The organism is Rhodobacter sp. JA431, assembly GCF_900217725.1.
Lineage (GTDB): Bacteria > Pseudomonadota > Alphaproteobacteria > Rhodobacterales > Rhodobacteraceae > Rhodobacter > Rhodobacter aestuarii.
Genome location: NZ_OBMP01000010.1, coordinates 1 through 57031 on the forward strand (window position 1 = coordinate 1; position 57031 = coordinate 57031).

Consider the following 57031-nt stretch of genomic DNA (forward strand, 5'->3'; position numbering starts at 1 on the left):
GCGCCACAAAACACCGGCGCGGGGTGGAGCAGCCCGGTAGCTCGTCAGGCTCATAACCTGAAGGTCGTAGGTTCAAATCCTACCCCCGCAACCAACACTAATTCTTCCAGTATATCAACAGCTTGAGATCGCGAAAGCGGTCCGCTCGACACAAGTTGTGTCTCCGGGACCCCAGGCCCCGCCGCTGATCGCCTCACCGCATGCACAGGCTGGCCCGTTGCCACACGCAAAAGCCCTGCGAGCGAGCCGTGGAGATCCGCAACCAGTTCCAAGCCCCCCCCCTTTCGCCGTCGCTGACGGCACGGGACGTAGGACGATCTTCTCGATCAGCGCCCGCAGCGTCTCCTTCGCCTCGCTCGCATGATCGGGTGTGCTCAGCGCCGCAATCAGCTCCCGGATCCGCACCCGATACGCCCCCGCCATCGACGGGTGATACCGCATAGGTGACGGAGCAGGGGCGGCTGCAAGCTGTGCCTCAAGCTCCGTCTTCTGTGCTTCCAGCGTAAGCGGTGTCCCGATCACACGTTGGCTGGATAATTCCACGGGAGCAGATCATCGATCAGGCTTTGCTTGTGACCTTTGACGATGGCGGTAAGCGTGGATGGCGGCGCAATCCTCGGCGCTTGCGGCAAAACGATCCCCCGGATCGTTTTGTGATCCGCTGCGCTCCTCGGCATGGACCACTGCCATGGCCGTTTCGAGGTCTTCCAACGCCAGTTCGAACTGATCCGGATCTCCGAAATCAAACCGCGGAGAAGAGCGATCGCCTCCGGACGCGTCGCGTCATCGGACAAGCGCCCCGCCAAACCGCGTGCTGCCAACCGTGGTGCATTGCCCAAGCACCTGCCGCGCATCGAAGAGATCATCGAACCGGACAGCGAAGCGTAAGACCGCTTTGGTGATCGAGATCATTCAGGGCAAGACGACGGTGGCCGAGGCGAGCCGGTCGTTTGACCTGACACCTTCCGAGATCGAGGGGTGGATCGAGGACGCGAAGCGGGGTATGGAGAATTCCTTGCGCGCCAAGCCATAGAAGACCGTCACTGCTGGCGCGGTCGCTCGAAACGAGGCCTTGCGCGCATCAAAACACCTCGGCCGTGCCCTCTGGCGACGATGGAGCGAATACCACCGCCGAAGCCGCGTCGAAACGAAGATGCATTGTGTCAAACTGCTAGGTCAGCGGCTCATGGCGCGGGACTTCGATCGCCAAGCCGCGGAGCTTCAGGTCCGCATCGCCGTGCTCAACCGTTATACGGCGCTCGGCATACCCGTCACGGAAGCTGTGGGATAAGTCCGTCCGGGAAAAGGGGAAACTCGGCGTTCAGCCGGTTTGTGCAACAGAGCCTCGTGATAAGCTACGCCGACGGCACCATGCCCAGAGCCAAATGACTCTAGGTAGGAATATTATCCCAATAAGTCACCATTTTCGGCAAGAGATCCAAACTGGGCGACCGCGCTCGGCGTAAGACCTCCTCCGGGCAAAGGGATTCTGGAAATAATTCGTCCATTCTCATCAACATCACCGATAACATGATTGCTGACAGGATCGATATCTCCAGGAGAGTATTCTTGTGAGGGCGACGTCTGGGTCATCGTGACTTTCCTATTCCAATTTATCTGTATCGTTTCTTGAAGGTAGATTTGAAAGCGCCACCCATGTGCATACAAAGGCACACGGCACTATAAGTCCTGGAAAAATTTCCGCCAGAGAAAGGTTGTTCACCCGGAATGCCTCAAGAATAATGAGAAGCACCATCAGACCAATGTAGGTCGCTTGAAAAAACAGAAACTGTCTCGCACTAAGTTCGTGGATCAAACGCCAACTCGCGAAGCACAATCCAATCCAAATCAATCCGGCAAAAATGGAATTAATGAGAGCTGGAATTGCTATTGACGCGAGTTGTTGCCCAATGTTGGATAAAAAATTAAACTCGATGTGAGGGTGCGATATGCGCATGAGTTTTGCAAAAAACATTATGATTGCCTGAACACTAAAAGAAAAAAGCAATACAAGATAATTCAAAATCAGAGCAATCAGGGGGTTTCTTACTATTCTGCGTGCGCTAGATTTTATCAATCTACAAATCCAGTTGGTATATAGGCGTTTGGCAAAAATGCAGCAGCTAGGACGAAGCTTTTCATCCAAGTTCGCGGGGTGTCCATTCTACCATAACTATTCTGATGATTTCGTATGTGAGCTACGATCTGTTTTGCCGTACGCTCCCACATGCCCCGATTCACCCCTTGATCCCCTCGTATTAGTCCTCTTTTTCAGTATGGGGGGGGGTGGTAAGTCAAGAGGGATCCGCGCTAAGGGCGAACGACTTTTACTCCTCTGGCGGGTCGTAGCGCCCTCGGGTGCCGCATGGGCGAACCGGATGGGACCGCGCGCCATGGCGACCGGGAAAGCTACCTGCGCGCGATGCAAGAGGCCGCGCAGCCGCTTGTGGCCTCGGGCAATCTGCTGCCCGAAGCCGCGCAGACCCTTGCCAATCGTGCGCGGGAGGGGGCTTTGCCCAAGGGCGTGATCCTGCGGGGCGTCGTCCACGAGCAGGCGGTCACTCGCGCCCAACCGCACCCGCCCGGCGGTCTTTCGACCCGATGGATGGTGCCGCGCCGTCACACCAGGCACGGCGCCTCTTTGGCTCAGAACTCGCCGTTGTCGTGCGCCATTTCGGCCGGGATCGGCGACACCACGTTCCAATGCTCGACGATCTTGCCATTCTCCATGCGGAACAGATCAAAAAAGGCGGTGGGGGTCCGGCCGACGCTTACGATTGTCCCAGTGCTCGGCGGCCTTGGCTGCTATCGCGGATTTGCTGCGCCTGCAATGCTGCAACCTCACAGTCGGCTTCCCGCCCTTCGTGTCGGTGTGCGTGCAGATGGTCAGACTACGCATCTTAGATCGGGTAAACTACGGCGGTTGCATGCCCCCGAAGCCAAAAAAGACCATCTATAACAATACGTTATGAACGACCTGAGGGGCGCTTTACGCGTTCCGAAAACAACGCTCGAAGCAACGCGGAAGCAGATGGAGCGCGCTACAATGCCTGCCACCTTGGATTCACGAGATGAATCCTTCACCGGATTTGTGCAACCCTGTCCTATGGCGAACCGAAATCGCAAAAACCGCCGAGCGGGGTCCCAATCCTCACGCGGCGCTGCGTGTTTTACTGGCCATTTCGCGGGCAAGCGATTTGGGGTAGCGCACCATCAAAATTGCCGGATTGACGATGCCGTTTTCGCGCACTGTCTCGGCCAGATCAGCCAGCACCGTCTCAACGCGCCGCTCGCGCGGGGTTGAGACAGAGGCGATGATCTCTACCGGGCAGGAGGCGGGCGCCCCCGCCGCAAGCAGATCGGCCTGCACTTTTGCGACCTTTTCGACCGACATGTAAAAGGCAATCGCCGTGCCCGGACGCGCCAGAAGCGCCCGGTCGGGCTCGGCATCGCCGGGGCGGCAGGTGCCGGTGGTAATCACGAAAGTATCGGTTTCGCCGCGTTCGGTCAGCGCGTGGCAGGTGGCCGCCGCCGCAGCCGAGGCGGCGGTGATGCCGGGCACGATCTCCACCGAAATTCCGGCGGCGCGGGCTGCATCAATCTCTTCGGTCGCGCGGCCAAAGATCGACGGATCGCCCGATTTCAGCCGCACCACCCGCTTGCCGTGCGCAGCCTCCGCGACAATCATCCGATCGATGCGCGCTTGCGACCATGCCGCCGTCCCCAGTTCCTTGCCGACATAGATGCGCTGCGCACCCTCGCGCGCGAGGTCGAGCAGATCGGGGTCCACGAGACGGTCGTAAAAGATCACATCGGCCTCTTGCAGGCGCTGCAGCGCGCGCAGGGTCAAAAGATCCCGCGCGCCGGGGCCTGCGCCCACCAAGGCAATATGGCCTGGTTTACCCTGCGCTGGGTCGGTGCCTGTTTGTGTCTGCACTTTCACAGTAGCCCCTGTGAGGCTGATCGAAGCCCCGCCAAAGGCGTGACGGGGGCTTTTCCAAACCTGTTGCGCCAGCATATCGCGCAGCCGCCCCGCAAAGGCGACGCCGAAATGCCCAAAACGGCGCCCATCCATGCGCAGAAACATCGGGAAAGTCCTCATGTCTTGGCTCCTCAATGCAAAAAGGCCGCCGACGCCAGCGTGAGCGATGTCACGCAGAGTCGAGCAGCCTTGCCCATCATCCCGGTTTTGGGAAATCGCGACGCCGTTGTCGCTTGTCTCACCGCTATAAAGCCCGCGCCTTTCTCGCAAGAAAAACATGCGACCGCACTGGCCGTATCATCGAAGCTGGCGTGCAATGCCTCTAATTTGGGCGGCCTTGCGCAATTCTGTCTATCTGCGCACCAGTCGTGGGCAAGATCGGCGCTTGGACGCGTGAGGGCTTCTGTTTTCGGAAGGCGCAAATATAGTGGCTCAGACCTTCAAGGTGCCACTCCATGCCCGAAACGCTCTCCATCATCGTTGTTGAAACCGATCCCGAACGTACGGGGCTGATCACCGATAGTTTGAAGGACACCGGGCTTTATAAGATCACCGTGATCCCGGAAACGACGGGCCTTGCGCGCCGGATTGCCGAGATCAATCCAGATATCGTGCTGATCGACATGGCGAGCCCCTCGCGCGACATGCTCGAGGAACTCACCCTTGCCTCGGGGCCGCTCGAACGCCCGGTTGCGATGTTTGTGGACCGCGCCGACAGTAGCGCCACCAAGGCCGCGATTGATGCGGGCGTTTCGGCCTATGTGGTGGACGGGCTGCGCGCGGACCGGATCAAGCCGATCATGGATGCCGCGATTGCGCGCTTTCATATGGTGCAGCGGATGCGCACGGAGCTGCTGACCACCAAACGCGCTTTGGAAGAACGCAAGGTGATCGACCGCGCCAAGGGTTTGCTGATGAAGGCGCGCGGTCTTGATGAAGATGCCGCCTATGCCCTTTTACGCAAAACCGCGATGGATCAGGGCAAGAAGGTCGCCGATGTGGCGGCGGCCTTGGTCACGGCGGCGGGATATATTCCGCTTGTGGATGCCGCCCCGCTGATTATTGCGCGCGAGATCGGCTTCGCCGAAGAAGAGGGGCTCGCACTGAATTTGCAAGCGGCCCCAAGCTGGGCGCAGTTGCGGGACCAATTGATGATGGGGCAGATTGAGGCGGCGCATCTGCTGTTTCCGATGCCCATTGCCGCCGCCCTTGGGCTGGGTGGCTTCAATACGCGTATTGATATTTTGCAGGTGCTCTCGCTCAACGGCAATTCCATCGGGGTGTCGCGCGAGCTGGCGCAAAGACTGCGGGCACAGGGTTTTGGGTTTGATTTTGCCGATGCCCGCGCGGCCGGAGAGGCGCTCAAAGCCGCCCAGTCAGGCCCTTTGCGGGTGGGGGTGCCGTTTCCTTTCTCGATGCATGCCGAGCTATTGCACCATTGGTTTGGCGCGCTGGGGATGACGGCGCCCGATGATTTTGAAATGCGCACCGCTCCGCCGCCCCTGATGGCAGAGGCTTTGGGCGCGGGCGAGATTGATGCTTTTTGCGTAGGTGCGCCTTGGGGGTCCATCGCGGTGGAATTGGGGGCGGGTGAGTTGCTCCTGCCCGGCAATGCGATCCGCACCAATGCCCCCGAAAAGGTGCTTGCCGTGCGCCATGACTGGGCAGAGGCGGAGCCGCGCCTGACCCGGCGCCTGATGCGCGCCGTTTGGCAGGCCACGCGTTGGTTGAACAGCGAAAGCAATTTGTTGACCGCTGCTGAAATCCTGTCGCGGCCCGAATATCTCGACCTTCCGGCGGAACTGATCGAACGGTCATTAACCGGAGATCTGGTGATCTCGCCCCGTGGCGAGATGCGCCAAACCCCCAACTACATGACCTTTCATGCGGGCGCGGCGAGCTACCCTTGGGCCTCGCAAGCGGCCTTGGTGGCGGCAAAGCTTGCCGCGCGGATGGGGCTTGCGCCGGAAAAGGCGATCCCGGCCGCCCGCGCGATTTGTCGGACCGATCTTTACGCCACCAACCTTGCCGATCTGGGGGCCGATCTGCCCGCCACGCGTGACAAGCGCGAGGGGGCCCTAAGCGCCCCGACTCAAGTTGATGCGGCGCAAGGACGGGTGATTCTTCCTGCAGATTCGTTTTTCGATGGCTGGATTTTTGATCCCCCATCCGCCTCGTGATGCATTTCTGCGCAATTTTTGCTGCTGTGCAGAAAATCCACTCCGGACGCGGCCGGAATTCTTAACAGCTTGTTGACGGTGCGACCGGCTGTCGCGCATGGTCAACGCATCGGAGCAAGGGCGTTCCGATGACCATATTCCGCCTCGCATAGATGTGGGGCCTTGGACAAAGCCGTCCGACCTGATCGCTTCTCTTCCACCTCCCTGGAAGTCGCGTGCAGGTCGGGCGGCTTTTTCGTTTTCGGCGCGCGATACGTGCAACAGGGACAGAGACACATGAAAAAGCTACTGGCCGCTATGGCCGCCACGACCATCCTCGCCAGCCCCGCCTTTGCGGAGATGCTGGATGTCGAGAAAGATGAACTCACCCTTGGCTTCATCAAACTCACCGATATGGCACCGCTGGCCATCGCCTATGAAAAGGGCTTCTTCGAAGACGAGGGGCTTTACGTCACGCTTGAGCCGCAAGCGAACTGGAAAGTGCTGCTGGACCGTGTGATCTCGGGCGAGCTTGACGGCGCGCATATGCTGGCGGGGCAGCCCTTGGCCGCGACCATCGGCTACGGCACCGAGGCGCATATCGTGACGCCCTTCTCGATGGACCTCAACGGCAATGGCATCACCGTCTCGAATGCGATCTGGGAAGAGATGAAGGCCAATGTGCCGATGGGCGAAGACGGCAAACCTTTGCACCCGATCTCGGCCGCCGCGCTGAAACCTGTGGTCGATAAATACCGCGCCGAGGGAAAGCCCTTCAACATGGGCATGGTGTTCCCGGTTTCGACCCACAATTACGAACTGCGTTACTGGCTGGCCGCGGGTGGCATCAACCCCGGCCTTTATGCGCCTGATGACGTTTCTGGCCAAATCGGGGCCGAGGTGCTGCTTTCGGTGACGCCGCCGCCGCAAATGCCCGCCACGATGGAAGCTGGCACGATCTATGGCTATTGCGTGGGCGAGCCGTGGAACCAGCAAGCCGTGTTCAAAGGCATCGGCGTCCCGGTCGTAACCGATTACGAGATCTGGAAGAACAACCCCGAGAAGGTCTTCGGCCTGACCGCCGAATTCGTGGAAGCCAATCCCAATACGACGCTCGCCCTGACCAAAGCGCTGATCCGCGCCGCGATCTGGCTGGATGAAAACGAAAACGCCAACCGCCCCGAAGCGGTGGAGATCCTGTCGCGGTCTGAATATGTGGGGGCTGATGAAGCGGTGATCGCAAACTCGATGACCGGCACGTTTGAATATGAAAAGGGCGACACCCGCGCGGTGCCCGATTTCAACGTGTTTTTCCGCTATAACGCGACCTATCCGTTCTATTCGGACGCGGTGTGGTATCTGACGCAAATGCGCCGCTGGGGCCAGATTGCCGAGCCGCAAACCGATGCGTGGTATGATGAAACCGCGAAATCGGTCTACAAGCCCGCGATCTATCTCGAAGCCGCGAAAATGCTGGTCGAAGAAGGCAATGCCGATGAGGCTGATTTCCCTTGGGACAGCGATGGCTACAAAGCCCCCACGCCGGCAGAAGATGTGATTGACGGCATCGGCTACGATGGCCGCCAGCCCAACGCCTATATCGACGCCCTGACGATTGGGCTGAAGGGCGCGCAGCACCTTGTCGGTTCCCGCATCGAAGGTTGAGCCCGCCCCGGCGGAGGGGCTCCCACCCTCCGCCACCTTCCTCTTATCCAAGGCCCGCAAAGGACCCCAGACATGACCGCGATTGATCCCGAAACCCTCGCCAAAGGGCAGACGCGCGCCGAGCGCCGCGCCGCGTTTCATGCCCGCATCACCCGTGCCGATGGCTGGTTCAAGGTGCTGGGCCTTGCGTGGCTGACGCCGATGCTGCGCATTGCTGCGGGCGATGACCCCAAGGCCCAAGGCCGCGAGATTTGGCAGCTTTTGGGTGTGCCGCTTTTGGCAATTGCGCTTTTCCTTGGGGCTTGGGCGGGCCTTGCCCCCAAGGTACAAACCTCGCTTGGCGCCATTCCCGGCCCGGCGCAGGTTTGGGATCAGGTGGGCGTGCTGTGGAAAGACCATTTGCGCGAGCAAGACAAAGCCGCTGATTTTTACGCCCGCCAAGATGAACGCAACGCCAAGCTGATTGCCGATGGCAAAGCCGACCGGGTGAAGCTGCGCGACTACACCGGCAAGCCGACTTACCCCGCGCAAATCTGGACCTCGATCAAGACCGTCTTCTTCGGCTTTCTGATCGGCACCGTGATCGCCGTGCCGCTGGGCATCATGGCGGGGCTTTCCAAAACCGCCAATGCCGCGCTGAACCCGCTGATTCAAATCTTCAAACCGGTCTCGCCGCTGGCTTGGCTGCCGATTGTGACGATGGTCGTCTCGGCACTTTACACCACCACCGACGGGCTGTTTTCGAAGAGCTTCCTGATCTCGGCGATCACCGTCACGCTCTGCTCGCTTTGGCCGACGATCATCAACACCGCGCTTGGCGTGGCCTCGATCGACAAGGATCTGGTCAACGTCTCCAAGGTGCTGAAAATGAACACTTGGACCAAGATCACCAAGCTGGTCCTTCCCTCGGCGCTGCCGCTGATCTTCACCGGGCTGCGGCTGTCCTTGGGCGTGGGCTGGATGGTGCTGATTGCGGCTGAAATGCTGGCGCAGAACCCCGGGCTCGGCAAATTCGTCTGGGACGAGTTCCAGAACGGCTCTTCGGACAGCCTCGCGCGGATCATGGTGGCGGTGTTCACCATCGGCATCATCGGCTTCATCCTCGACCGGATGATGTTCGCGATCCAGTCGCTTTTCACCTTCTCCAACAATCGGTGAGTGCCATGGCGATCCTTGAATTTTCCAACGTCTCCAAAACCTTCGGCACGAATTCGGTGCTCAAGAACATCGACCTGAAGGTGGAAGAAGGGGAGTTTCTGGTGCTTCTGGGCTTTTCTGGCACCGGCAAGACCACGCTGATCAATCTGATGGCCGGGCTTGAGATGCCCTCCGAGGGCGCGGTGCGCTTCAAGGGCCAGCCCATCACCGGCCCCGGCCCCGAACGCGGCGTTATCTTTCAAAACTACTCGCTGATGCCGTGGCTTACGGTGAATGAAAATGTGGCGCTGGCGGTGGACACCATCTTCCCCGGCCTGTCGCGCAAAGACCGTGCTGAGAAAGTGGCGCATTACGTGAAAATGGTGGGCCTGAGCCATGCCGCCACCCGCCGCCCGGCCGAGCTTTCGGGCGGGATGCGCCAGCGGGTCAACGTGGCCCGGGCGCTTGCCATGAACCCCGAGGTGTTGCTGCTGGATGAGCCGCTTTCGGCGCTTGACGCGCTCACCCGTGCGAATTTGGCCGATGAGATCGAGCATATCTGGGAAGCCGACCGCAAAACCTGCGTGTTGATCACCAATGATGTGGATGAGGCGATTGTGCTGGCCGACCGGATCATTGCGCTCAACCCCGATGGCAGCTTGGGCCAAAGCTTCTCGGTTAAAATTCCCCGCCCGCGCGACCGGGGCGCGATGAACCATGATGCGGAATTCAAACGCTTGCGGGCCGAGGTGACGACTTACCTGATGGATGTTGGCATTTCGGCGCGGCGCGAAGGCTCCCGCCAACTCCCCGATGTGGTGCCGCTGCACGCGATCCCGAAGGCGGTGTCCGAGGCGGCGCGCTCGGCGCTGGAAGACCGCTATCTGGAATATTCGCGCCTGCATAAGGTCTACCCGACGCCGAAAGGCCCGCTCACCGTGGTCGAAAACTTCGATCTGACGCTGAAAAAGGGCGAGTTCGTTAGCCTGATCGGCCATTCGGGTTGCGGCAAATCGACGGTGCTCACCATGACCGCGGGGCTGACGGACGTCTCGCTGGGCGGCATCAAGCTTGACGGGTTCGAGGTCAAGGGCGCCGACCCCGAACGCGCCGTGGTGTTCCAGTCGCCTTCGCTCTTTCCTTGGCTTTCGGCGCGCGAAAACGTCGCCGTGGGGGTGGAGAAAGTCTACCCCAAGGCGAGCCGCGCCGAACGGCAGGATGTGGTCGATTACTACCTTGAGCGCGTGGGGCTCGCCGATGCGATGGACCGCCCCGCTAGCGAAATGTCGAACGGCATGCGCCAGCGCGTCGGCATTGCGCGCGCCTTTGCGCTTTCGCCGAAACTGCTGCTGCTTGATGAACCCTTCGGCATGCTCGACAGCCTCACCCGCTGGGAGTTGCAAGAGGTGCTGATGGAGGTCTGGTCGCGCACCAAGGTCACCGCCGTTTGCGTCACCCATGATGTCGACGAGGCGATCTTGCTCGCCGACCGCGTGGTGATGATGACCAATGGCCCGCGCGCCACAATCGGTCGGGTGATGCCCGTCGACCTGCCGCGCCCGCGCACCCGCAAGGCGCTGCTCGAACACCCGGATTACTACCTCTACCGCGAGCAGGTGCTCAATTTCCTCGAAGAATATGAAAAGGGCCATAAGCCCGCCAAAGCCTCGGAGGCCGCGTGATGGAAACCGCAACCGCAACTGTCAGCCCCGCGCGTGCCTTTATTGGCGTGAGCGAAGTCTGGGTGCCCGAAGGCGACCGTCTGGTCCATGCCGCCGGTGAATATGGCGCGCTGCGCGCCTTTGAAGCAGCCTCGATCCGCACCAGTTTTGGCTATGGCGAGGGCCTCCCCGGCAAGGCTTGGGCCGAGGCACGCCCGGTCGTGCTCAAAGGCTTCGACGGCAGCTATTTCAAACGCACCGAAGCGGCGAAAGAAGCGGGGCTTACCTCTGCCGTGGCGCTGCCGGTCTTTGCGGGCGAGGTGCTCAAGGCGGTGCTGGTGGTGCTTTGTGGTGATGATGACACCACCACCGGCGCGATTGAGGTCTGGGCCGAACGCGACGGGCTCTTGCTGCTGGATGATGGCTATTACGGCGCGGCCAAGCATTTTGAATGGGTCAGCCAGCACACGCATTTCCCCAAGGGCCAAGGGCTTCCCGGGGGCGTTTGGGCCGCGCAAACACCGATGCTGTTTCGCGATCTGGGCTCGGGCTATCGCTTCATTCGCTCCGAAAGCGCTGGCGCTGCCGGGCTGACCACCGGGCTTGGCCTGCCGGTGCCTGTGCCGGGTGAGCAAACCTATATCGCCACGCTCCTTTCCGCCCGCGGCACGCCGATTGCACGCCGGTTCGAGATTTGGGACGCGCGCGAAGCGCGGATGGGCAAAGACGGCGGTGCGATGCTGATTGATGGCATTTGCGAACGCGAAGGCCCGCTTTGGAGCGAAGACAATCCGCGCCGCGCGCAAATCTGGCAAGGGCCCATCGGGCAGGTCTTGGGATCGGGGCTGCCGCAGGTGATCAGCGGAGGGCAGATCGCGGCGGGCTATTCCAGCATGGTCGCGCTGCCAATCCATCGTGGCGAGGAAATCGCCCATATCGTTGCTTGGTATGTCTAAGGGGGCCGCTATGCAAAAACTGGTCGTCATCGGGGCAGGCATGGCTTCGGGCCGGATGCTCGAACATCTGTTTGAAGCGGCACCGGGGGCATGGGACGTCACGCTCTTCAACGCCGAGCCGCGCGGCAACTATAACCGCATCATGCTTTCGCCGGTGCTGTCGGGCGAAAGAAGCTATGAGGAAATCGTCACCCATGACGCGGGCTGGTACGAGGGCCACGGCGTCACCTGTCGCTTTGGCGAGCGGGTGGTCGGCATCGACCGCGCCCGCAAAGAGGTGATCGGCGAAAATGGTACCGTCGCCTATGACAAGCTGGTCATCGCCACCGGGTCGGAGCCCTTCATGATCCCGCTGCCGGGGCGCGACCTCGATGGGGTGATCGCCTATCGCGACCTTGAGGACACCAACCGGATGATCGAAGCTGCGGCGCCGGGCGCGCGCGCGGTGGTGATCGGCGGCGGGCTTTTGGGCCTTGAGGCTGCGGCGGGCATGCGCCTGCGCGGTATGGAGGTGACAGTCGTTCACCTGATGGGGCATCTGATGGAGCGCCAGTTGGACCCGGCGGCGGGGTATCTGTTGCGGCGCGCGCTGGTGGACCGTGGCATCGAGGTTTTGTGCTCGGCCAACTCGAAAGAGATTTTGGGCGAGAACGGCAAGGTCCGGGCGCTGATGCTGGATGACGGCACCGAACTGCCCTGCGATTTGCTGGTGATGGCGGTGGGTATTCGCCCCGCCGCGACCCTTGGCCGCGCGGCGGGGCTCGCGGTCGGGCGCGGCATTCAGGTCGATGCGCAGATGCGCAGTTCCGACCCCGATGTGCTGTCGCTGGGCGAATGCGTCGAATTCGAGGGCCAGCTTTTCGGCCTTGTCGCGCCGCTTTACGATCAGGCCAAGGTCGCCGCCGCCACGCTTTTGGGTGAAGAGGCGGTCTTCACCCCGCGCGAGGTCTCGACCAAGCTCAAGGTCACCGGCTGTGACCTGTTCTCGGCGGGCGATTTTGCCGAAGGCCCGGGGCGCGAGGATATCGTGTTCCGCGATCCGGCGCGCGGCGTCTACAAGCGGCTCGTGCTGGAAGAAAACCGCGTGATCGGCGCGGTGCTTTACGGCGATGTGGCCGATGGCAACTGGTTTTACGGGCTGATCAAGGACGGCACCGATGTCTCGGACATGCGCGAGACGCTGATCTTTGGCCCCGGCTTTCAGGGGGGCGCGCCTGCGGACCCTATGGCGGCCGTTGCAGCCTTACCGGCTGACGCAGAGATCTGCGGCTGCAACGGCGTGTGCAAGGGGGCGATCGTCGCGGCGATCCAGAACGGGGCCAGCACGCTCGATGCGATCAAGGCGACCACCAAGGCCAGCGCCTCTTGCGGCAATTGCGCGGGGCTGGTGGAGCAGGTTCTGGCGGTGACTTTGGGCGATGATTTCGTCGCGCCCAGCGCGCGACCGATGTGCGCCTGCACCGATCACCCGCATGAGGATGTGCGCCGCCTGATCAAGGCGAAAGAGATCAAATCCATGCCGGAGGCGATGCAGGAACTGGGCTGGAAAACCCCGAATGGCTGCCACTCCTGCCGCCCGGCGCTGAACTACTACCTGATCGCCGACTGGCCGCTTGATTACAAGGACGACCCGCAAAGCCGGTTCGTGAACGAGCGCAACCACGCCAACATTCAAAAAGACGGCACCTATAGCGTGATGCCGCGGATGTGGGGCGGCATGACCACGCCCGATGAATTGCTGGCGATTGCCGCCGCGGCAAAGAAATACAATGCCACGGTAAAGGTGACCGGCGGGCAGCGGATCGACCTTCTGGGGATCAAGAAGGAAGACCTGCCCTATATCTGGGCCGATCTGAATGCGGCGGGGATGGTTTCGGGACATGGCTACACCAAGGGGCTGCGCACGGTGAAAACCTGTGTCGGCACCGATTGGTGCCGCTTTGGCACGCAAGACAGCACCGGCCTTGGCATCAAGCTGGAAAAGCGGCTCTGGGGCTCGTGGACGCCGCACAAGTTCAAGCTTGCCGTCACCGGCTGCCCGCGCAACTGCGCCGAGGCGACCTGCAAGGACCTGGGCGTGGTCTGCGTCGACAGCGGCTATGAGATCGGCGTCGGCGGCGCGGCGGGGATGGAGTTGAAAGAGACCGAACCGCTGGCCAAGGTTGCCACCGAGCAAGAGGTGATCGACATCACCGTGGCCTTCTTGCAGCTTTACCGCGAAAGCGCCAATTACCTCGACCGGCCCTATAAATGGATCGCCAAGACCGGCGGGCTTGGGTGGATCCGCGCGCAGGTGGTCGATGATCTTGAAAACCGCGCCGCGCTGATCGCGCGTTTCGATATCTCGCAATCCATCTACCAAAAAGACCCCTGGGCCGAGCGCGCCACGCCCGAATATCAGCGGGCTTGGGCACCGCTTGCCGATCTCACACAGGAGGCCGCCGAATGAACTGGGTAGATATTGGCGCGCTGGACGACATTCCCGCGCAAGGCGCGCGTGTCGTGCGCACGAAACTGGGCTGCGTCGCGGTGTTTCGCACGGCCGATGATCAGGTGTTCGCGCTGGCCGACCGTTGCGCCCACAAGGGCGGGCCACTGTCGGAGGGCATCGTGCATGGCCACAAGGTGACCTGCCCGCTGCACAACTGGGTGTTCAGCCTAGAGACCGGGGAGGCACAGGGGGCCGACAGCGGTCAGGTGCCTACCTTCCCCGCCAAAATCGAAAACGGTCGCGTGCTGCTCGATGCTGCGCGGCTGCAACAGGAAAGCGCCGCATAGAACGGCGCCAATGACAGCCCGATCCGGTTCCGGTCCGGGCGCTCTCCTCCTCCTCCAACAAACAGCAGGGACGTTTCCAACCATGTCTTACAACACTCCCCCGCAGTTCGCCGAGAAGATGATCGAAGCGGGCGAATCCAAGATCACCATGTCCACCAAGGACACTTTGATCCGCGCTTATATGGCGGGCGCGATCCTCGCGCTTGCGGCAGCCTTTGCGGTGACCATCGCGGTCAATACCGGCAACTTCCTTGTGGCCTCGCTGCTTTTTCCGGTGGGCTTTTGCATGCTCTACCTGCTCGGCTTTGACCTGCTGACCGGGGTCTTCACCCTTGCCCCGCTTGCGGTGATCGCGAAACGTCCGGGCATGACCTGGGGCGGCGTGCTGCGCAATTGGGGCCTTGTTTTCGTCGGTAACTTTGCGGGCGCGCTGACCGTGGCGGTGTTCATGGCGATCATTTTCACCATGGGCTTTTCCACCGAACCAAACGCCGTGGGCCAAAAGATCGGCAAGATCGGCGAGGCCCGCACGCTGGGCTATGCCGCCGCCGGTGCCTCGGGGATGCTGACGGTCTTCATCCGCGCGGTGATGTGCAACTGGATGGTCTCGACCGGGGTCGTCGCGGCGATGATGTCGAACTCTGTCTCGGGTAAGATCATGGCAATGTGGATGCCGATCCTTGTGTTCTTCTACCTCGGCTTTGAACATTCGATCGTGAACATGTTCCTGTTCCCCTCGGGCATCATGCTGGGCGGCAATTTCACCTGGGTCGACTATTTCGCCTACAACGAGATCCCGGTGGTTTTGGGCAACCTCGTGGGCGGGCTGACCTTCGTGGGCGGTATGATCTACGCCACGCATTACAAAACCTCGCCGAAGCGCCAGCCGAAGGGCATTGCCCCGGCACCGGTCGCGGCTGAGTAAATCCTACGGGGCAGGAGGACCGGAGATGACAGCGATCACTGAATCTGCGATCTGCACCACCTGCCCCTATTGCGGCGTTGGCTGTGGCGTGGTCGCCCGTCCCGATGGCGCGGGCGGGCTCGAGATCAGGGGCGACAAGGCGCATCCGGCGAATGAAGGGCGGCTGTGCTCCAAGGGCTCGGCCTTGGGCGAGACGCTCGGGCTTGAAGACCGCCTGCTGGCGCCGCAGATCGGCGGGCAGGAAGCAAGCTGGGACGAAGCGCTTGATCTGGTGGCGGACAAATTCCGCGCCGCGATTGCCGAACACGGGCCCGATGCGGTGGCCTTCTATGTCTCGGGGCAGCTTCTGACCGAGGATTACTATGTTGCCAACAAGCTGATGAAAGGCTTCATCGGCTCGGGCAATATCGACACCAATTCAAGGCTTTGCATGGCCTCTTCGGTGGCCGGCCACCGCCGCGCCTTTGGCACCGACACGGTGCCCGGGCTGTACGAGGATTTCGATCAGGCCGAGGTGATCGTGCTGGTCGGCTCCAACCTCGCCTGGTGCCATCCGGTGCTTTATCAGCGCATCGCCGCCGCCAAAGCCGCGCGGCCCGATCTGCGCGTGGTGGTGGTGGACCCGCGCCGCACCGCGACCTGTGATCTGGCCGATCTGCATCTGGCGATCGCGCCAGGCGGGGATGCCGCGCTCTTCAACGGGCTTTTGGCCGAAATCGCGGCGACGGGCGCGGTGAATGCGGCCTATGTGGCCGCGCATGTCACCGGTTTCCCCGAGGCGCTGGCGGCGGCGCAGGCCTCGGACATCGGCCTGACCGGGCTGTCTGACGCCGATCTGGCGGCGTTTTACGATCTTTGGATCGGCGCCGAAAAGGTCGTCACCGTCTATTCGCAGGGGATCAACCAATCCTCCTCGGGCACCGACAAGGTCAATGCGATCCTCAATTGCCACCTTGCGACGGGCCGGATCGGCCGCCCCGGCATGGGGCCGTTTTCGGTCACCGGCCAGCCCAATGCGATGGGCGGGCGCGAGGTGGGGGGGCTTGCCAACATGCTCGCCTGCCATCTCGACATCGAAAACGCAGATCATCGCGGCGCGGTGCAGGGGTTCTGGAAAAGCCCGACCATGGCCTCCGGGCCGGGGCTGAAGGCGGTCGATATGTTCCGCGCCGTCGAGGCCGGGCAGATCAAGGCGCTGTGGGTCATTTGCACCAACCCCGCGGTATCGATGCCCGAGGCCGACCGGGTGCGCGCCGCGATTGCGGGCTGCGATTTCGTCGTGGTTTCCGACCTCACCGCGCAGACCGACACCGCGCAACTGGCCGATGTGGTGCTGCCCGCCACCGGCTGGGGCGAGAAAGACGGCACGGTGACCAATTCCGAGCGCCGCATCTCGCGCCAGCGGGCGGTGCTGCTGCCTCCGGGGCAGGCACGGCACGATTGGCAAATTCTGTGCGATTTTGCGGCGCGGATGGGCTGGGGCGCGTGGTTTGACTATGCGACCCCGGCGGCGATCTTTCGCGAATATGCGGCGCTTTCGGGGGTGGCGGGGGCATTGGGGCGCGATTTCGACATTTCCGACCTCGCGACGCTTTCCGATGCCGATTATGCGGCGCTTGCCCCCTTCACTTGGCCGCAATCGGCGCGCAAACGCGGCGGTCGGTTCTTTGCCGAGGGGCAGTTCTACACCCCCGACGCCCGCGCCCGGATGCTGCCCATCGTGCCGCGCCTGCCGCAAAGCGCGCTCAGCCCCGATACGCCGTTCCGCCTCAATACCGGACGGGTGCGCGACCATTGGCACACCATGACCCGCACCGCGAAATCGGCCCGGCTCAGCCAGCATATGGGCGAGCCCTATCTTGAAATTCACCCCCGCGATGCGGCGCGTCTGGGGCTGGGCCCGGCGGTGCTGGCCGAGGTCTCGAACGCGCATGGGCGCGCCCTGCTGCGGGTGCTGGAAAGCGCGCGGGTGCCGCAAGAAAGCGTGTTCGCGCCGATGCATTGGACCGCGCAGACCGCCTCGGCGGGCCGGGTGGATGCCTTGGTGCCCGCCACGGTGGACCCGGTCTCGGGCCAGCCCGAAAGTAAGGCGGCCACGGTGAAGATCACGCCGTTCAAGGCGGCTTGGTATGGCTTTGCGGTCTCTTTGCAGGATGTGACGCCTCGCTGCGACTATTGGGCGAAAGCGCGCAGTAAGGCGGGCTGGCGCATCGAATTGGCGGGGCGCGAGAGCCCTCAAGATTGGGAAGCCTTCGCGCTTGACCTGTTTGGCCGGGCCGAGGCACAAGCGATCACGATGATCGACCAGACGCGCGGCCTTGCGCGGGTGGCGCTTTTGCAAGAGGGGCGTGTGGTGGCGGCACTTTTCGTGGCTCCCGAGCCGGTTGCCGTGTCGCGCGGCCATGTCGCGGCGCTTTTGGGGGCGACGGACCAGCCTGCGCTGCTGGCCGGTCGCGCGGGGGCGGACCGTCCAGACCCGGGCGCCACGATCTGCGCCTGTTTTGATGTCGGCGTGAATACGGTTCTGGCGGCGATTGCCGATCAGGGGCTGGCTTCGGTGGAGGCGATTGGCGCGGCGCTGCGCGCGGGCACCAATTGCGGCTCCTGCCGCCCCGAACTCGCCGCCCTTCTGGCGCAAGCCCGCAGCGTAGAGGCTGCGGAATGAGCCTTGCGCCTTACATCCATGCGCTTGGGCGCGGGCCGGGGCGGTCGCGTGCCCTCACCCAAGACGAAGCGCGCGATGCGATGGCGCAAATTTTGGCGGGCACCGCCGCGCCAGAGGCGGTGGGCGCGCTGTTGATGCTGATGCGCTATCGTGGCGAGACGGCCCCCGAAATCGCAGGCTTTGTCGAGGCCCTGCGTGCGACCCTGCCCGCTTGGCCGGGCCCGCGCCCCGTGCTTGACTGGCCAAGCTATGCCGCCGGGCGCTCTCGCGGGTTGCCATGGTTTTTGCTCTCGGCCCGACTGGTGGCGCGGGCGGGACTTCCGGTTTTGCTGCATGGCTGGAACGGGCCGCAAGCGCCCCATGCCTCGATCCGCGCCGCGCTGCCCGCGGCAGGCATTGCCGAAGCCAGCGATATGGAAGATGCCGCGCGGCTCCTTACGCGCGATGGGATCGCCTATCTGCCGCTAGAGGCTTTCGCCCCGCGCGCCTTGGAAATCTTGCGGCTGCGCGAGATTTTGGGCCTGCGCTCGGCGATCAACACCGTGCTGCGGGTAATGAACCCGGCGGGGGCGCCCGCCGCAGTGCAGGGTGTTTTCCACCCGCCCTATCGGGAGCTTCAAGCCGATGCTTGCGCGCTTTTGGGGCAAGAAAGCGTCACCGTGATCAAAGGCGGTGGCGGAGAGTTCGAACGCCACCCGTCAAAGAAAATTTCTCTCTTCGGGCTGCGCGCAGGGGCCAGTTGGACCGGGGAGGCCCCGGCCTTGTATCACGAGACACGCCGTCTGGCTGAAGCGCCTGATGCCGCGACATGGGAGCCTGCCGATATCGCAAAACTATGGTTGGGGGAACGCGACGACCCATTCGCCGAGGCTATTGTGCGCGGCACTGCCGAACTTGCCCTTCAAACCTGCGGTTTTGCGGAGCCGGGCGGGATCGCACAAAGCCTGTGGGATAGCCGCGCCGATCCAATGTGAAATTCCGTTGCAAGGGTATTTGCGGTTTGATGTTGATCTGAGTGAAATCCCCGGAAGCCGACCCGCATCCAGCGCTGGGCCAAAGTTTTCGCGTGGCTCAAAAACTGACATCAGGAAGAGTTCTTCCTTCTACCGCGAAATCCCCGCTCACCTAAACCGGGCTGCTGTCTCCGAAAGCGGCGTAAGCTTAGCTGGAAAGCGCGAAGCATACCTTTTCCAGGTTTGTCGATGTGGCGGCATTTGAGCACGTTGTGCCCTGAGATGCAGTTGCGACGCAAAACGCTCTTGATTTCCCCCGCCGCCTGCCTTAGCACCCGCAACACGGCCTAGGGGTATAGCTCAGTTGGTAGAGCATCGGTCTCCAAAACCGAGGGTCGCGGGTTCGAGCCCTGCTGCCCCTGCCAGCCGTTTTCCGCAAAGTTTCGTATCGGTTGCGTGCACGCCAGCGCTTGAAATTGCTGTCGCTTGCGCGTATCTCGACGCGGTCGCAAGGAAGGAAGCATCATGGCGAACCCGATCCAGTTCATGCAGCAGGTCCGCTCGGAAGTGGGCAAGATCAGCTGGCCGTCGCGCCGTGAGGTGCTTTTGACCACGGCGATGGTCTTTGTGCTTGCGGCTCTGACCGCGCTGTTCTTCTCGCTCGTGGACTGGGCGATCCGTTTTGGCGTTGGCCAAATTCTGGGCTGAAAACCCGGCGAAGGCCTTGAAAAGCAGCCTTTTGGCGGCTAAAGGGGCTCCAGACTTCGGAACCGGCGTGCATCGATTCGCAAGATGCGCGCCGTCTTGTTTTCCGAGAAGAGCGGTCAAACCGTTGTATTGGCAGGATTTTCGGCGCGTTGCGCTGGGCGAAAGAGGCAGGCTGGGCATGGCGAAGCGTTGGTATTCGGTTTCCGTACTCTCGAACTTCGAGAAGAAGGTCGCCGAACAAATCCGTCAGGCCGTGATCGACAAAGGCCTTGAGGATGAAATTGAAGAGGTTCTCGTTCCCACCGAAGAGGTGATCGAGATTCGTCGTGGCAAGAAAGTCACCTCGGAGCGCCGCTTCATGCCGGGCTATGTGCTCGTGCGGATGGATATGAGTGATCGTGGCTACCACGCGATCACGTCGATCAACCGGGTGACCGGTTTCCTCGGGCCGCAAGGCAAGCCGACGCCGATGCGCGACGCCGAGGTGAACCAGATCCTGAACCGCGAAGGCCCGACGGGCGAGGTTGCCGCGCCGCGCAACCTGATCCGCTTCGATGTGGGCGAGAGCGTGTCGGTGACCGATGGCCCGTTCGAGGGCTTCTCGGGCATGGTCGAGGAAGTGGACGATGTCGCGGGTCGCCTGAAGGTGACCGTGTCGATCTTTGGTCGTCCGACGCCGGTGGAATTGGAATTCACGCAGGTGGCGAAAACCGCCTGACGTGCATCGTGGGAGGCGCGGGGTAACCCAGACCGGACCACTAAACTTCGCCTCATGGTGGGGCGGCAGTGAAAAGGAGAGGGCCACATGGCCAAGAAAGTTATCGGGCAGCTGAAGCTGCAAATTAAAGCGGGGGCGGCCAACCCGTCGCCGCCGGTCGGTCCGGCGCTGGGTCAGCGCGGGATCAACATCATGGAATTCTGCAAGGCGTTCAACGCCCGCACGCAAGAAATGGAACAAGGTTCGCCGGTTCCCTGCGTGATCACCTACTACGCCGACAAATCGTTCACCTTTGAAACGAAAACGTCGCCCGCGTCCTACATGCTGAAAAAGGCCGCTGGCCTGAAGCCGGTGGGCAAGCGTAACCGCCCGAAAGGGTCGGAAAAGCCGGGCCGTGAAACGGTTGGTACCGTGACCGCCGCGCAAGTGCGCGAAATCGCTCAGGCGAAGATGAAAGATCTCAACGCCAACGATATCGACGGCGCGATGAAAATCATCCTCGGCTCTGCGAAGTCGATCGGTCTGGACGTGAAAGGGTAAGCAATGGCCAAGCTCGGTAAACGTTCGGTCGCTGCGCGCGCCGCTTTCGAAGGCAAAGACAACCTCTCGGTTGAAGAAGCCGTCAAACTGATCAAATCCGCTGCCTCGGCGAAATTCGACGAGACGCTGGAAATCGCGATGAACCTCGGCGTTGACCCGCGCCACGCTGACCAAATGGTCCGCGGTGTTGTCCGTCTGCCCAACGGCACCGGCAAAACCGTGCGCGTGGCCGTGTTCGCCCGTGGCGCGAAAGCTGATGAAGCCAAAGAAGCCGGGGCTGATATTGTCGGCGCCGAAGACCTGATGGAAACGATCCAAAGCGGCAAGATCGAGTTCGATCGCTGCATTGCGACCCCGGACATGATGCCGATCGTCGGCCGTCTGGGCAAAATCCTCGGGCCGCGCAACCTGATGCCGAACCCGAAAGTCGGCACCGTGACGATGGACGTGAAAGCGGCTGTCGAAGCGGCGAAAGGCGGCGAAGTTCAGTTTAAAGTCGAAAAAGCTGGCGTGATCCACGGCGGCATCGGCAAAGTCTCCTTCACCGAAGACAAGCTGGCTGAAAACGTGCGCGCTTTCGTGGATGCCGTGACCAAGGCGAAACCCGCCGGCGCCAAAGGCACCTATGTGAAAAAAGTGTCGCTGTCCTCGACGATGGGCCCGGGCGTTTCGCTCGACCTCGCGACGACTGCCGCGCAATAAGAATTTGCCGGGAAACCGGCGAATGACGGGGCGGTCAAACGCCCCGTCCTGTCCGAGACGGAGGGTGCCGGGTTCCGGCTTAATTTCCTTCCTGAGATGGGGAACGAGAATTACCGGGGTACTGCCTCGGGCGATCTCGGGAACCGATCGGACCCGACCTGCGGGCATGCGCCCGTGGGAAACGAGAGCCGGGGGGAAACCCCCACACTTGGAGTGTAACCGTGGATAGAGCCCAAAAAGAGAAAGTGGTCGAGGAACTCGGCCAAATCTTCGAAAGCTCTGGCGTCGTGGTGGTTGCCCACTACGAAGGCATGACGGTTGCTCAGATGCAGGACCTGCGCGCGAAAATGCGTGAAGTTGGTGGGTCCGTCCGCGTTGCCAAGAACACGCTCACCAAGATCGCCCTTGAAGGCAAGCCCTGCGCCAGCATGGCTGAACTTCTGTCGGGTATGACCGTTCTCGCCTATTCCGAAGACCCGGTCGCTGCGGCCAAGGTCGCGGACGCCTATGCCAAGACGAACGACAAGTTCGCTATTCTTGGCGGGTCGATGGGCGGGGAGGCTCTGGATCCGGCCGGTGTCAAAGCCGTCGCCTCTATGCCGTCGCGTGAAGAGCTTATCGCTCAAATCGTGTCGTGCATCGGTGCGCCTGCTTCGAACATCGCCGGCGCCATTGGTGCGCCTGCTTCCAACATCGCGAGCATCCTCAAAACTCTTGAGGAGCGGGAAGCCGCCTGAAGCAACAAATTGCCTTCGTCGGAAAGCACCGACGTCGGATCAACCCTATATCAGAATGGAACGGAAAAATGGCCGATCTGAAAGCCCTCGCCGAGCAAATCGTCAACCTGACGCTGCTTGAAGCCCAAGAACTGAAAACCATCCTCAAAGACGAGTACGGCATCGAGCCGGCCGCTGGTGGCGCTGTCATGATGGCCGCCGCCCCGGGCGCCGCTGCTGAAGCCGCCGAAGAGAAAACCGAATTCGACGTCGTTCTCGTCGAAGCCGGCGCGAACAAAATCAACGTGATTAAAGAAGTTCGCGGCATCACCGGTCTTGGCCTGAAAGAAGCCAAAGAGCTGGTCGAAGCTGGTGGCAAAGTGAAAGAAGGCGCGGCGAAAGCCGAAGCCGAAGAAATCAAAACGAAGCTCGAAGCGGCTGGCGCCAAGGTCGAGCTCAAATAATCGAGCAGGATGCGTTCGCATCCTCTTTAAAAAAATGGCTGGGTTCGGGGCTTTCCCGAGCCCAGCCGCTCCTGTCTCGGTAAGGGCTTTGACAAGAAGCCTTTTCCAAGGCAGGGTCGGTTCGGGAGCCTTCCGGTGGGACGGAAGGCAGGTATGGAACCTGACCCCCCATTCGCCTGCAACGTGTATCGGGCCCCGACGATACACGCTTGCTACAGACGAAAGGTCACGACGAGCATGGCTCAAGCTTACGTTGGTCAGAAACGCATCCGCCGCTACTACGGCAAAATCCGTGAAGTTCTGGAGATGCCCAACCTCATTGAGGTGCAGAAGGCATCCTATGACCTGTTCCTGCGTTCGGGCGATGCGCCCAAGCCGCTGGATGGCGAAGGCATTCAAGGCGTTTTCCAATCGGTCTTCCCGATCAAAGACTTTAACGACAATGCAATTCTCGAATTCGTGAAATACGAACTCGAACGTCCGAAATATGACGTCGACGAATGCATGAGCCGCGATCTGACCTTCTCGGCGCCGCTCAAGGTGACGCTGCGCCTGATCGTGTTTGATGTTGACGAAACCACCGGGGCGCGGTCGGTCAAAGACATCAAAGAACAAGACGTGTTCATGGGTGACATGCCGCTGATGACGCCCAACGGGACGTTCATCGTCAACGGGACCGAACGGGTCATCGTTTCCCAGATGCACCGTTCGCCGGGCGTGTTCTTCGACCATGACCGTGGCAAAACCCACTCCTCGGGCAAACTGCTGTTTGCTTGCCGGATCATTCCTTACCGTGGTTCGTGGCTCGACTTTGAATTCGACGCCAAAGACCTCGTGTTCGCGCGCATCGACCGTCGCCGCAAACTGCCGGTGACCACGCTGCTTTATGCGCTGGGTCTCGACCAAGAAGGCATCATGGATGCCTATTACTCGACCGTGAACTTCCGCGCCGAGGGCAAACGCGGCTGGGTCACCAAATTCTTCCCCGAGCGCGTGCGCGGCACCCGCCCGGCCTATGACCTGATCGACGCAGCTTCCGGCGAAGTGATCTTGCAAGCGGGCGAAAAAGCCACGCCGCGTATGGTAAAAAAATGGATCGACGATGCGGCGATCACCGAAGTTCTGGTGCCCTTCGACCACATCCTTGGCCGCTACTGCGCCAAAGACATCATCAACGAAGACACCGGCTACATCTACATCGAAGCCGGCGACGAGCTGACTGCGGAATACGACCGCGACGGCCAGTTGGTGGGTGGCTCGATCAAGACGCTGCTCGACAATGGCATCACCGATGTTCCGGTGCTCGATATCGACAACGTCAATGTCGGCCCCTACATGCGCAACACCATGGCCGCGGACAAGAACATGAACCGCGATCAGGCGCTGATGGACATCTATCGCGTCATGCGTCCGGGTGAACCGCCGACCGTCGAAGCCGCCTCGAGCATGTTCGACACGCTGTTCTTCGATAGCGAGCGTTACGACCTGAGCGCCGTGGGCCGCGTGAAAATGAACATGCGCCTTGATTTGGATGCGCCCGATACTCAGCGCACCCTGCGCCGCGAAGACATCATCGCCTGCATCAAAGGCTTGGTGGAACTGCGCGACGGCAAGGGTGAAATCGACGATATCGACCACCTCGGTAACCGCCGGGTGCGCTCGGTCGGCGAGCTGATGGAAAACCAATATCGCGTCGGCCTGCTGCGTATGGAACGCGCGATCAAGGAACGCATGTCCTCGGTCGAAATCGACACGGTCATGCCGCAAGACCTGATCAACGCGAAACCGGCTGCGGCCGCGGTGCGTGAATTCTTCGGCTCTTCGCAGCTCTCGCAGTTCATGGACCAAACCAACCCGCTTTCGGAAGTCACGCACAAGCGTCGTCTTTCGGCGCTCGGGCCGGGCGGTCTGACCCGCGAACGTGCAGGCTTTGAGGTCCGCGACGTTCACCCGACCCACTATGGTCGGATGTGCCCGATTGAAACGCCGGAAGGTCAGAACATTGGTCTGATCAACTCGCTCGCCACTTTTGCGCGGGTGAACAAATACGGCTTCATCGAAACCCCCTATCGCCGTGTGGAAGATGGGCAGGTGACGGACGACGTGATCTACATGTCGGCCACCGAAGAGATGCGCCACACCATCGCGCAGGCGAACGCCACGCTCGATGAAGATGGCCGCTTTGTGAATGATCTCGTCTCGACACGTCAGGCGGGGGAATTCATGCTCAACCCGGTCGAGGCCGTGGACCTGATCGACGTGTCGCCGAAACAGTTGGTGTCGGTCGCTGCGGCGCTCATTCCCTTCCTTGAAAACGACGACGCCAACCGCGCGCTGATGGGCTCGAACATGCAACGGCAAGCCGTGCCGCTGCTGCGTAACGAAGCCCCCTTCGTCGGCACCGGCATGGAAGCCACTGTGGCGCGCGACTCGGGCGCTGCGATCATGGCGCGCCGTGGTGGTGTGGTGGATCAGGTCGATGCGCAGCGGATCGTTATCCGCGCCAACGAAGATCTGGGCATGGGCGACGCGGGCGTGGACATCTACCGTCTGCGCAAGTTCAAACGCTCGAACCAATCTTCGACGATCAACCAACGTCCGATCGTGAAAGTGGGCGACATCGTCACCAAGGGCCAAGTTGTGGCTGACGGTCCCTCGACCGATCAGGGCGAACTGGCGCTGGGTCGCAACGTGGTCGTCGCCTTCATGCCGTGGAACGGCTACAACTACGAAGACTCGATCCTGATTTCGGAACGCATCCACCGCGATGACGTGTTCACCTCGATCCACATCGAGGAATACGAAGTGGCGGCGCGCGACACGAAGCTTGGGCCGGAAGAGATCACCCGCGATATCCCGAACGTCGGTGAGGAAGCTTTGCGCAACCTCGACGAAGCGGGGATTGTCTACATCGGCGCCGAAGTGGGCCCGGGCGACATTCTCGTGGGCAAAATCACCCCCAAAGGCGAAAGCCCGATGACGCCGGAAGAAAAACTTCTGCGCGCCATCTTCGGTGAAAAAGCCTCGGACGTGCGCGACACCTCGCTGCGCCTGCCGCCGGGGGCCTACGGCACGATCGTGGAAGTGCGGGTCTTCAACCGCCATGGCGTTGATAAAGACGAACGCGCGCTGCAAATCGAGCGTGAAGAAGTCGAACGTCTGGCTCGCGACCGTGACGACGAAATGGCGATCTTGGAGCGCAACATCTACGCGCGTCTGAAAACGCTGATCCTCGGCAAAGTCGCCGTGAAAGGCCCGAAAGGCATCAAAGCCGGTTCGGAAATCACGGAAGATCTGCTGGGCACGCTGAGCCGTGGCCAATGGTGGCAGCTTGCCCTTGAAAACGAAGCCGATGCCAAGGAAGTGGAAGCGCTGAACGACCAGTTCGATGCGCAGAAACGCGCCCTTGAGCACCGCTTCGAAGACAAGGTCGAGAAAGTTCGCCAAGGCGACGATCTGCCTCCGGGCGTGATGAAGATGGTCAAAGTCTTCGTCGCTGTGAAGCGCAAGCTGCAAGCGGGCGATAAGATGGCCGGTCGTCACGGCAACAAAGGTGTTGTGTCGAAAGTCGTGCCGATGGAAGACATGCCCTTCCTCGCCGATGGCACCCCGGTTGACCTCGTGCTGAACCCGCTCGGCGTGCCGTCGCGGATGAACGTCGGGCAGATCCTTGAAACCCACATGGGTTGGGCCTCGCGCGGTCTGGGCATCCAGATCGACGAAGCGATCAAGGAATATAAGCGTTCTGGCGATCTGACCCCGGTGCGTGACGCGATGCGCCACGGCTATGGTGACGAAACCTACGAAGCGGCCTTCTCTGAAATGGAAGAAGAGCGTTTCGTGGAATGTGCCGAGCACGTCCGCAACGGCGTGCCGATTGCCACGCCGGTCTTTGACGGCGCGAAAGAGGCCGATGTGAACGATGCGCTGATCCGCGCGGGCTTCGACAAATCGGGCCAATCGCGTGTGTTCGACGGTCGGACCGGCGAAATGTTCGCGCGCCCGGTCACGGTTGGGGTGAAATACTTCCTCAAGCTGCACCACCTTGTCGACGACAAGATGCACGCCCGTTCGACCGGCCCGTACTCGCTCGTCACTCAGCAGCCGCTTGGTGGTAAGGCGCAGTTCGGTGGTCAGCGTCTCGGGGAGATGGAGGTCTGGGCTCTGGAAGCTTACGGCGCCGCGTATACCCTGCAAGAGATGCTCACCGTGAAGTCGGACGACGTGGCTGGCCGGACCAAGGTCTACGAAAGCATCGTCAAGGGCGAGGACAACTTCGAAGCCGGTGTGCCGGAATCGTTCAACGTTCTCGTCAAGGAAGTGCGTGGCCTCGGCCTCAACATGGAACTCCTGGATTCGGAGGAAGACGAGTGAGGGCGGTCGCGCCCTCCTCCCCTTTCCCGACCCATTCAAGGACATAACCGATGAACCAGGAACTCACCCAAAACCCGTTCAACCCGCTGGCCGCGCCGAAGGCTTTTGACGAGATCAAGATCTCGCTGGCTTCGCCCGAGCGGATCCTGTCGTGGTCCTATGGCGAGATCAAGAAGCCCGAAACGATCAACTACCGCACGTTCAAACCCGAGCGTGACGGTCTGTTCTGTGCGCGGATTTTTGGCCCGATCAAAGACTACGAATGCCTGTGCGGCAAATATAAGCGGATGAAATATCGCGGCGTTGTCTGCGAAAAATGCGGTGTGGAAGTCACGCTGCAAAAAGTCCGCCGCGAGCGTATGGGCCACATCGAACTGGCCTCGCCCGTTGCGCATATTTGGTTCTTGAAATCGCTTCCGAGCCGCATCGGCCTGATGCTCGACATCACGCTGCGCGACCTCGAACGCATTCTCTACTTCGAGAACTACGTCGTGATCGAACCCGGTCTGACCGAGCTGTCCTATGGCCAGCTTCTGACCGAAGACGAGTATCTTGACGCGCAAGACCAATATGGTGCCGACGCTTTCACCGCCAACATCGGCGCGGAAGCGATCCGTGACATGCTTGCCGCGATCGACCTTGAGGCGACCGCCGAGCAACTGCGCGAAGAGCTGAAAGAAGCCACGGGCGAGCTGAAGCCGAAGAAGATCATCAAACGCTTGAAGATCGTCGAAAGCTTCATCGAGTCGAAAAACCGCCCCGAGTGGATGATCCTCACGGTGCTTCCGGTGATCCCGCCGGAACTGCGCCCGCTGGTGCCGCTGGATGGTGGCCGCTTCGCGACGTCCGACCTCAACGACCTCTATCGTCGTGTGATCAACCGGAACAACCGTCTCAAGCGTCTGATCGAACTGCGTGCGCCCGATATCATCGTGCGGAACGAAAAGCGGATGCTGCAAGAAGCGGTTGACGCGCTGTTCGACAACGGCCGTCGTGGCCGCGTGATCACGGGCACCAACAAGCGCCCGCTGAAATCGCTCTCCGACATGCTGAAAGGGAAGCAAGGCCGCTTCCGTCAGAACCTTCTCGGCAAACGCGTCGACTTCTCGGGCCGTTCGGTCATTGTGACCGGGCCGGAACTCAAGCTGCACCAGTGCGGCTTGCCCAAGAAGATGGCGCTCGAACTCTTCAAGCCCTTCATCTACTCGCGCCTTGAAGCCAAGGGTCTGTCGAGCACGGTGAAACAGGCGAAGAAACTGGTCGAGAAAGAGCGTCCCGAGGTTTGGGATATTCTGGACGAGGTGATCCGCGAACACCCGGTGTTGCTGAACCGCGCGCCGACGCTGCACCGTCTGGGCATCCAAGCCTTTGAGCCGCAACTGATCGAAGGTAAAGCGATCCAGCTGCACCCGCTCGTTTGCTCGGCGTTTAACGCTGACTTCGACGGTGACCAGATGGCCGTTCACGTGCCGCTTTCGCTGGAAGCCCAGCTGGAAGCCCGCGTGCTGATGATGTCGACGAACAACGTTCTGTCGCCCGCCAACGGCGCGCCGATCATCGTTCCATCGCAAGACATGGTGCTTGGTCTTTACTACACGACCATGGAACGGGCCGGGATGCCGGGCGAAGGCATGGTGTTCTCCTCGGTTGAGGAAGTCGAACACGCGCTGAACTCGGGCACCGTGCACCTGCACGCCAAAGTCAAAGCCCGCGTCAAGCAAATCGACGAAGAGGGCAACGAGGTCTGGAAACGGTATGACACCACCCCGGGCCGCGTGCGTCTTGGCGCGCTTTTGCCGCTCAACACCAAAGCGCCCTATGACCTTGTGAACCGCCCGCTGCGGAAGAAAGACGTGCAAAACGTCATCGACACCGTCTACCGCTACTGCGGTCAGAAAGAGTCGGTGATCTTCTGTGACCAGATCATGGGTCTTGGGTTCCGCGAAGCGTTTAAGGCCGGTATCTCGTTCGGTAAGGACGACATGCTGATCCCGGAGCGTAAGTGGGAAATCGTCGATGGCGTGCGCGAGCAGGTCAAAGAGTTCGAACAGCAGTACATGGACGGTCTGATCACCCAAGGTGAGAAGTACAACAAAGTCGTCGATGCTTGGTCGAAATGCTCGGATGCCGTTGCGGCCGAGATGATGAAGGAGATTTCTGCGGTTCGCGTCGATGATGCGGGCATGGAGAAAGAGCCGAACTCGGTCTACATGATGTCCCACTCCGGGGCGCGGGGTTCGCCGGCGCAGATGAAACAGCTTGGCGGGATGCGCGGCCTGATGGCCAAACCGTCGGGCGAGATCATCGAAACGCCGATCATCTCGAACTTTAAAGAAGGCCTGACCGTGCTCGAGTACTTCAACTCGACCCACGGCGCCCGTAAGGGTCTGGCCGACACTGCGCTTAAAACGGCGAACTCGGGGTATCTGACCCGTCGTCTGGTCGACGTTGCCCAAGACTGCATCGTGCGCTCACATGACTGCGGCACCGAGCGTGCCATCACGGCTTCGGCCGCGGTGAACGACGGTGAAGTGGTCGCGCCGCTTTCGGAACGCGTTCTGGGCCGGGTTGCGGCCGATGACGTGATGGTTCCGGGCACCGATGAGGTGCTGGTGCGCAAAAACGAGCTGATTGACGAGCGTAAAGCCGACCTGATCGAGCAAAATGCGATCCAGTCGATCCGCATCCGCTCGGCGCTGACCTGTGAGGCCGAAGAGGGCGTTTGCGCGCTTTGCTACGGTCGTGACCTTGCCCGCGGTACGCTGGTGAACCAAGGCGAAGCGGTGGGCATCATCGCGGCGCAGTCGATTGGGGAACCCGGCACGCAGCTGACGATGCGGACCTTCCACATCGGCGGTATTGCGCAAGGTGGCCAGCAGTCGTTCCTTGAAGCCTCGCATGAAGGCGCCATCGAGTTCCGCAACGCCAACATCCTCGTGAACGAGGCGGGCGAGCAGATCGTGATGGGCCGTAACATGCAGATCGCGATCATGTCCGATCAGGGCGAGGAACGCGCCAGCCACAAGCTGGGCTACGGCACCAAGCTCTTCGTCAAGGAAGGCCAAGCGGTCAAACGCGGCGAAAAGCTGTTCGAATGGGACCCCTATACCCTGCCGATCATCGCGGAAAAATCGGGTGTGGCGAAATTCGTCGACCTCGTTTCGGGCATTTCTGTGCGCGACGAGACCGACGATGCCACCGGTATGACGCAGAAGATCGTGACCGATTGGCGCTCGGCGCCGAAAGGCAACGACCTGAAGCCCGAGATCATCATCGTCAATGCCGATGGTGAGCCGGTCCGCAACGATGCGGGCAACCCGGTGACCTATCCGATGTCGGTGGACGCCATTCTCTCGATCGAAGAGGGACAAGAGGTGAAGGCCGGTGACGTGGTTGCGCGTATCCCGCGCGAAGGTGCGAAGACCAAAGACATCACCGGGGGTCTTCCCCGCGTGGCGGAACTGTTCGAAGCCCGTCGTCCGAAAGATCACGCGATCATCGCCGAACTTGATGGCTATGTGCGCTTTGGCAAAGACTATAAGAACAAGCGCCGCATCGCGATCGAACCTGCGCAAGAGGGTCTCGAGCCGGTCGAATACATGGTGCCGAAAGGTAAGCACATCCCGGTGCAAGAAGGCGACTTCGTGCAGAAGGGTGACTACATCATGGATGGCAACCCGGCCCCGCATGACATTCTGCGTATCATGGGGATCGAGGCGCTGGCCGAATATCTGATCGACGAAGTGCAAGACGTGTATCGTCTGCAAGGCGTGAAGATCAACGACAAGCACATCGAGGTGATCGTGCGGCAAATGCTGCAAAAGATCGAAATCCTCGACAGCGGCGATACCACGCTGCTGAAAGGCGAGCATATCGACAAGTCGGAGTTCGACGAAGAGAACGCCAAAGTCGAAGCGCGTGGTGGCCGTGCCGCTACGGGCGAGCCGGTGCTGCTCGGGATCACCAAAGCCTCGTTGCAAACGCGGTCCTTCATCTCGGCGGCGTCGTTCCAAGAAACGACGCGCGTGCTCACCGAGGCTTCGGTGCAAGGCAAACGCGATAAGCTTGTCGGCTTGAAGGAAAACGTCATCGTCGGCCGTCTGATCCCGGCGGGTACGGGTGGGGCCACCACCAAAGTTCGCAAGATCGCTGCCGAACGCGACCATACGGTGATCGAGGCGCGTCGCGCCGAGGCTGCCGAGGCCGCCGCGCTCGCCGCGCCGATCGACACCGCCTACGAAGAGGCCGATTTCGGCCCGGTGGAAACGCCCGAAAGCCGCGACTGATCGGCTGACGCGTTTAGAAACAGGCCCCCGCGCAATGCCCTTGCGCGGGGGCTTTTTGATGGAAAAGGCCCGCAAATCCCGTGCCGTGACTTGGGGTGCGGCTTTGTGAGGCCGGCCAAAACTTGACGAATTTGGTCAGAAGGCGCATATCTGCCTCAAGCCAAGGAGGCACGCCATGTTCATCCAGACCGAGACCACCCCGAACCCCGCGACGCTCAAATTCCTGCCGGGGCAGGAAGTTCTGCCTGAAGGCAGTGCCGATTTCACCTCTGAGGAAGCTGCGCAGGTTTCGCCTTTGGCGGGGCGTATCTTCCGCGTGGCCGGGGTAAAGGGCGTGTTTTTGGGGTCTGATTTTGTCACCGTCACCAAAGACGATGCCACCGATTGGGCCCATGCCCGCCCCGCAATTTTGGGCGCGATCATGGAGCATTACCAATCCGGCCAGCCGGTGCTGATGGGGGCGGCCAGCGGTGGCCATACCGAAGGCGGCGCTGACGATGGCGAAGATGGCGCGATCATCGCCCAGATCAAAGAATTGCTCGACACCCGCGTGCGCCCCGCTGTGGCGCAAGATGGCGGCGACATCACCTTCCACGGCTTTGAAAAGGGCGTGGTTTACCTGCATATGCAAGGTGCTTGCGCGGGCTGCCCGTCTTCGACCTACACGCTGAAAATGGGCATCGAGAACCTTTTGCGCCATTATATCCCCGAGGTCAGCGAGGTGCGCGCCGTTGCGCAGTGAGGCTCTGACCCTTGCCTTTGACACATCGGCCGCGCATTGCGCGGCCGCTTTGCTGCAAGGCGAGACGGTGCTGGCGCATCGGGTGGAAGAAATGGCCAAAGGGCAGGCCGAACGGCTGATGCCGTTGTTGGAGGAGCTTCTCGCCGAGGCGGGTCATAATTGGCACGCCCTTGCCGCCATCGGCGTTGGCATTGGGCCGGGCAATTTTACTGGCGTTCGGATTTCGGTTTCTGCCGCGCGGGGCCTAGCGTTGAGCCTTGGCATTCCCGCGATTGGGGTTTCCAGTTTCGAGGCGGTTGCCGAAGGCGCGGCGCGCCCGATTGCGGTGATGCTCGATGCACGGCGCGGCGAGGCTTATGCACAGCGCTTTACCGACGCAGGTGCAGAGCCGCCCCGCTTGGAGCCCGCAGAGGTATTTCAGGCGGAACTGGCAGGCACGCCGATCCTTACACCGGAGCAAGCGACTTTCCCGCTCGCCGTGGCCATTGGTCGGGTCGCCGCATCGCGCGCCGAGACCCCGCAGCCTAAACCCGCGCCGCTATATCTGCGCGGGGCCGATGCCGCGCCGCCGTCTGATCCGCCTCCGGTGTTGCTGGACTGATGGACCCCGCCGCCCTTGCCAAATTGCATGCCACCTGCTTCACCACCCCGCGGCCGTGGTCTGCGGCGGAATTCGCCGATCTTTTGGCAAGCCCGCAGTGCTTTCTTTGCATCGAAGCCAGCGGGTTTCTGTTGGGACGGGTCGTGGCGGATGAGGCCGAATTGCTTACCCTCGCCGTTGACCGACAAGCCCGGCGGCAAGGCACGGGCGTGAAACTCGTGACGGCGTTTTTGGTCGAGGCGCACAGTCGCGGCGCGACTACGGCATTTTTGGAGGTTGCGGCCTCAAACGCTCCTGCTCAGGCCCTTTATGGCTGCACGGGTTGGACAGAAGCCGGGCGGCGTAAGCGCTATTACCACGCGCCGGACGGCAGTGCAGAGGATGCGCTGGTTCTGGTGCAAGCGCTTTAGGCAGCTGCCTAGGATCTGCGCATCAAGACGCGACGACAGCCAAAAACCCGCTTGACCGCCCCCGGTTTCAGAGCCCTAATTCGCGAGGTCCGCGGGCTTGCCCCGCCACTGGCGTTCCTTGGGGGGACGCGCAACAATGACCGGGAGTGATCCATGACCATGACGAAACATTTCCTCGGCGCCGCAGCGACGCTGGCGCTTTTTGCAGGCGCGGCGGCTGCCGATCCGGCGCTGATTTTTGACCTTGGTGGCAAGTTCGATAAATCCTTCAACGAAGCGGCCTTTAACGGAGCCGAGCGTTGGGCCGCAGAAACCGGCGGCTCCTACAAAGAATTGGAAATGCAGTCTGAAGCGCAGCGCGAACAGGCGCTACGGCGCTTCGCGGAATCGGGTGCGAACCCGATCGTGATGACGGGCTTTGCCTTTGGCGATGTGCTCAACACCGTGGCCCCGGATTATCCGGACACGAAATTTGCCATCATCGACATGGTGGTGGATCAGCCGAACGTTCGCTCGGTCGTGTTCCAAGAAGAGCAAGGCTCCTATCTTGTCGGCATGATGGCGGCGATGGCCTCGAAAACCGGGGTGGTTGGCTTTGTTGGTGGCATGGATATTCCGCTGATCCGCAAGTTTGAATGCGGCTATGCCCAAGGCGCGAAAGCGGCGAACCCGGATGTGAAAGTGGTCTACAACATGACCGGCACGACCCCTGCGGCGTGGAACGATCCGGTGAAAGGGTCCGAGCTGACCAAGGCGCAAATCGCGCAAGGTGCGGATGTTGTGTTCTCGGCAGCGGGTTCAACCGGCCTTGGCATCTTGCAAACGGTTGCCGATGAAGGGATTTTGGGCATCGGTGTCGATAGCAACCAAAACTACATGCATCCGGGCAACATGCTGACCTCGATGGTCAAGCGCGTGGACCTGTCGGTTTATGAGGCCTTCATGGAAGGTGCCGATCTGGAAACCGGCGTGATCGTTTCGGGGCTTGCCGACAATGGCGTGAGCTATGCGCTGGATGAATTCAACGCCGAACTCGTCACCGATGAGATGAAAGCCGCCGTCGATGAAGCCGCTGCGAAGATCGTCGCGGGTGAGATCGAGGTGCACGATTACATGACGGACAACACCTGCCCGGTGGAATGATGACAGAGACGACGGATGCGGGGCGGCAGGCAACTGCCGCCCTTTCCGGGGCTGCGGCCCCGGCAATTGAGTTGCGCGGCATTTCCAAGGCCTTCGGGCCGGTGCAGGCGAACAAGGATATTTCCATTCGCGTGATGCCGGGCACGATCCACGGCATTATCGGCGAAAATGGCGCGGGCAAATCGACCTTGATGTCGATCCTATACGGGTTCTACCGCGCCGATGCGGGCGAGATCTTGATCAATGGCCGGCCGACCATCATCCATGATAGCCAAGCTGCGATCCGCGCGGGCATCGGGATGGTGTTCCAGCACTTCAAGCTGGTGCAGAATTTCACCGTGCTCGAGAATGTCATTCTGGGCGCGGAAGACGGGGCGCTGCTTCGCCCCTCGCTTGCCAAGGCGCGCAAAACGCTGGCGCATTTGGCCGAGGAATATGAGCTGGATGTTGACCCCGATGCGGTGATTGAAGAGCTTTCGGTGGGCCATCAGCAGCGCGTGGAGATTTTAAAAGCGCTTTATCGCCACGCCGATATTTTGATTTTGGATGAGCCCACGGGCGTATTGACCCCCGATGAGGCCGATCACCTGTTTCGCATCCTGCGCGGGCTCAAAGAGCAGGGCAAAACGATCATTCTGATCACTCATAAGCTGCGCGAGATTATGGAGATCACGGATTCCGTTTCCGTGATGCGGCGCGGCGAGATGGTGGCCACCGTCAAAACCGCCGATACCTCGCCCGAGGAATTGGCGGAGTTGATGGTGGGCCGCAAAGTGCTGATGCATGTGCCGAAAGCGCCCGCAAATCCGGGCGATACGGTGCTGAGGCTGGAAAACCTGCGCGTCACCGATGCCGAAGGAGTTGATCGGCTCAAGGGCGTGAGCCTGACCATTCGCGCGGGCGAGATTTTGGGCATTGCCGGGGTGGCGGGCAATGGCCAATCCGAATTGCTTGAGATCTTGGGCGGTTTTGGCGCGGGCAAGGTCACGGGCCGGATGGAGGTGCAGGGGCAGGAGGTCGTGCTGGCTGGCCATGGGGCCACCGGGCAAACCCGGCGCGCGCGCGGCATTGCTCATGTGCCCGAAGACCGCCATCACCTTGGCCTGATCTTGGATTTCAGCGCATGGGAAAACGTGGCTTTTGGCTATCACGGCGCCAAAGCCTATCAGGCCAGCGGGCTCTTTATGGACAACGCGGCGATCATTCGCGACACCGAAGGCAAGATGGAGCGCTTTGACGTGCGCCCGCCCAACCCGCACCTGCCCGCGCAAAGCTTCTCTGGCGGGAACCAGCAAAAGATCGTTCTGGCGCGCGAGATCGAGCGTAACCCGGTGCTCTTGCTTGTCGGGCAACCGACACGCGGCGTGGATATTGGTGCGATTGAATTCATCCATCGCCGCATTGTGGAATTGCGCGATGCGGGGGCTGCGGTGCTGCTCGTTTCGGTCGAGCTTGACGAGATCATGTCACTCTCTGACCGGATTGCGGTGATGTTTGACGGCCAGATCATGGGCGAGCGGCTGCCCGCCGAGACGAATGAGCGTGAGTTGGGCCTGTTGATGGCAGGGGTTGCGCAAACCAAAGGGGCGGCAGAATGACCAAACTCCCCACTTGGGCAGACCTTGTTCTGGTGCCCTTCATCTCGCTTTTGCTGGCGGCGGTCATTTCGGCCATTGTCATTTTGGCCATTGGCGGCGACCCGATCGAGGCCGTGACGGTGATGGTCGATGGTGCGATTGGCTCCCCCTATGGCTGGGGTTATACGCTTTACTACACCACCTCTTTCATCTTCACCGGGCTTGCCGTGACGGTCGCCTATCACGCCGGGCAGTTCAACATCGGCGGCGAAGGGCAGGCGCAACTTGGTGGTTTGGGGGTGGCACTTGTGTGCCTAGCGCTGCCTTGGCCGCATTGGTCGCTGGCGCTGGTTGCCGCGACCGCTGGGGCGGCACTCTTTGGGGCCGCTTGGGCCGCCATTCCCGCATGGTTACAAGCAAAACGCGGCAGCCATATCGTGATCACCACGATCATGTTCAACTATATCGGCGCGGCTTTCATCGTTTATATGCTGGTTGAGGTGCTGCGCCCTGTGGGGCAGATGGACCCGGCCTCCGCCCGCTTCCCAGAGGGGGCAAAGCTGCCAAACTTTGGGCAAATTCCCGGGCTTGATCTGATCTTCTCGAACAAAGTGCCCGCCAATGTCAGCTTCTTTGTCGCGGTCGCGGCCTGCTTTGCGGTTTGGGCCCTGCTTTGGCGCACCAAGCTTGGTTATGAAATCCGCGCCTTTGGCAAATCTGAAAGTGCGGCGCGCTATGCCGGGATTTCACCCGTTAAGGTGATCATGCTCTCGATGCTGATTTCGGGCGGCTTGGCGGGCATGATGGCGATCAACAATGTCATGGGGGAGTCTGAGCGGCTGGTGCAAAACGCCTCTGAAGGGGCGGGGTTCATTGGCATTGCCGTCGCGCTGATGGGGCGCAACCACCCGTTTGGCGTGTTTTTGGCCGCGCTTCTGTTTGGCTTCCTCTATCAAGGCGGGGCCGAGATGGGGCTTTGGACCACAATCCCGATTGAATTGCGTCTGCTGCTTCAGGGGCTGGTGATCTTGTTCACGGGCGCACTCGACACGATGGTGCGGATGATGCTTGTGCCCTTCTTCCGCTTGGCACGGGGGGCTGCGTGATGGATTACGCAACGCTGATCGAGGTCTTGGGCTCCACCCTGCGTTTGGGCACGCCGCTTCTGCTCGCTTGTTTGGCGGGGCTTTATTCCGAACGTGCTGGCATTTTTGACATCGGGCTTGAAGGCAAGATGCTGATGGCTGCAATGGCCTCGGGCGCGGTGGCGGCGATGACGGGTTCGGCATGGCTTGGCCTTGGTGCGGGGATTGTGGCCTCGCTTATTTTCGCGCTGATCCACGGGCTCGCCTCCATCACCTTCCGGGGCAACCAACTTATTTCGGGCGTGGCGCTCAACTTCGTGGCCTCCGGCGCGACGGTGCTTATCTCGCAAACGCTGTTTCACCAGGGCGGGCGTACGCCGCCGCTGACTGGCGATGCCCGGTTTCAGGCGATAACCTTGCCGGGGGCAGAGGCGCTGGCCTCTGTGCCCTATTTCGGGCCGTTCTATGCCAAGGTGATTTCGGGCCATTCCTTGCTCGTTTATATCGCGCTTGCCGCTGTGCCGCTGACATGGTGGCTGCTTTACCGCACCCGCTTTGGCCTGCGGCTGCGGGCTGTGGGGGAAAACCCGGAATCGGTGGATACCGCAGGCGTTTCGGTCATTGGCCTGCGCTATACTGCGGTGATGCTGACCGGCGTTTTGTGCGGCATTGCCGGGGCCTATATGGCGACCTCGTTGCAAGCGGGTTTTGGCCGCGAGATGACGGCGGGGCGCGGCTATATTGCCCTTGCCGCGCTGATCTTTGCCAAATGGCGGCCTTGGTATGCGCTTGGCGCGACCATGCTCTTTGGTTTCTTGCAGGCCATTGCGTTGCGCCCCGATGTGATCGAGGGCACGTTGCACATGAAAATCCCGGTCTCGGCGCTGGATGCCCTGCCTTACATTTTGACTGTGATCGTTTTGGCGGGCTTTGTGGGCCGCGCGATCCCCCCACGCGCCGGAGGCCAACCCTATGTCAAGGAGCGCTGAACTCGCCCGCCTGATCCGTGCCCGCGCGGGTTCCACCCCGCCTGTCTTGGGCTTGGTGCTGGGCTCCGGGCTTGGCCATATCGCCGACGAGGTGGAGGGCGTTGCGATCCCCTACACCGACCTGCCGGGTTTCCCACAGGCGGGGGTGTCGGGTCACAACCCGAAACTGGCGATTGGCATGCTTGAGGGTGTGCGGGTCGCGGTGTTTGGCGGGCGCGTGCATTACTATGAACATGGCAATCCCGCCGAGATGCGGCTGGCCTTAGAGGTTCTGCGCGATCTGGGCTGTGATCAGTTGTTGCTGACCAATGCCGCCGGAAGCCTGCGCGCAGACATCCCTCCCGGCGGGCTGATGCTGCTGAATGACCATATCAACTTTGCAGGTGCCAACCCGCTGATTGGCGAGCCAACAGACGCGCGCTTCGTGCCGATGACCGAGGCCCATGATCTGGGCCTACGTGGGCAACTCAAAGCCGCCGCCGAAGCTGAGGGGCTCGCGCTTCCCGAAGGGGTCTATTGCTGGTTCTCTGGCCCGTCCTTTGAGACACCCGCCGAAATTCGCGCGGCAAAAATCCTTGGGGCCGATGCAGTGGGCATGTCGACTGTACCTGAGGTGATCCTTGCGCGCTTTTTGGGCCTGCGGGTCGCCGCCGTGTCGGTGATGACAAATATGGGCGCTGGCATGGCGGATGAACAAATCAGCCACGAGCAAACCAAGGCGATGGCCCCCCTTGGTGCCGCCAAGTTTGAAAAGATCCTGCGCCGAATGCTGAAAACCCTTTAACCGGGGTGAAAGCGGGTCTTGCTACCCTCGCCCATGCAGGTCATGCTGCAAGGGCAAAGCCAACGCACCGCCATGCAAATCTACCTTCCCATCGCCGAGCTTTCGGTGAACATCTTTCTTCTTTTGGGCCTTGGTGGGCTCGTGGGCCTGTTGTCGGGCATGTTTGGTGTGGGCGGCGGCTTCTTGATCACGCCGCTTCTGTTTTTCATTGGCATTCCGCCCACCGTGGCGGTGGCGACCGGGGCGAACCAAGTGGTGGCCTCTTCGGTCAGTGGGGTCTTGGCACAGTTCAAGCGTAAGGCTGTGGATGTGCCGATGGGGATCGTTCTCTTGATCGGCGGCCTTATTGGCTCGGCCATGGGGATCTTCATCTTCAACCTGCTTACACGGCTCGGGCAAATCGACCTTGCTGTGCAATTGGCTTATGTCGTGTTTTTGGGCTCGATCGGGCTTTTGATGCTGCAAGAGGCCGTGCGGGCCCTGCGCCGCAACCGCCGCAAAGATGCGCCGCGGGTGAAAGCGCGCCAGCATAATTGGGTGCACCGGCTGCCGTTCAAGGTGAAGTTCCGCGCTTCTGGCCTTTATATCTCGGTCATTCCGCCCATGCTGGTGGGCATGGCTGTCGGGGTTTTGGCCGCGATCATGGGCGTGGGTGGCGGCTTCATCATGGTGCCCGCGATGATCTACCTGCTTGGGATGCCGACCAAGGTGGTGATCGGCACCTCGCTCTTTCAAATTTTGTTCGTGTCGGCCTTCACCACAATGATGCATGCCATCACCAACCAATCGGTGGATGTGATGCTGGCGCTCCTGTTGATTGTCGGCGGGGTGATCGGCGCGCAGATCGGCTCGCAACTTGGGGCGAAGCTGAAAGCCGAACAGTTGCGCATCTTGTTGGCACTTTTGGTTCTGGCCGTCGCGGTGAAGCTGGGGCTCGATCTTCTGTTGATGCCGAGCGAGCTTTACTCCCTCACCATGGGGGTGATCTAGATGATCCGCGCGCTGATGGTCTTTTTCGTGTTGGGGCTGTCGCTTCTGCCGGGGCTGGCGCAGGCCGAAAAGGTCGTGGCGGGACTCAGTGCCGAGGATATTGGGATTACCGCCTCGTTTGATGGGTCGACGGTGATCCTTTATGGCGCGGTGAAACGTGACGCGCCGGAGCCGCCGGGGCGGCTTGGGGTGATTGTCACGCTGGAAGGGCCGCTGCAGCGCGTCACCGTGCGGCGCAAGTCGCGTGAATTTGGGATTTGGGTCAACACCGGGAAAGTGGTGGTGCCGCAAGCGCCAAGCTATTACGCCGTGGCAAGCTCCGCCCCACTGGAGAAGATCTTGCCACCGGCGCTGGATGCGCTTGAGAATATCTCGCTGCCGCTGGCGATGCGGGCCTTTGCAGGGCCTTTGGGCGAAAGTGACACCCGCCCCTATGCCGAAGCACTGATGCGCATTCGTGAAAAGGGTGGGGTCTATCAGCTGACGCGCAAACCAGTGAAGCTGGTGCAAGGCACGCTGTTTCGCGCCGACTTCGACTTGCCTGCAAACCTGATTGAAGGGGATTACACCGCGCGGATCTTTTTGCTGCGCGATGGCAACCTGATCGACCGGGCGGAGCGCCCAATCCGGGTGCGCCGGGTTGGGCTTGAGCGGTTCACTTATAACCTGTCGCAAAACCAGCCCGCGCTTTACGGGCTGATGTCGCTCGCGCTTGCGGTCTTTGCGGGCTGGGCCGCCTCTGCCGCCTTCCGGATGCTGAAGCGTTAAAACGCTTTGAAGGTCATCGTCGTCAAGGTGCGACTGATGCCAGCAATATCGAACAGCTTTTCCGACAGGTAATGGCCAACATCGACCTCTTCGGGGATGTAGACCTTGGCGATCAGGTCATAATCGCCCGAGGTAGAATACAGCTCGCTCACCACCTCGCGCTCATAAATGGCATCGGCCACGGCATAGGTTTGACCGGGCTGGCAACGGAACTGGACGAAAACGCAACGCATGGGCCGCCTCCTTTGTTGGGGGCAGATTAGGCGGCGTGGCCGGAAAGGAAAAGGGCTAGAGCATGTTGCACAAAACTGGGAACCGGTTTTGTGCGCCTCTGACATGCGAGATCACAAGGTAAGAGCTTGCGGCGCGCAGGCGAAGGAACGCGACTAGGCTCTAGTCGGTTTGACCTTCGAGCTTGAGCACCGCAGCCCCGCTCGGCAGATCGTCGATACCCAAGGGGGTAGAAGGGCGGGCAAGCCGCGCTTTCGTCACCCATAAAAGCCGATGCTCGGCGCGGGTGATCGCGACATAGGCCAGCCGTTTCCACAGCGGGATACCCGCCTCTGACCGACCCGCGCGGAAGGCGGCATAAATATCGGGCGCAAAAACCTGCACATCGGGCCACTGACTGCCTTGCGCCTTGTGAATGGTGACAGCGGCACCATGCAAAAAGGTCGCCCCCATCCGCGCGGCAAATGGGATGAAGGGTTCTTCTTCATCAGGCATTTCGATCTTTACGATCGAGGCGGCTGACAGGCGCGGGTCTTCAGAGCCAATCACATGCAGCCGCGAAAAGCCGGGCTTTTTGCCGGGGCCAAGGTAGATCACCTGCGCGCCCTTGATCAGCCCGCGCGCCTCAAGGTCGATGCGCTTCTTGCGGTGCTTGAGCGGCAATTCGATCCCGTCACAAATCAGCGGCTCACCGGGCAAAAGCGCATCTGCGGGCGCGGAATGCGCGCCGCGAAACGCCTGTATCAGCCGAATGCGGGTCGCATTGCGCCACACCAAAACGGGCGAGCGCGCCATCAGATCGCTTTCCACCCGTTCGGCCCAAACCACGCGCGGGTCAGATTTTGCGGCCTCTGCCAGCTTGCGTTCAAAAGCGTAAAAATCGAGGCTGTCATCGGCCAAAGCATGGGCCAGATCCAAGATCGGGTTGTCATCGGCTTGGCGGTGGATGCGGTGCAGCGCATGCACCTCTTTTTCCGGCAACCGCTCAAACGACATGTGACCCGATTGGTTGACGGGGGCGAGCTGCGCCGGGTCGCCAAACAAGACCAGCGTCGGGAAGATTTCTTTCAGGTCGTCAAATTGGCGTTCATCCAGCATCGAGGCTTCATCGACAAAGCCGATATCCAGCGGGTCTTCGCGCCGCTTCCAGCCGGAAATAAAATCCGAGCCCCGCAAGCCCGCCGCCGCCAAGGCGCCCGGCACCGAGGCATTGGTTTCGTAAAAGGCTTTCGCGCGGTCGAGCGCAAGTTCAGACAACCCGTCGATCCGCAATTGCTCAAGATCGGGGCGGTCGCCTTGCCCGGCCAGCCATTCGGCAATGGCCTCATATTCAGGGTGATAAACGGGGGTATAAAGAATGCGGTGGATCGTGGTCGCGGGCACACCGCGCGAGCGCAGCACCGAGGCGGCTTTGTTCGTGGGGGCCAAAATCGCCAGCGTGCGCCGATCTTTGCGCTTCTTGCCTTCATAATCGCCCGAGACGATCTCAACCCCCGCCTCGGCCAAAGCTTTGAAGAGTTGCGCCAAAAGGAGCGTTTTGCCCGAGCCCGCCTTGCCGATCACCGCCATCACATGCGGCTCGCCGCCCTCGGGCAACAAACTGCCATCCAAAATATCGACACCCGCCGCCTCCAGCGCGGAAGCAACGGCATCCCAGGCCTCGGCCTGATCGTCAGAGAATTTAAGCGTGGCAGGAAGCGTCATGGCGCGACTTTACAGGGCGTCTGGGTGAACCGAAAGGCGTGAAATCTAGGGGCCAAGCTGCCGTTGTGGCCCGGTCGCATGGGGGGGTCAGGTCTGGCGCAGGTCTTCCAGATAAAGACGCACGGCCTCTTGCACATGGCGGAACCGATCCCCGCCAAGATGCTTGCCGCCAAACCAGCGCGTGACCACGATGATATGGTTTTGCAGAGCTTCGCGTTCGAGCATCCGCAAAATCACCATACCCGCCCCTGCTTCCCCATCATCATTTTTAAGTGGGGCATCGGCGGTCAAAAGGGCCCAGCTATTATGCGTTGCCTTGGCGAATTTTTTCGTGCGGCAGAGGGTTTGGATGAAAGCCCGTGCCTCTTCTGCCGAGGCGCAGGGCCCGCCGGAAACGGCATATTTCGAGCCACGATCGCTGATGATGTTTTCCAAGATGCGCATGGTGCGGGTGTAAAGCGCATACCTGCGGGCAGCAAGGCGCGGGACATAAGCAAAACGCCCGCCGCTTGTGCGACGGGCGTTTCGTTTTCCGAAGCCGGAAAGATTAGCGGCGCAGGCCGAGACGCTCGATGAGCGACTGGTAGCGAGCCACGTCTTTCTTTTTCAGGTAGTCGAGCAGTTTGCGGCGCTGGGCCACCATCATCAGAAGGCCACGACGTGAGTGGTTGTCCTTCTTGTGCTGTTTGAAGTGCTCGGTCAGCGTCGCGATGCGCGAGCTGAGGATCGCCACTTGGACTTCCGGCGAACCGGTGTCGCCTTCTTTGGTGGCGTATTCTTTGATGAGACGGTTTTTCTCTTCAACGGTGATCGACATCGGGGTCTCCTTTGGTAAAGGGTTATGGCGCAGGCCGGGATGTCGTCCAGCAAGGCCCGTGGAGCACCGCCGAATCCGGCGGATGGCGGCGTTTAGCGGAAATTCCGCCTTTTGGGAAGCAAAAAGGCCCGAGAGGCCTTGGCGAGGTCAAAGCGCGCTGAATTCCTCTGGGGTCACCAAGCGAAGGTCCGCAACCGTCAGGTTCTCGGCGTTCATTACCTCGGCCAGCGGCACACCATCCAAGCAGACCCATTGGTTGCCACTGGTCTCAGAAGGCTGAAGGGTCAGGTCCGGCAGGCTGCCCGAACTCGGGTCATAGACCACCACAATCTGGTCTTGGCTGGCGTCATAATCGGAAATGGTGGCAGGGTTTGCCGGGTCGATCCAATCGCCCAAGCCGAACACATCCGCATCCTCGCCACCTGAGGCGTAGTCGCCCGTTCCCACCATCAGCGTATCCGCCCCCGTGCCGCCATTGAGGAAATCTGTCCCATCCTCATCCATGGTAGCGGATTCGTCTGCGGCTACCACTCCGATCAGCAGATCATCGCCGTCGCCGCCAAACAACTCATCATTGCCTAGCCCGCCTGTCAGCGTGTCATCTCCATCGTCGCCCATCAGGCTGTCATTGCCCGCATCGCCTGCCAAGACGTCATTATCGGCGCCGCCAGACAGGCTATCATTGTCTTCGCCCCCTGACAGGCTATCATTGTCTTCGCCCCCTGACAGGCTATCGGTTCCAAAGCCCCCGGTTAGCGTGTCATTTCCCGCAGCACCCAAAAGCGTATCTGCCCCATCTTCGCCCGCAAGCGAATCATCGCCCGCATCGCCGGACAGACTGTCATCGCCCTCTTCGCCAATCAGCGTGTCGTCACCCGCGCCGCCCGCAAGCGTGTCATCGCCGCCGTAGCCGTTGATTTGGTCATCGCCGCCAAGCCCGTCGATCTCATCATCGAAAAGATCGCCCCAAAGGATATCGGCAAGCTCGCTCGGGTCAGGGGAGGGCAGGGAAGCGGGCGTGGGATCGTCCCCGGGCAAGGTGGTCACCGTGTCGGACGGGTCATCTTCGATCAGATCCTCGCCACCGCTATCGCTCGCGCTGTCTTCGGGGAGAATGCCATCTTCTGCCTCCGGCTCCTCCAGCGGAACCAGACCAGCGGCAACCCCTGCCATCAGCAGACCCAGCAGACCGGAGAGAAACAGCATCGCACCACCTCATGGTTAAGCGGCGAGCCTAACGCGCGGGCGTGAATCAAAAGCGAGCACAGGTGCCGAAAAGGCGTAGGAGCTGCGATATTTCGGAGGCTGGTTAACCGTTTATGACGCGGGCCAAGCGATCAGTTGCTGCGCATAGCTGATGTAAAGCGGGTGTTTGGGGGCTCCCGCATTGGTGAGCCCCAAATGATGCAATGCCCGGCCAGAGCCGCGCAAAAGCGCCTCCACCGCTGCCCCGCGGTTCAAATGCGCCCCATGCGCCCCCCAAGCGCAGATGATTCGATCCTTAGGCCCGGCGGCCCATTCAAGGCTTTCCAAAATCGCGGCATCATTTTCGGGGCCAACCGGGTCCGCTTGCGCGCGCATGTCTTTGGGGTCGGTGGCGCGATAGGCGAAGATATTCGTCACCCGGAAAGCGCCAAAGCCCAAGGCCCGCGCCCGGCGCTCGCAGCGCTCCACCGTCGGGTCGTTTTGCACCTCGGTTGCGGTGGAAGGGTTCAGCATCACAAACAGCGCGCGGGGGTGGCTTTCGTCCCAAACACGGGTGAGCAGGTAGCGATACTGCTCACAGTCGGAATAAACCGCGATCGAGGGGGCATCGCCTTTGATATGGCTGCGGGTGATCATGCCCTTACCGGTTGAAAACGCGGTCCGGGTGGACCTCGCCGCCCATGTAGCGACCCACAGCAATGGCAAGCCCGTCGCGGCTCACCCAAACCTCGGTGCCAAATTCGATGCCCGATGCGATCACTTGGCCCGGGTTGCCGTGGCTCAGCCGCACCGCGCCCTCCACCGTGGCTTTCACCTCGGGCAGATCATCCAGCCCGAGTTCCAGCGGCAAGAGCTTCTCATCCAAGGCTGGCGTGCGGGCAAGCGTATCAATCTGATCAAGGCTCAGGCCATTTTCGGCCTCAAACGGGCCAGACCAGACCCGGCGCAGCCAAGCCACATGGCCCAAACAGCCAAGCGCCCGGCTCAGATCGCGCGCGATAGAGCGCACATAGCCGCCCTTGCCGCAGACCATTTCCAACTCGACCGTATCAGCATCGGGGCGGGCAACGACCTCAAGGCTTTCGACCCAAAGCGGGCGCGCGGCCAAATCCATTGCCACACCCTCTCGGGCCAGATCATAAGCGCGCTCGCCTTCCACCTTCACGGCAGAGACTTGCGGCGGCACTTGCATGATGTCGCCGCGAAAAGCGCCAAGCGCGGCGTCAATCGCCTCATCCGTGGGGCGGGCGTCAGAGGTTTCCAACACCGCGCCTTCGGCGTCATCGGTGCTGGTTGCCGCGCCAAAGCGCACTTGGAAGCGGTAGCATTTCATTGCATCGGTGATGAAGGGAACGGTCTTGGTCGCTTCGCCCAACGCGATGGCCAAAACGCCCGTGGCCGCAGGGTCAAGCGTGCCCGCATGGCCCGCCTTTTTCGCATCAAGCGCCCAGCGAACCTTGCCCACCACCGAGGTCGAGGTCACCCCCGCCGGTTTGTCGACCACGATCCAGCCGGAAATATCGCGCCCCTTCTTGCGGCCCATAACATGCTCCCTTTTATGCAAGCTCGCCTGCTAGCGCCTCGGGGCGCGCGGGTCAATCGGGGCGCTTAGTCTTGGGCCACAAGCCCGACAATCGGCCCCATCGGCAGGCCGAAATCCGCCCGACCCTGCGCCGGCACAAAAAGCCGCGAAATCGAGCCGTCCAGATAAAGCGCATTCGGCGCGCCAAGTTCATCGCGGAAGAACCGCGCGAAGCGGTGAAAGTTCACCGGCTTGTCCGAAATCACGAACCACGCCGTTAGCCCATCGCCCGAAACACCGACACCATTGCGGATATAGGTGCTGTCACTCTCGGGCAAAAAGCGCGGATGCAGCGCGCCATCAATCACCAGCATCGGGCCGGATTGCGTGGCAAAGCGACAGGCAAGCGGGTTGGCGGCAAAGGCGCGGCTTTCGACCACCGCGAAACGATCAGAGATGCAAAACACCCCATTCGGCAGCAGCCCAAAATTGCCCGGCCCTTCATTGGTGACGATCCGGTGCAGCTCTTGCCCGTTTTCAATGTAAAGCCCGGCGGGGGAACGGTCGGGCGCATACATCCCGGCATTCATCGCAAAGACCAGCTGCTCATTTGGGGCGAGCGTGGCCTTCACGCGCGGGATCGTGCCCAAAATGTCGCCCGCTTCGTCGCGCAGCCACAGCCGCACATCTTCCCCCGCGCGCGCTTCGCAAACGGTGAAAGGCGTGTCTTCAAATGTCACGGTGTGGCAAGGGTCAGCGGCCAGCGCGACGCGCGGCACCACCAGCGCCAAGGCGGCAAAAAGCCTAGCCCAGATCGGCTTCATCTTCATCGTCGTCACGCGCGGCGATATCGCGTTGCACCGTTTCATCCGAGAAGATGCGCCGCGTCTCATCGAGCCGATCAAAGGTCTCGTCGATGCGGAAGCGCAGATCGGGCGCATATTTCAGCGTCATCGCCTTCGCCACATGGTGGCGCAGTTCGCCGGTGTTGCGGCGCAAAGCGGCTAACATCGCCTCGGCGCTTTCACCGCCGAGCGAGCCACCAAGCGGTGCGACATAAACGGTCGCCACCTTCAAGTCGGGCGAGGGGCGCACTTCGCCCACGGTGATCGAGATGCGGTTCAGGTCCGGGTCATGCACCTCGCCGCGCATCAGCACGTCAGACAGGGTCCGGCGGATCAGTTCGCCAACGCGAAGCTGCCGTTGCGAGGGGCCATCGCCCGAATGGAAGCGGTTCTTTGCCATGCCCCGCACATAGTGCTTTCGCGCCTTGCCCGCAACGGGGCTTTGCCAATCGGCGGGTCACAGTCTAAAGACGGTCGAAACCATGGAGGGAAAGATGAGCGATTTGCCGGGCATCGTGATCACCGGAATTTCGGGGCGGATGGGGCAGATGCTGGCCAAGACCATCTCTGCCTCGGGCAAGGCGCAGGTGGTGGGCGCGGTTGAACGCTCCGGCCATGACTGGGTGGGCCAAGATTTGGGCGCGGCAATGGGCGGCGCGGAAACCGGCGTAATCGTGACCGATGATCCGCTTGAAGCCTTTAAAAATGCGCAAGCGGTGATTGACTTTACCGCCCCCGCAGCAACGCTCGAATTTGCGAAATTTGCCGCGCAGGCGCGGGCCGTGCATGTGATTGGCACCACCGGGTTTGAGCCGGGCCAGATCGCAGCGCTGGAACCCGCCGCGCGCCATTCGGTGCAAATTCGCGCGGGTAATATGAGCCTTGGAGTTAATCTTCTGACCAAGCTCGCCAAAACCGTGGCGCAAGCACTCGACGCAGATTGGGATATCGAGGTGGTCGAGGCGCATCACAACCGCAAGGTCGATGCGCCGTCGGGCACCGCGCTGATGCTCGGCCAAGCGGCGGCCGATGGCCGGGGCATCTCGCTCGAGGGCAATACCGAATCGGGGCGGCACGGCATCACCGGCGCGCGCCAGCCCGGCGCGATCGGCTTTTCGGCCATTCGCGGCGGCGACATTGTGGGCGAACATGATGTGATTTTCGCGGCCGCGGGCGAGCGGATCGTGCTGCGCCATATCGCAACCGACCGGGTCATTTTTGCGCGTGGCGCGCTCAAGGCCGCGCTTTGGGGGCTCGATCAAAAGCCCGGCCAATATGACATGATCGACGTGCTGGGGCTTTAATCTTTAAAGCCCTGCCTTCGACTTGGTCTAAATTCCTCGGGGGGCCGGGGGCAGACAGCCCCCGGAGGGTGCCAAAAGCGCCACAGCTTAAAAGTCGATGGCGATGCCCTTCTTCTCCCAGTCGCCGTAGCGCACGGGCTCGGGCCCGTCGCGGCCCCCAAGTTCGAGCGGCAATTCAAGCGCTTTGGCGGCTTTGCGGCGTTCTTCGGCTTCGGCCAGCGCGCGGATGGCGGCGGGCGGCAGCTCCTTGCGGTCTTCCTCGCTCATGCGGGTCTCCGGCTTTGCGTTTGGGGTCGGCCCTGTTATAGGCCGCGCATCCCGGCACAACAAGCGCCCGGCAAAACGCGCAAAGGACGCGCTATGGCAAGCATTGATCCGGCCCGCCGTGCGGCCGCTGCCCTGTTGGTGGGCGTCTTGGAAGAACGGCTCACCCTTGCGGAACAAGCCGGCGAATTGGCCGCGCTGCCGCCGCAAGACCGCGCCCGCGCGCAGCGGCTCGCACTCGCAACCTTGCGCAACCTGCCGCGCGCCGATGCGATGCTCAAACCGCATTTGCGCAAAAAGCCCCCGGCGGATTTGCTTGCCGTGCTGCGGCTCGGCACGGTCGAGATTTGCGCGCTGGGCGCGGCCCCGCATGGGGTGGTGGATGCTTTGGTGACGCTGACCCATTCCGGTGGCCGCCGGGCTGAGGGTTTTGCGGGGCTGATCAATGCCGTTTTGCGCAAAGTCGCGGCGGATGTCGCACGGTGGCAGCGGCTTGATCCGCCCGCCTTGCCCGGTTGGCTGCGTGGGCGGTTGATGTCGGCCTATGGCAAAGTGCCGGTGATGAAGATGGAAGCCGCGCATCATGCAGGGGCGCCGGTCGATCTTTCAGTGAAGGCCGATGCCGCCGCTTGGGCGGAAAAACTTGGGGCGGAGCTTTTGCCCACAGGGTCGTTGCGGCTCGCGCAAGCGGGGCAGATCACCGACCTTCCGGGCTATGCCGCGGGCGATTGGTGGGTGCAAGATGCCGCCGCTGCGCTGCCCGCGAAACTGCTGGCCGCGCAGCCGGGTGAAACGGTGTTGGACCTTTGCGCCGCGCCGGGGGGCAAAACGCTGCAATTGGCCGCGATGGGGGCCGATGTGACCGCGCTCGATATTTCCGCCCCGCGGCTGGATCGGCTGCAAGAAAACCTTGCCCGGTGTCAGGTGACGGCGAAGACCGTGGTGGCCGATGCGCTGGAATGGCAGCCTGAGGCGCCCTTTGATGCGATCTTGCTCGATGCGCCCTGCTCGGCCACGGGCACGATTCGCCGCCATCCCGATCTGCCTTTTGTGAAGGACGCAAAGGGGATCAAGGATCTGGTGGCGCTGCAGGCGCAACTGATCGACCGCGCTTTGGGCTGGCTCAAGCCTGGTGGACGGCTGGTTTATGCCACCTGCTCGCTTTTGCCCGAAGAGGGCGAGGCGCAGCTAGCCGCCGCCTTGGAGCGCCATCCCGATTGGCGAATCAATACGCCTGAAATCGCGGGCATCGACCCGGCATGGATCACCGACCAAGGCGCTGTGCGGCTGCGGCCCGATACGTGGCCCGAGCGCGGCGGGATGGACGGCTTTTTCATGGCTGTGCTGAAACGCGCGACCTGAGGCATAAAACTATCCGATGACAGGCGGCGGGGGCGGCACTATGGTGCGCGCAATCTCAACAACGGGCCTTAGGGCCGAGCGGGCATGACAGGCGGCGGGACATCTTCCAAAGGCGCGCCTCGGGGGCGTTTCACAGCGGCGTTTGACCGCTTGGCCGCTTTGCGCGCGGCCCGTGCCCGCCCGGCCACCGGATTCGTCAGCCAGCCTGAACCGCGCACGATTGGCTCTTTTGCCCGTGGGCGGCAGTTGATCGCCGGTAATTTCCTGTTTGCGGGGTTCTTGGTCGAGGGGTCGGGGCTGTCGATCTGGGACTTGCCGATGCCGGACCCAAGCTTTGAAGAAGCGCTGCACGGCTGCACGTGGCTCGATGATCTTGCTGCCGTGGGGGACCGCCCGGCGCGCGAGCGGGCGCAAACGTGGGTCTTTGACTGGATCACCCGTTTTGGTGCGGGCAAGGGGCCGGGCTGGACCCCCGATTTGACCGGGCGGCGGCTCATTCGGCTGATCAACCACGCGATCTTTTTGCTTAATGGCCGCGATAAAGCGCAGGCGGAAGCCTTCTTCCGGGTGTTGGGTCAACAGACGCTTTTCTTGGCACGGCGCTGGCGCTCGGCCAGCCCCGGCCTGCCGCGGTTCGAGGCGCTGACGGGGCTTATTTACGCAAGCCTTGCCCTTACCGGGATGGAGCGGCACGCCAATGCGGCGGCCGAGGCTTTGGCGGCTGAGTGTCGCGCGCAGGTGGATGCGGGCGGCGGCATTCCGACCCGCAACCCCGAGGAATTGCTTGAGGTCTTCTCGCTCCTGATCTGGGCCTCTGATGCGATGACACAAGCGGGGCGCACCGCGCTGCCTGCCCACCAAGCCGCGATCGCACGTATTGCGCCAACCTTGCGCGCCCTGCGCCATGCCGATGGCGGCTTGGCACGCTTTCACGGCGGTGGACGGGGGCTGGAAGGGCGGCTGGATGCGGCGCTTGCGGCCTCTGGCGCGCGTCAGGTGCCGCCCAAAGGCTTGGCGATGGGCTTCGGGCGGCTGCATGCGGGGCGCTCCACCTTGGTGATTGATTCTGCGGCTCCGCCGCAAGGCGCGGCCTCGGCGAATGCGCATGCCTCGACGCTGGCATTTGAGCTCACCTCGGGCCGCTGGCCGCTCATTGTGAACTGCGGGTCGGGCGCAATGTTTGGGCCTGAATGGCACCGCGCGGGTCGCGCCACGCCCAGCCACTCGACACTGGCGCTTGAAGGGTATTCCTCTTCCCGCCTTGGCCCTGCAACTCGCAGTGGCTCCACCACGCGCACTTGGCTCGATGAAACCCCGAAAGAGGTTTGGATGCGCACGGAAACCGATCCGGCACGCCATGCCCTCTTTGGCCATGATGGCTATCTTTCCACGCATGGGCTGACACATGTTCGCGAGCTCGAACTCGGGGCCGATGGCAATATGCTGACGGGCACCGACACGCTTGGCGCGATGGCCCCGCCCGACAAAGCGCGGTTTGAAAAGCTGCTTGAGGCCGATGCGCTGCGCGGCATCCCGTTCAAGATCCGCTTCCATCTGCACCCCGAAGTGGATGCCGCTTTGGATATGGGCGGTTGGGCCGTTTCGCTGGCGCTGAAATCCGGCGAGATCTGGATCTTCCGCTTCGATGGGCCTGTTGATCTGAGCCTTGATCCCTCTGTCTACCTTGAAAAGGGGCGTCTGCGACCCCGTGCCACGCAACAGATTGTGCTTTCGGGCCGCTTGCAGGAACCGATCAGCCAAATCAACTGGACCTTGGCCAAGGCACAGGATACCCCCTCCGCCAACGGCGGCGCTGCACCGCCTTCTTCCGACACCTGATCAAAGGACCTGCCACCGTGACCAGACCCGTCCCCCTGACCCGCGCCCTGCTGTCTGTCTCCGACAAGACCGGGCTTGTTGATTTTGCCCGTGCGCTGGCCGCGCGTGGGGTGGAGCTGCTCTCGACCGGCGGTACCGCGAAAACGCTGCGCGAAGCGGGGCTGAGCGTGCGCGACGTGGCCGATGTGACGGGCTTCCCGGAAATGATGGATGGCCGCTTGAAGACGCTGCACCCCAAAGTGCACGGCGGTCTTTTGGCGCTGCGTGACAACAAAGAGCATGTCACCGCGATGGAAACCCACGGCATTGAGGTGATCGACCTGCTCGTCGTGAACCTTTACCCGTTTGAGGCCACTGTCGCCAAAGGCGCGGCTTACGATGATTGCATCGAAAACATCGACATTGGCGGCCCGGCGATGATCCGCGCAGCGGCGAAGAACCATGCTTTCGTCGCGACCGTGGTCGATGTGCAAGATTACGATGCGGTGCTGGCCGAACTGGATGCGAATGACGGGGCGACCACGCTCGCCTTCCGCCAAAAGCTCGCGCAAATCGCCTATGCCCGCACCGGGGCTTATGATGCGGCTGTTTCCACCTGGATGGCGGGCGCGATTGGCGAAGAAACGCCGCGCCGCCGCGCCTTTGCCGGTGAGCTGGCGCAAACCCTGCGCTACGGTGAAAACCCGCACCAATCCGCCGCCTTCTACCTTGATGGTTCGGGCCGCCCGGGCGTGGCCACTGCCGCGCAGCACCAAGGCAAAGAGCTGAGCTATAACAACATCAACGACACCGATGCCGCCTTTGAACTGGTGGCCGAGTTTGACCGTGCCGCGCCCGCTTGCGCGATTATCAAACACGCCAACCCCTGCGGTGTGGCGACCGGTGCCACGCTGACAGAAGCCTATACCCGTGCCTTCGATTGCGACCGCACCTCGGCCTTTGGCGGGATCATTGCGCTGAACCAAGTGCTCGATGCCGCGACGGCGGAAGAGATCGTGAAGATCTTCACCGAGGTCGTCATCGCGCCTGAAGCGACAGACGAAGCGAAAGCCGTCTTCGCTGCCAAGAAAAACCTGCGCCTGCTGACCACCGGCGCGCTGCCGGACCCGAAAGCCGCGATCACCACCTATCGCCAAGTGGCGGGTGGTTTCTTGGTGCAAGGCAAAGACAACGGTGCGATCACGCTCGATGATCTGAAGGTCGTGACCGAACGCGCGCCGACCGAGCAAGAGTTGAAAGACCTGCTGTTCGCTTGGAAAGTGGCCAAACACGTCAAATCGAACGCGATCATCTATGTCAAAGATGGGGCCACTGTGGGCGTGGGGGCCGGCCAAATGAGCCGCGTTGACAGCACCCGGATCGCCGCGCGTAAATCGCAAGACATGGCCGAAGCGATGGGCTTGAGCGCGCCGCTCACCCAAGGCTCGGTTGTCGCTTCGGATGCGTTCTTCCCCTTTGCCGATGGTTTGATCACGGCGGCGGAAGCGGGCGCGACGGCGCTTATCCAGCCCGGTGGGTCGATGCGCGACCAAGAGGTGATCGACGCCGCGAACGAGCGTGGCTTGGCCATGGTCTTCACCGGCATGCGCCACTTCCGCCACTAAGCCAAACATGCGTTTGCTCGGCTGGACCAGTGCAACGATCCTGATGCTCGACCAAGTGTCGAAGTATTACGTCGTGCATTGGTTGGGTTTGGACCGGGTTGGGGCGATTGATGTCGCCCCGCCTTGGCTCAACCTGCGCATGGCGTGGAATCGCGGCGTCAACTTCGGTCTGTTCGCGGGTGATGATACCATCACGCGCTGGGTGCTGATTGGGGTGGCGCTGGCGATCTCGGCTTGGGTGCTTGTGTGGATCGGGCGGGCGCCGCATCCGCGCCGCGTGCATTTGGCGGCGGGGCTTCTGGTGGGTGGTGCGCTCGGCAATGTGATCGACCGGCTCGCCTATGGGGCGGTGGCCGATTTTCTCAATATGTCCTTGCCGTTCTGGCAAAACCCCTATTCCTTCAACGTTGCGGATATCGCAATTTTTGCGGGCGCGGCGGGGCTTGTGCTTTTTACCGGGGATGGCCAAACGAAACGCTAGGGCGAAGCTGGCTTTCGGGCGTGACGCGGCGGCGGTGATAGGCTAAGACGGGGCAATAACTTGCTATCTATGGGGTGGCTCATGCGATCGGTGACGAACACGCTCGGGATTGCGCTTGTGACGGCGCTGGCCTTGGCTGGCTGTTCGCGTGCCGAAAAACAGCCGCAGCTTATGCATCTGCGCTCTGCGACTTCGGGGCCGGATGAATTCGGCATTCTGCCGACCAAGCCGCTTGAGATGCCCGAGGATTTGGCAATGCTGCCGGACCCGACGCCGGGGGGCGCCAATATCGCCGACCCGACCCCCGAAGCCGATGCTGTGGCCGCGCTCGGCGGCAACCCGGATCGTCTGCGCGCTGGCAGCGTGCCGCGCGGCGACGGGGCACTTTTGGCGCAAGCTTCGCGGTATGGCACATCTGCCGATATTCGTGCCCAACTGGCGGCTGAAGATCTTGAATTCCGTCGCAAGAACGATGGGCGGCTCTTGGAGCGGCTCTTCAACGTGAACGTCTATTACAAGGCCTATGAGCCGATGTCGCTCGACCAAGCGGCTGAGCTGGAGCGCTGGCGCCGTGCCGGATTGCGCACGCCTGCCGCGCCGCCCTCGGGCGTAGCGCAGGATGCCTTGCCGTAACGCGCGATCAAACCTGCGTCAAAGTTGATGCATCGCGGTTGCCTGCCCGCCCGGCGCCACTAAGTTGAGCGCAACCCTAGGGAGGTTTTCATGCGCGCCGCTTTCGCTGCCCTTGTTTTGGCTGTCTTCGCCACCAGCGCATCTGCTGCGCCTGTGACCCATTTCACCCTTGCCAATGGCCTTGAAGCGGTGGTGATCGAGGATCACCGTGCCCCGGTTGTGGTGCAGATGGTCTGGTATAAGGCTGGCTCTGCCGATGAGATGCGCGGCAAATCCGGCATCGCGCATTACCTTGAACATCTGATGTTCAAAGGCACCGATACGATGGCGGCGGGCGAGTTGTCGAAGACCGTCTCGGCCAATGGCGGCTCGGATAATGCCTTCACCTCATATGATTACACCGCCTATTACCAGCGCATCGCAGCGGATCGGCTGGAGCTGGTGATGAAGATGGAAGCCGATCGGATGCGGCATCTGCGTATTTCTCCCGATGATTGGCAGACCGAACGCGATGTGATTTTGGAAGAACGCGCGCAGCGCACTGACAGCGATCCGAGCGCGCTTTTGCGCGAACAGATGCGCGCGGCGCAGTTCCTCAACAGCCCCTATGGCACGCCGATCATCGGCTGGCGGCAAGAGATGGAAGCGCTGACCCGCGATGACGCGCTGGCATGGTACAAGCGCTTCTACGCGCCGAACAATGCCGTGCTGGTGGTGGCCGGGGATGTGACGCCTGAGCAAGTGCGCAGCTTGGCCGAGGAATATTATGGCCCGCTCGCGCCTTCTGCCGATATTCCGCCGCGTGCCCGTCCGCAGGAACCCCCGCAACGCGCCGAGCGTCGGATGATCTACCGTGATGCGCGGATTGCCCAGCCTTACCTGATGCGCAGTTATCTCGCCCCGGAGCGAGACCCGGGCGATCAAAAAGCGGCTGCCGCGCTGACGATTCTGTCAGAAATTCTGGGCGGTAACGCCGCGACCTCGGTCTTGGGGCGCAAGCTATTGTTTGAAACGGGCGATGCGATCCATGCGTCGGCGGGCTACGACGGGATGGCGATTGATAAAACGACCTTCTCTCTCGCGGCGATGCCCGCGAAAGATGTGAGCCTGCCGGAACTGGAAGCCGCGCTCGATAAGGCGCTGCAAGATTTCCTCGCCGCTGGCATCGACCCGGCGCAGTTTGAGCGGATCCGCACCCAAATTCGTGCCAGCGAAGTCTATGAGCAAGACAACACCCAAGCTCTGGCCCGCCGCTATGGCGAGGCGCTGGCCTCGGGGTTCACGATTGCCGATGTGCAGGGCTGGCCCGCCGCGCTGATGTCTGTCACCCCGGAAGAGGTGATGGAAGCCGCGCGAACGATCTTTGACCCGGCGCGCGCGGTGACTGTTTATGCCGAACCCGCCCCGGCACCGATTGTTCCGGTATCTGCCCCAGCGGTTGACCCGGTTCTCTCGCCGGAGGTGGCACAATGAGCTTTGTCCTGCGCTTGCGCCTTGCGGCGCTCACCCTGATCGCCTGCCTACTCGCTCTGCCCGCGCAGGCGATTGAGATTGAAGAGGTCACCTCCCCCGGCGGCATCCATGCTTGGCTTGTAGAGGCCCATGACATCCCCTTCACGGCGCTTGAAATCCGTTTCCGGGGAGGGGCGAGCCTTGACGCGCCGGGCAAGCGCGGCGCGATCAACCTGATGACGGCGACGCTTGAGGAAGGCTCTGCCGATCTCGATAGCCAAGGCTTCGCCGCGGCACAGGAGGCTTTGGCCGCCACTTTCCATTTTGATGTGGATGATGATGCGCTTTCGGTCTCGGCGCGGATGCTGAGTGAAAACCGCGCCGCTGCGGTCTCGTTGTTGCGCGGCGCATTGGTTGAGCCGCACTTCGACCAAGCCTCGGTGGACCGGGTGCGCGGGCAGGTGCTGTCGATCATCGCGTCTGATGCGCAAGACCCGAACGCCCTTGCGGGGGAAGCTTTCCGCAAGCTTGCCTATGGCGATCATCCCTATGGGTCTTCGCTCAATGGCACGACCAAAAGCGTGCAGGCGCTTACCCGCGAAGACATGTTTGAGGCGAAATCCCGTGTCCTGGCCAAAGATCGGCTGGTGGTTTCCGCCGTGGGCGATATCACGCCCGAGGAATTGGGTCCGCTTCTCGACACATTACTGGGCGATTTGCCCGAAACCGGGGCCGAGATGCCGCCGCGTGCGGAATTGGGTCTAAGCGGGGGCGTGACCGTCGTGCCATTTGATACGCCGCAATCGGTGGTGATCTTTGGGCAAGAGGGGATCGCGATGGATGATCCCGATTTCTTCGCCGCTTATGTGCTCAATCAAATTCTTGGTGCGGGCGGGTTTTCTTCGCGCCTGATGGACGAGGTGCGTGAGAAACGCGGCCTGACCTATGGTATTTATACTTACCTTGTGCCCAAGGATCTGGCCGAGACATGGCAGGGCAGCTTTGCGTCTGCCAATGAAAAGGTCGCCGAGGCGATCGAGATTGTGAAGGCCGAATGGGCACGCGCGGCTGCGGGTGCGGTAAGCGATAAAGAGCTGTCCGATGCCAAGACCTATCTGACCGGGGCCTATCCGCTCCGGTTCGATGGCAACGGTAAGATCGCTGATATTTTGGCGGGGATGCAGCTCAGCCATATGCCGGTGGATTACATCAACACCCGCAATGCGCAGGTTGAGGCGGTGACGGCAGAAGATGTGGCCCGCGTCGCGCAGCGCTTGTTGAATGCGGAG

The 57031-nt window shown here is 61.6% G+C and carries 51 protein-coding genes, 2 tRNA genes and 2 pseudogenes (1 of these 55 cut by a window edge); 43 read left to right on the forward strand and 12 right to left on the reverse strand.

The annotated features are described in order from the left end of the window. Positions 1-17 precede the first annotated feature (17 nt). The 4 genes and pseudogenes from CRO18_RS16355 to CRO18_RS16365 all read left to right on the forward strand — a co-directional run. Positions 18-94: transfer RNA gene (locus CRO18_RS16355), tRNA-Met, on the forward strand. Positions 95-675: 581 nt separating this feature from the next. Continuing rightward, positions 676-888, forward strand: coding sequence for a hypothetical protein (locus tag CRO18_RS18545; RefSeq protein WP_102026118.1), 213 nt, complete (start codon positions 676-678; stop codon positions 886-888). 10 nt (positions 889-898) lie between these two features. Next, positions 899-1033 (forward strand): hypothetical protein, encoded by a 135-nt coding sequence (locus tag CRO18_RS19180; RefSeq protein WP_283234903.1) that lies wholly within the window; start codon positions 899-901, stop codon positions 1031-1033. Then, a pseudogene (locus CRO18_RS16365) lies at positions 1034-1291 on the forward strand (IS5/IS1182 family transposase); the annotation flags it as partial. A gap of 113 nt (positions 1292-1404) precedes the next feature. On the opposite strand, the gene CRO18_RS18680 reads toward CRO18_RS16365, so the two are convergent. Next, positions 1405-1593 (reverse strand): hypothetical protein, encoded by a 189-nt coding sequence (locus tag CRO18_RS18680; protein ID WP_143128668.1) that lies wholly within the window; start codon positions 1591-1593, stop codon positions 1405-1407. 772 nt (positions 1594-2365) lie between these two features. On the opposite strand from CRO18_RS18680, the gene CRO18_RS18685 reads away from it, so the two are divergent. Beyond that, the gene (locus tag CRO18_RS18685; RefSeq protein ID WP_143128669.1) at positions 2366-2959 is read left to right on the forward strand and encodes a hypothetical protein; all 594 of its coding nucleotides are present in this window, start codon (positions 2366-2368) and stop codon (positions 2957-2959) included. 192 nt (positions 2960-3151) lie between these two features. Here CRO18_RS18685 and cobA read toward each other — a convergent pair whose 3' ends face one another. After that, a complete protein-coding gene (cobA, locus tag CRO18_RS16375) occupies positions 3152-4102 on the reverse strand; it encodes a uroporphyrinogen-III C-methyltransferase (protein WP_249276091.1) in 951 nt (316 codons plus the stop codon). 335 nt (positions 4103-4437) lie between these two features. Here cobA and CRO18_RS19215 point away from each other — a divergent pair. The 30 genes and pseudogenes from CRO18_RS19215 to CRO18_RS16520 form a co-directional block, all read left to right on the forward strand. Then, positions 4438-5016: pseudogene (locus CRO18_RS19215) on the forward strand (ANTAR domain-containing response regulator); the annotation flags it as partial. Continuing rightward, entirely contained in the window at positions 4993-6162 is a 1170-nt protein-coding gene (locus CRO18_RS16380; protein WP_349290226.1) for a CmpA/NrtA family ABC transporter substrate-binding protein, read from the forward strand. The pseudogene CRO18_RS19215 and the gene CRO18_RS16380, both read left to right, overlap by 24 nt. A gap of 276 nt (positions 6163-6438) precedes the next feature. Then, positions 6439-7806, forward strand: a complete 1368-nt coding sequence (locus CRO18_RS16385) for a CmpA/NrtA family ABC transporter substrate-binding protein (protein WP_076486002.1) — start codon at positions 6439-6441, stop codon at positions 7804-7806. A gap of 72 nt (positions 7807-7878) precedes the next feature. After that, positions 7879-8964 carry an ABC transporter permease gene (locus CRO18_RS16390; protein WP_076486001.1) on the forward strand — a complete coding sequence of 362 codons (1086 nt, stop codon included), beginning with the start codon at positions 7879-7881 and terminating at the stop codon, positions 8962-8964. Between the two features lie 5 nt (positions 8965-8969). Then, the gene (locus CRO18_RS16395) at positions 8970-10625 is read left to right on the forward strand and encodes an ABC transporter ATP-binding protein (RefSeq protein ID WP_170952712.1); all 1656 of its coding nucleotides are present in this window, start codon (positions 8970-8972) and stop codon (positions 10623-10625) included. Beyond that, a complete protein-coding gene (locus CRO18_RS16400; protein ID WP_097082923.1) occupies positions 10625-11560 on the forward strand; it encodes a GAF domain-containing protein in 936 nt (311 codons plus the stop codon). The genes CRO18_RS16395 and CRO18_RS16400 overlap by 1 nt, the downstream gene beginning before the upstream one ends. A gap of 10 nt (positions 11561-11570) precedes the next feature. Beyond that, complete coding sequence (gene nirB, locus CRO18_RS16405) at positions 11571-14009, forward strand: nitrite reductase large subunit NirB (RefSeq protein ID WP_097082924.1); 2439 nt, start codon at positions 11571-11573, stop codon at positions 14007-14009. Beyond that, positions 14006-14338 carry a nitrite reductase small subunit NirD gene (gene nirD / locus CRO18_RS16410; RefSeq protein WP_097082925.1) on the forward strand — a complete coding sequence of 111 codons (333 nt, stop codon included), beginning with the start codon at positions 14006-14008 and terminating at the stop codon, positions 14336-14338. Before nirB ends, nirD begins: the two co-directional genes overlap by 4 nt. An 82-nt stretch (positions 14339-14420) precedes the next feature. Then, positions 14421-15263, forward strand: a complete 843-nt coding sequence (locus CRO18_RS16415; RefSeq protein ID WP_076485996.1) for a formate/nitrite transporter family protein — start codon at positions 14421-14423, stop codon at positions 15261-15263. A gap of 25 nt (positions 15264-15288) precedes the next feature. Then, positions 15289-17928, forward strand: a complete 2640-nt coding sequence (locus CRO18_RS16420; protein WP_097082926.1) for a nitrate reductase — start codon at positions 15289-15291, stop codon at positions 17926-17928. Next, positions 17925-18902 (forward strand): glycosyl transferase family protein, encoded by a 978-nt coding sequence (locus CRO18_RS16425; RefSeq protein ID WP_097082927.1) that lies wholly within the window; start codon positions 17925-17927, stop codon positions 18900-18902. Before CRO18_RS16420 ends, CRO18_RS16425 begins: the two co-directional genes overlap by 4 nt. Positions 18903-19230: 328 nt before the next feature. Beyond that, positions 19231-19306 (forward strand) — tRNA-Trp (locus CRO18_RS16430). 100 nt (positions 19307-19406) lie between these two features. Further along, positions 19407-19589: a preprotein translocase subunit SecE gene (gene secE, locus CRO18_RS16435; RefSeq protein WP_076485993.1), complete on the forward strand. Its 183-nt coding sequence runs from the start codon at positions 19407-19409 to the stop codon at positions 19587-19589. Positions 19590-19767: 178 nt separating this feature from the next. Next, positions 19768-20307 (forward strand): transcription termination/antitermination protein NusG, encoded by a 540-nt coding sequence (gene nusG / locus CRO18_RS16440; protein ID WP_076485992.1) that lies wholly within the window; start codon positions 19768-19770, stop codon positions 20305-20307. Positions 20308-20394: 87 nt separating this feature from the next. Beyond that, a complete protein-coding gene (rplK, locus tag CRO18_RS16445) occupies positions 20395-20847 on the forward strand; it encodes a 50S ribosomal protein L11 (RefSeq protein WP_076485991.1) in 453 nt (150 codons plus the stop codon). 3 nt (positions 20848-20850) lie between these two features. Then, entirely contained in the window at positions 20851-21549 is a 699-nt protein-coding gene (rplA, locus tag CRO18_RS16450; RefSeq protein ID WP_076485990.1) for a 50S ribosomal protein L1, read from the forward strand. A gap of 221 nt (positions 21550-21770) precedes the next feature. Continuing rightward, positions 21771-22286, forward strand: coding sequence for a 50S ribosomal protein L10 (gene rplJ / locus CRO18_RS16455; RefSeq protein ID WP_076485989.1), 516 nt, complete (start codon positions 21771-21773; stop codon positions 22284-22286). 68 nt (positions 22287-22354) lie between these two features. Then, a complete protein-coding gene (gene rplL / locus CRO18_RS16460) occupies positions 22355-22729 on the forward strand; it encodes a 50S ribosomal protein L7/L12 (RefSeq protein WP_076485988.1) in 375 nt (124 codons plus the stop codon). A gap of 237 nt (positions 22730-22966) precedes the next feature. Next, a complete protein-coding gene (gene rpoB / locus CRO18_RS16465; RefSeq protein WP_076485987.1) occupies positions 22967-27103 on the forward strand; it encodes a DNA-directed RNA polymerase subunit beta in 4137 nt (1378 codons plus the stop codon). A gap of 50 nt (positions 27104-27153) precedes the next feature. Then, positions 27154-31389, forward strand: a complete 4236-nt coding sequence (gene rpoC / locus CRO18_RS16470) for a DNA-directed RNA polymerase subunit beta' (protein ID WP_076485986.1) — start codon at positions 27154-27156, stop codon at positions 31387-31389. 175 nt (positions 31390-31564) lie between these two features. Then, a complete protein-coding gene (locus tag CRO18_RS16475; protein ID WP_097082928.1) occupies positions 31565-32131 on the forward strand; it encodes a NifU family protein in 567 nt (188 codons plus the stop codon). Continuing rightward, positions 32121-32732 carry a tRNA (adenosine(37)-N6)-threonylcarbamoyltransferase complex dimerization subunit type 1 TsaB gene (gene tsaB, locus CRO18_RS16480; RefSeq protein WP_097082929.1) on the forward strand — a complete coding sequence of 204 codons (612 nt, stop codon included), beginning with the start codon at positions 32121-32123 and terminating at the stop codon, positions 32730-32732. Before CRO18_RS16475 ends, tsaB begins: the two co-directional genes overlap by 11 nt. Beyond that, positions 32732-33142: a ribosomal protein S18-alanine N-acetyltransferase gene (rimI, locus tag CRO18_RS16485; protein WP_097082930.1), complete on the forward strand. Its 411-nt coding sequence runs from the start codon at positions 32732-32734 to the stop codon at positions 33140-33142. The genes tsaB and rimI overlap by 1 nt, the downstream gene beginning before the upstream one ends. Positions 33143-33295: 153 nt before the next feature. Next, entirely contained in the window at positions 33296-34285 is a 990-nt protein-coding gene (locus tag CRO18_RS16490) for a BMP family protein (RefSeq protein ID WP_097082931.1), read from the forward strand. After that, positions 34285-35883, forward strand: coding sequence for an ABC transporter ATP-binding protein (locus CRO18_RS16495; RefSeq protein ID WP_097083001.1), 1599 nt, complete (start codon positions 34285-34287; stop codon positions 35881-35883). Before CRO18_RS16490 ends, CRO18_RS16495 begins: the two co-directional genes overlap by 1 nt. Continuing rightward, positions 35880-36968, forward strand: coding sequence for an ABC transporter permease (locus tag CRO18_RS16500; protein WP_097082932.1), 1089 nt, complete (start codon positions 35880-35882; stop codon positions 36966-36968). Before CRO18_RS16495 ends, CRO18_RS16500 begins: the two co-directional genes overlap by 4 nt. Next, positions 36968-37936 (forward strand): ABC transporter permease, encoded by a 969-nt coding sequence (locus CRO18_RS16505; protein ID WP_076485980.1) that lies wholly within the window; start codon positions 36968-36970, stop codon positions 37934-37936. Before CRO18_RS16500 ends, CRO18_RS16505 begins: the two co-directional genes overlap by 1 nt. Beyond that, positions 37920-38720, forward strand: a complete 801-nt coding sequence (locus tag CRO18_RS16510; RefSeq protein WP_097082933.1) for a purine-nucleoside phosphorylase — start codon at positions 37920-37922, stop codon at positions 38718-38720. The genes CRO18_RS16505 and CRO18_RS16510 overlap by 17 nt, the downstream gene beginning before the upstream one ends. A 72-nt stretch (positions 38721-38792) precedes the next feature. Beyond that, on the forward strand, positions 38793-39710 hold the full coding sequence (locus CRO18_RS16515; RefSeq protein WP_076486027.1) for a sulfite exporter TauE/SafE family protein: 918 nt from the start codon (positions 38793-38795) through the stop codon (positions 39708-39710). Then, positions 39711-40478, forward strand: coding sequence for a TIGR02186 family protein (locus tag CRO18_RS16520; protein WP_245826564.1), 768 nt, complete (start codon positions 39711-39713; stop codon positions 40476-40478). Here the strand turns inward: CRO18_RS16520 and CRO18_RS16525 are convergent. From CRO18_RS16525 to rbfA, 9 genes are all read right to left on the reverse strand, one after another. Beyond that, a complete protein-coding gene (locus CRO18_RS16525) occupies positions 40475-40711 on the reverse strand; it encodes an Lrp/AsnC ligand binding domain-containing protein (protein WP_076485978.1) in 237 nt (78 codons plus the stop codon). The genes CRO18_RS16520 and CRO18_RS16525 overlap by 4 nt on opposite strands. 160 nt (positions 40712-40871) lie before the next feature. Next, complete coding sequence (locus CRO18_RS16530) at positions 40872-42413, reverse strand: ATP-dependent RecD-like DNA helicase (protein ID WP_097082934.1); 1542 nt, start codon at positions 42411-42413, stop codon at positions 40872-40874. An 87-nt stretch (positions 42414-42500) separates the two neighbouring features. After that, a complete protein-coding gene (locus CRO18_RS16535) occupies positions 42501-42857 on the reverse strand; it encodes a YigZ family protein (protein WP_097082935.1) in 357 nt (118 codons plus the stop codon). A gap of 103 nt (positions 42858-42960) precedes the next feature. Continuing rightward, a complete protein-coding gene (gene rpsO / locus CRO18_RS16540; RefSeq protein WP_076485975.1) occupies positions 42961-43230 on the reverse strand; it encodes a 30S ribosomal protein S15 in 270 nt (89 codons plus the stop codon). 147 nt (positions 43231-43377) lie between these two features. Next, complete coding sequence (locus CRO18_RS16545) at positions 43378-44436, reverse strand: calcium-binding protein (RefSeq protein WP_097082936.1); 1059 nt, start codon at positions 44434-44436, stop codon at positions 43378-43380. 111 nt (positions 44437-44547) lie between these two features. Next, a complete protein-coding gene (locus CRO18_RS16550; RefSeq protein ID WP_076485973.1) occupies positions 44548-45072 on the reverse strand; it encodes a DUF1643 domain-containing protein in 525 nt (174 codons plus the stop codon). A 4-nt stretch (positions 45073-45076) separates the two neighbouring features. Next, entirely contained in the window at positions 45077-45979 is a 903-nt protein-coding gene (gene truB, locus CRO18_RS16555; protein ID WP_097082937.1) for a tRNA pseudouridine(55) synthase TruB, read from the reverse strand. 65 nt (positions 45980-46044) lie between these two features. Then, positions 46045-46788: a phosphodiester glycosidase family protein gene (locus tag CRO18_RS16560; RefSeq protein ID WP_097082938.1), complete on the reverse strand. Its 744-nt coding sequence runs from the start codon at positions 46786-46788 to the stop codon at positions 46045-46047. Next, the gene (gene rbfA / locus CRO18_RS16565) at positions 46763-47203 is read right to left on the reverse strand and encodes a 30S ribosome-binding factor RbfA (RefSeq protein ID WP_076485971.1); all 441 of its coding nucleotides are present in this window, start codon (positions 47201-47203) and stop codon (positions 46763-46765) included. The genes CRO18_RS16560 and rbfA overlap by 26 nt, the downstream gene beginning before the upstream one ends. 94 nt (positions 47204-47297) lie before the next feature. On the opposite strand from rbfA, the gene dapB reads away from it, so the two are divergent. Then, the gene (gene dapB, locus CRO18_RS16570; RefSeq protein WP_097083002.1) at positions 47298-48107 is read left to right on the forward strand and encodes a 4-hydroxy-tetrahydrodipicolinate reductase; all 810 of its coding nucleotides are present in this window, start codon (positions 47298-47300) and stop codon (positions 48105-48107) included. A gap of 87 nt (positions 48108-48194) precedes the next feature. Here dapB and CRO18_RS16575 read toward each other — a convergent pair whose 3' ends face one another. After that, positions 48195-48374: a DUF1674 domain-containing protein gene (locus CRO18_RS16575; protein ID WP_097082939.1), complete on the reverse strand. Its 180-nt coding sequence runs from the start codon at positions 48372-48374 to the stop codon at positions 48195-48197. Between the two features lie 93 nt (positions 48375-48467). Here CRO18_RS16575 and CRO18_RS16580 point away from each other — a divergent pair, with 93 nt between their 5' ends. The 7 genes from CRO18_RS16580 to CRO18_RS16610 all read left to right on the forward strand — a co-directional run. After that, complete coding sequence (locus CRO18_RS16580; RefSeq protein WP_097082940.1) at positions 48468-49733, forward strand: RsmB/NOP family class I SAM-dependent RNA methyltransferase; 1266 nt, start codon at positions 48468-48470, stop codon at positions 49731-49733. A gap of 84 nt (positions 49734-49817) precedes the next feature. Continuing rightward, entirely contained in the window at positions 49818-51572 is a 1755-nt protein-coding gene (locus tag CRO18_RS16585) for a heparinase II/III family protein (protein ID WP_097082941.1), read from the forward strand. 17 nt (positions 51573-51589) lie between these two features. After that, on the forward strand, positions 51590-53176 hold the full coding sequence (gene purH / locus CRO18_RS16590; protein WP_097082942.1) for a bifunctional phosphoribosylaminoimidazolecarboxamide formyltransferase/IMP cyclohydrolase: 1587 nt from the start codon (positions 51590-51592) through the stop codon (positions 53174-53176). Positions 53177-53183: 7 nt separating this feature from the next. Then, on the forward strand, positions 53184-53657 hold the full coding sequence (lspA, locus tag CRO18_RS16595) for a signal peptidase II (protein WP_097082943.1): 474 nt from the start codon (positions 53184-53186) through the stop codon (positions 53655-53657). 81 nt (positions 53658-53738) lie between these two features. Further along, positions 53739-54290, forward strand: a complete 552-nt coding sequence (locus tag CRO18_RS16600) for a DUF3035 domain-containing protein (RefSeq protein ID WP_076486022.1) — start codon at positions 53739-53741, stop codon at positions 54288-54290. Between the two features lie 90 nt (positions 54291-54380). Continuing rightward, positions 54381-55763: a pitrilysin family protein gene (locus CRO18_RS16605; protein WP_097082944.1), complete on the forward strand. Its 1383-nt coding sequence runs from the start codon at positions 54381-54383 to the stop codon at positions 55761-55763. Further along, on the forward strand, positions 55760-57031 hold the 5' portion of the coding sequence (locus CRO18_RS16610) for a pitrilysin family protein (RefSeq protein WP_097082945.1). It continues 45 nt past the right edge of the window; 1272 of the gene's 1317 nt are visible here — the first part of the coding sequence; its start codon is at positions 55760-55762; the stop codon falls past the right edge of the window. The genes CRO18_RS16605 and CRO18_RS16610 overlap by 4 nt, the downstream gene beginning before the upstream one ends.

What these genes read in the sequence shown, in the direction of transcription:
- CRO18_RS18545 (WP_102026118.1), top strand. Translation starts at nt 676, where the DNA reads ATGGACCACTGCCATGGCCGTTTCGAGGTCTTCCAACGCCAGTTCGAA.
- CRO18_RS18680 (WP_143128668.1), bottom strand. Translation starts at nt 1,593, where the DNA reads ATGACCCAGACGTCGCCCTCACAAGAATACTCTCCTGGAGATATCGAT.
- CRO18_RS18685 (WP_143128669.1), top strand. Translation starts at nt 2,366, where the DNA reads ATGGGCGAACCGGATGGGACCGCGCGCCATGGCGACCGGGAAAGCTAC.
- cobA (WP_249276091.1), bottom strand. Translation starts at nt 4,102, where the DNA reads ATGAGGACTTTCCCGATGTTTCTGCGCATGGATGGGCGCCGTTTTGGG.
- CRO18_RS16385 (WP_076486002.1), top strand. Translation starts at nt 6,439, where the DNA reads ATGAAAAAGCTACTGGCCGCTATGGCCGCCACGACCATCCTCGCCAGC.
- CRO18_RS16390 (WP_076486001.1), top strand. Translation starts at nt 7,879, where the DNA reads ATGACCGCGATTGATCCCGAAACCCTCGCCAAAGGGCAGACGCGCGCC.
- CRO18_RS16395 (WP_170952712.1), top strand. Translation starts at nt 8,970, where the DNA reads ATGGCGATCCTTGAATTTTCCAACGTCTCCAAAACCTTCGGCACGAAT.
- CRO18_RS16400 (WP_097082923.1), top strand. Translation starts at nt 10,625, where the DNA reads ATGGAAACCGCAACCGCAACTGTCAGCCCCGCGCGTGCCTTTATTGGC.
- nirB (WP_097082924.1), top strand. Translation starts at nt 11,571, where the DNA reads ATGCAAAAACTGGTCGTCATCGGGGCAGGCATGGCTTCGGGCCGGATG.
- nirD (WP_097082925.1), top strand. Translation starts at nt 14,006, where the DNA reads ATGAACTGGGTAGATATTGGCGCGCTGGACGACATTCCCGCGCAAGGC.
- CRO18_RS16415 (WP_076485996.1), top strand. Translation starts at nt 14,421, where the DNA reads ATGTCTTACAACACTCCCCCGCAGTTCGCCGAGAAGATGATCGAAGCG.
- CRO18_RS16420 (WP_097082926.1), top strand. Translation starts at nt 15,289, where the DNA reads ATGACAGCGATCACTGAATCTGCGATCTGCACCACCTGCCCCTATTGC.
- CRO18_RS16425 (WP_097082927.1), top strand. Translation starts at nt 17,925, where the DNA reads ATGAGCCTTGCGCCTTACATCCATGCGCTTGGGCGCGGGCCGGGGCGG.
- secE (WP_076485993.1), top strand. Translation starts at nt 19,407, where the DNA reads ATGGCGAACCCGATCCAGTTCATGCAGCAGGTCCGCTCGGAAGTGGGC.
- nusG (WP_076485992.1), top strand. Translation starts at nt 19,768, where the DNA reads ATGGCGAAGCGTTGGTATTCGGTTTCCGTACTCTCGAACTTCGAGAAG.
- rplK (WP_076485991.1), top strand. Translation starts at nt 20,395, where the DNA reads ATGGCCAAGAAAGTTATCGGGCAGCTGAAGCTGCAAATTAAAGCGGGG.
- rplA (WP_076485990.1), top strand. Translation starts at nt 20,851, where the DNA reads ATGGCCAAGCTCGGTAAACGTTCGGTCGCTGCGCGCGCCGCTTTCGAA.
- rplL (WP_076485988.1), top strand. Translation starts at nt 22,355, where the DNA reads ATGGCCGATCTGAAAGCCCTCGCCGAGCAAATCGTCAACCTGACGCTG.
- rpoB (WP_076485987.1), top strand. Translation starts at nt 22,967, where the DNA reads ATGGCTCAAGCTTACGTTGGTCAGAAACGCATCCGCCGCTACTACGGC.
- rpoC (WP_076485986.1), top strand. Translation starts at nt 27,154, where the DNA reads ATGAACCAGGAACTCACCCAAAACCCGTTCAACCCGCTGGCCGCGCCG.
- CRO18_RS16475 (WP_097082928.1), top strand. Translation starts at nt 31,565, where the DNA reads ATGTTCATCCAGACCGAGACCACCCCGAACCCCGCGACGCTCAAATTC.
- rimI (WP_097082930.1), top strand. Translation starts at nt 32,732, where the DNA reads ATGGACCCCGCCGCCCTTGCCAAATTGCATGCCACCTGCTTCACCACC.
- CRO18_RS16490 (WP_097082931.1), top strand. Translation starts at nt 33,296, where the DNA reads ATGACCATGACGAAACATTTCCTCGGCGCCGCAGCGACGCTGGCGCTT.
- CRO18_RS16495 (WP_097083001.1), top strand. Translation starts at nt 34,285, where the DNA reads ATGACAGAGACGACGGATGCGGGGCGGCAGGCAACTGCCGCCCTTTCC.
- CRO18_RS16500 (WP_097082932.1), top strand. Translation starts at nt 35,880, where the DNA reads ATGACCAAACTCCCCACTTGGGCAGACCTTGTTCTGGTGCCCTTCATC.
- CRO18_RS16505 (WP_076485980.1), top strand. Translation starts at nt 36,968, where the DNA reads ATGGATTACGCAACGCTGATCGAGGTCTTGGGCTCCACCCTGCGTTTG.
- CRO18_RS16510 (WP_097082933.1), top strand. Translation starts at nt 37,920, where the DNA reads ATGTCAAGGAGCGCTGAACTCGCCCGCCTGATCCGTGCCCGCGCGGGT.
- CRO18_RS16515 (WP_076486027.1), top strand. Translation starts at nt 38,793, where the DNA reads ATGCAAATCTACCTTCCCATCGCCGAGCTTTCGGTGAACATCTTTCTT.
- CRO18_RS16520 (WP_245826564.1), top strand. Translation starts at nt 39,711, where the DNA reads ATGATCCGCGCGCTGATGGTCTTTTTCGTGTTGGGGCTGTCGCTTCTG.
- CRO18_RS16525 (WP_076485978.1), bottom strand. Translation starts at nt 40,711, where the DNA reads ATGCGTTGCGTTTTCGTCCAGTTCCGTTGCCAGCCCGGTCAAACCTAT.
- CRO18_RS16530 (WP_097082934.1), bottom strand. Translation starts at nt 42,413, where the DNA reads ATGACGCTTCCTGCCACGCTTAAATTCTCTGACGATCAGGCCGAGGCC.
- CRO18_RS16535 (WP_097082935.1), bottom strand. Translation starts at nt 42,857, where the DNA reads ATGCGCATCTTGGAAAACATCATCAGCGATCGTGGCTCGAAATATGCC.
- rpsO (WP_076485975.1), bottom strand. Translation starts at nt 43,230, where the DNA reads ATGTCGATCACCGTTGAAGAGAAAAACCGTCTCATCAAAGAATACGCC.
- CRO18_RS16545 (WP_097082936.1), bottom strand. Translation starts at nt 44,436, where the DNA reads ATGCTGTTTCTCTCCGGTCTGCTGGGTCTGCTGATGGCAGGGGTTGCC.
- CRO18_RS16550 (WP_076485973.1), bottom strand. Translation starts at nt 45,072, where the DNA reads ATGATCACCCGCAGCCATATCAAAGGCGATGCCCCCTCGATCGCGGTT.
- truB (WP_097082937.1), bottom strand. Translation starts at nt 45,979, where the DNA reads ATGGGCCGCAAGAAGGGGCGCGATATTTCCGGCTGGATCGTGGTCGAC.
- CRO18_RS16560 (WP_097082938.1), bottom strand. Translation starts at nt 46,788, where the DNA reads ATGAAGATGAAGCCGATCTGGGCTAGGCTTTTTGCCGCCTTGGCGCTG.
- rbfA (WP_076485971.1), bottom strand. Translation starts at nt 47,203, where the DNA reads ATGGCAAAGAACCGCTTCCATTCGGGCGATGGCCCCTCGCAACGGCAG.
- dapB (WP_097083002.1), top strand. Translation starts at nt 47,298, where the DNA reads ATGAGCGATTTGCCGGGCATCGTGATCACCGGAATTTCGGGGCGGATG.
- CRO18_RS16575 (WP_097082939.1), bottom strand. Translation starts at nt 48,374, where the DNA reads ATGAGCGAGGAAGACCGCAAGGAGCTGCCGCCCGCCGCCATCCGCGCG.
- CRO18_RS16580 (WP_097082940.1), top strand. Translation starts at nt 48,468, where the DNA reads ATGGCAAGCATTGATCCGGCCCGCCGTGCGGCCGCTGCCCTGTTGGTG.
- CRO18_RS16585 (WP_097082941.1), top strand. Translation starts at nt 49,818, where the DNA reads ATGACAGGCGGCGGGACATCTTCCAAAGGCGCGCCTCGGGGGCGTTTC.
- lspA (WP_097082943.1), top strand. Translation starts at nt 53,184, where the DNA reads ATGCGTTTGCTCGGCTGGACCAGTGCAACGATCCTGATGCTCGACCAA.
- CRO18_RS16600 (WP_076486022.1), top strand. Translation starts at nt 53,739, where the DNA reads ATGCGATCGGTGACGAACACGCTCGGGATTGCGCTTGTGACGGCGCTG.
- CRO18_RS16605 (WP_097082944.1), top strand. Translation starts at nt 54,381, where the DNA reads ATGCGCGCCGCTTTCGCTGCCCTTGTTTTGGCTGTCTTCGCCACCAGC.